Consider the following 57,143-nt stretch of genomic DNA (forward strand, 5'->3'; position numbering starts at 1 on the left):
CCGCCTCCCAGATCCACTTCCACGTACTCTCCGCCTCTCCGACAGCCCGTGCACCGGGCCGCTCCGGCCTCCACTGCCCACCGCATTGGAGCACACCGCAGGGCTCCGGCCCCGGTCGCGGGCACCGGATGGGGCAGGGTCGCGTACGGGCCGGGACGGATACGGGCGGGGAGTCCGCCGACTGGACCCGTGACCGGGCGACGGCCCGGCCATGGGAGGATCGGTGCAGGCGGGCCAGGGCCGCGCACCCGGCCGCGCCGTCGCAGACCGAGGCGCGAGTATGAGGAGCACCGTTGAGCAGGTTGCGCTGGCTGACCGCGGGGGAGTCCCACGGACCCGCACTGGTGGCGACGCTGGAGGGGCTTCCCGCCGGCGTCCCGGTCACCACGGACATGGTGGCGGACGCGCTCGCCCGGCGGCGGCTCGGCTACGGCCGCGGCGCCCGGATGAAGTTCGAGAAGGACGAGGTCACCTTCCTCGGCGGGGTCCGGCACGGGCTGACCATGGGCGGCCCGGTCGCTGTCATGATCGGCAACACCGAGTGGCCCAAGTGGGAGAAGGTCATGTCGGCCGACCCGGTCGACCCCGACGAACTGGCCCAGCTGGCCCGCAACGCACCGCTGACCCGTCCCCGGCCCGGTCACGCGGATCTCGCGGGTATGCAGAAGTACGCGCTGGACGAGGCCCGGCCGATCCTGGAGCGCGCCAGCGCCCGCGAGACGGCCGCCCGCGTGGCGCTGGGCACGGTCGCCCGGTCCTACCTCCGGGAGACGACCGGGATCGAACTCGTCTCCCACGTCGTGGAGCTGGCCGGGGCGAAGGCTCCGTACGGTGTCGTCCCGGTCCCCTCCGACGAGGCCGCGCTGGACGAGGACCCGGTGCGCTGCCTGGACGGGGACGCCTCGGAGGCGATGGTCGCCGAGATCGACCAGGCCCACAAGGACGGTGACACCCTCGGTGGTGTGGTCGAGGTGCTCGCCTACGGGGTGCCGGTCGGCCTCGGTTCGCACGTGCACTGGGACCGCAGGCTCGACGCCAGGCTCGCCGCCGCTCTGATGGGCATCCAGGCCATCAAGGGCGTCGAGGTCGGCGACGGCTTCGACCTGGCCCGGGTGCCCGGCTCGCAGGCCCACGACGAGATCGTGCCGACCGAGGACGGCGTACGCCGCACATCGGGCCGCTCCGGCGGGACCGAGGGCGGTATGTCCACCGGGGAGCTGCTGCGTGTGCGGGCCGCGATGAAGCCCATCGCGACCGTGCCCCGCGCGCTCGCCACCATCGACACCGCCACCGGTGAGGTCGCCGCCGCGCACCACCAGCGCTCGGACGTCTGTGCCGTGCCGGCCGCCGGGATCGTCGCCGAGGCCATGGTCGCGCTGGTGCTGGCGGACGCGGTCGCCGAGAAGTTCGGCGGCGACAGCGTCGGCGAGACCCGCAGGAACGTCCGGTCGTTCCTCGACAACCTCCAGATCCGATGAGCGGGCCGCTGGTCGTCCTCGTCGGCCCGATGGGCGTCGGCAAGTCCACCGTCGGCGAGCTGCTCGCCGAGCGCCTCGGCGCGGCCTACCGCGACACCGACGCCGACATCGTGGCGGCCGAGGGCCGCACCATCGCCGACATCTTCGTCGACGAGGGCGAGGATCACTTCCGCGCCCTCGAACGTGCCGCGGTGCGCGACGCTGTCGCCGGACACACCGGTGTCCTGTCGCTCGGCGGCGGAGCGGTACTCGACGCGGCCACCCGCGAGCTCCTCGCCGGCCACCCCGTCGTCTACCTCTCGATGGACGTCGACGAGGCGGTCAAACGCGTCGGGCTCAATACCGCGCGCCCACTGCTCGCCGTCAACCCGCGCCGCCAGTGGCGTGAGCTGATGGAGGCCCGCCGCCCCCTGTACACCGAAGTCGCCCGTGCCGTCGTAGCCACCGACGGCCGTGTCCCCGCGGAAGTGGCCGAGGCCGTCCTCGACGCCCTGGAGCTGAGGCTCCCCGCAGGAGACGCCACCCCGCCCCCCGGCCAGGAGAAGACCGTATGACGCAGGACGCCCCCATCCGTATCCAGGTCGGCGGCACGGACGGTCACGATCCGTACGAGGTGCTGGTAGGCCGTCAGCTCCTTGCCGAGCTGCCCACGCTGATCGGTGAGCAGGCCAGGCGTGTGGCCGTACTGCACCCCGAGGCGCTGGCCGGGACCGGTGAAGCGGTCCGTCAGGACCTCGCCGACCAGGGATACGAGGCCATCGCGGTCCAGCTGCCCAACGCCGAGGAGGCCAAGACCGCCGAGGTCGCCGCCTACTGCTGGAAGGCGCTCGGCCAGACCGGATTCACCCGCACCGACGTCATCATCGGGGTCGGCGGCGGTGCGACCACCGATGTGGCCGGGTTCGTCGCCGCGACGTGGCTGCGCGGCGTGCGCTGGATCGCCGTCCCCACCACCGTGCTGGGCATGGTGGACGCGGCCGTGGGCGGCAAGACCGGTATCAACACCGCCGAGGGCAAGAACCTGGTGGGCGCCTTCCACCCGCCCGCGGGGGTGCTCTGCGACCTCGCCGCGCTCGACTCGCTCCCGGTCAACGACTACGTCTCCGGCATGGCCGAGATCATCAAGGCCGGTTTCATCGCCGACCCCGTCATCCTCGACCTCGTGGAGTCCGACCCCGAAGGGGCCCGTACGCCCGCGGGACAGCACACCGCCGAGCTGATCGAGCGGTCCATCCGGGTCAAGGCCGAGGTCGTGTCGAACGACCTCAAGGAGTCGGGCCTGCGGGAGATCCTCAACTACGGGCACACGCTCGCCCACGCGATCGAGAAGAACGAGCGCTACAAGTGGCGGCACGGGGCCGCCGTCTCGGTCGGCATGGTGTTCGCCGCCGAGCTCGGCCGCCTCGCCGGCCGCCTCGACGACGCGACCGCGGACCGGCACAGCGCCGTACTCGCGTCGGTCGGGCTGCCGCTGACGTACCGGGGCGACCAGTGGCCCAAGCTCCTGGAGACGATGAAGGTCGACAAGAAGTCCAGGGGCAACGTCCTGCGCTTCATCGTCCTCGACGGGATCGCCAAGCCGACCGTCCTGGAGGGCCCCGACCCGGCCGTCCTGCTCGCCGCGTTCGGGGAGGTCTCCGCGTGAGCCGTGTTCTCGTGCTCAACGGTCCCAACCTGGGCCGCCTGGGGTCCCGCGAGCCCGATGTCTACGGGGCGACGTCCTACGCGGGGCTTGTGGACGCCTGCACCCTGCTGGGCAAGGAGCTCGGATTCGACGTCGAGGTGCGGGAGACCAACGACGAGGGCGAGATGATCCGCTGGCTGCACGAGGCGGCCGACGGCGCGGTCCCGGTCGTGATCAACCCCGGTGCGTTCACGCACTACTCGTACGCGATGCGTGACGCGGCCGCCCAGCGCACCGCACCGCTCATCGAGGTGCACATCTCGAATCCGTACGCACGCGAGGAGTTCCGTCACAACTCCGTAATCGCTTCGGTCGCCAGCGGCACCGTCGCGGGCTTCGGTATCGGCTCCTACCGCTTGGCCCTGCGGGCGCTGGCCGGGGAACTCACGGGCTGAGGCGGGGTTTTGGACCGGCCCCGGCCGTTCACACGGTGGGGGCCGGGGAAGGTACCGTTCAGCACGAGAACCAGTCGGCTGATCGAGACGGAGTGGCACCGGATGCAGCACGCTGTGGGAGCTCCGCTGCCGCCGCCCCCTTCGGGCGCCGCAGGCTGGGCACAGGGCGCCCAGCACCCGGGGCAGCACCCGGGCTGGGTGGCGCCGAACCAGCCGGTGCCGCCCGCGCCGCCGGCTCACCAGCCGCCCCCGCCGCCGGCCCACCAGCCGCCGCAGCCGCCCTCCATGGAGACGACGGGCCACATCCAGCTGCCGCCCGGCGGTCCGGTCCCGCTGCCGGCCCCGCCGGCCGCCACCACCCCGGCGGACACCGGGAACACCACGCTCGCCGTCCTCCTCATAGGGCCGGCGGGCGCGGGCAAGACCACCGTCGCCCGGTACTGGGCGCAGAGCCGCCGGATGCCCACGTCGCACATCAGCCTCGACGACGTGCGCGAGTGGGTCTGCTCGGGCTTCGCCGACCCCCAGGGGGGCTGGAACGACCACTCCGAGGCCCAGTACCGCCTCGCCCGCCGCACCTGCGGCTTCGCCGCGCGCAATTTCCTGGCCAACGGCATCTCCTGCATCGTCGACGACGCGGTCTTCCCCGACCGCCCGGTCGTCGGCCTCGGCGGCTGGAAGCGGCACGTGGGCCCCGGCCTGCTGCCCGTCGTGCTCCTCCCTGGCCTGGAAGTCGTCCTGGAGCGCAACGCGGCCCGCAGCGGAAACCGCCGCCTCAGCGACGAGGAAGTCGCCAGGATCCATGGCCGGATGGCCGGCTGGTACGGCTCCGGGCTGCCGATCATCGACAATTCCGGCTACGACGTGGCGACCACCGCCCAGGTGCTCGACGACGTACTCGCGCGCTCCATCGCATCCCCTCCGGCCTGGTGAAGCCCCCCGGTCGGACGCGCTGAACCGGCCGATACCGGCCGCCGCTCCTACGCTCGGGGCCATGGCAGAGGTGTTTGCGGTCCGCCGGGCAAGGCTGCGTGACCGGTGCCTGGCAGCGGGCAGCGGTGCGGCGCTGGTCTCCCGCCCGGCCAACGTCCGGTATCTCGCCGGGGCGGCCCCGGCGGGCGCGGTCCTGCTGATCGGCCCCGACAGCGATGAGCTCCTCTGTCCGGCCGGGCCGGCCGGTGCCCCCCAGGACGGCCGCCCCGACGCGCAGCTGCGGCTCACGGTGCTCCCGGAGCCCGGCGGCGACCCCGCGGTGGCAGCGGCCGGACTCCTCAGTACGGCGGGCGCCACCTCGCTCGCGGTGGAGGAGCACCATCTGACCGTCGCCCGCCACCGGGCCCTGCGCTCGGTGGCGCCACGGCTGCAGCTCTCCGATCTGGCCCGCGCCGTCGACCAGCAGCGGATCATCAAGGACGAGCAGGAGATCGGCTTTCTGCGAACCGCTGGGGAGATCACCGACCAGGCGCTGGGCGAGCTGCTCGAATCGATCCTCGTGGGACGTACGGAGCGCCATCTCGCCCTGGAGCTGGAGCGCCGTCTGGTGGACCACGGGGCCGAGGGGCCGTCCTTTCCGACCTCCGTGGCCACCGGGCCCAACGCCGGGCTGAGCGGCCACCGTCCGTCGGACCGCCGGGTCGAGGAGGGGGATCTGCTCTCGGTCCGGCTCGGGGCGGTGTACCGCGGATACCGATGTGAGATCGGCCGGACCTTCGTCATCGGCACTGCGCCCGCGGACTGGCAGATCGAGCTGTACGACCTCGTCTTCGCGGCACAACGGGCTGGTCGGGAGGCACTTGTGCCCGGTGTCGCGTGCCGTGACGTGGACCGGGCGGCACGTCATGTCCTGGAGGCCGCGGGCCACGGCGGGGACCTCGGCCCGTCGACCGGGCACGGTGTGGGGCTCGAAATCGACGAGGACCCGCAGCTGGCACCTGCGGCCATGGGTAAACTGGACGCTTGCGTGCCGGTCACCGTCGAACCGGGGGTCCACCTCCCGGGCCGGGGCGGAGTCCGGATCGATGACACGCTCGTCGTACGCCCTGAGGCGGACGGCGGACCCGAGCTACTCACCATTACGACCAAGGAGCTGCTCGCCCTCTAGTGGCGCGCACCCGCGGTCCCACACACGCTGCAGTCCAGGAGAACCTCAACCGTGGCTTCCACGAACGACCTCAAGAACGGCCTGGTGCTCAAGCTCGACGGGGGCCAGCTCTGGTCCGTCGTCGAGTTCCAGCACGTCAAGCCCGGCAAGGGCCCGGCTTTTGTGCGCACCAAGCTCAAGAACGTGCTTTCCGGCAAGGTCGTCGACAAGACGTTCAACGCCGGTGTGAAGGTCGAGACGGCCACCATTGACCGGCGCGACATGCAGTTCTCGTACATGGACGGCGAGTACTTCGTCTTCATGGACATGGACACGTACGACCAGCTGATGGTCGACCGCAAGTCGGTCGGTGACGCGGCCAACTTCCTCATCGAGGGCTTCACCGCCTCCGTCGCCCAGTACGAGGGCGAGGTGCTCTACGTCGAGCTGCCGGCCGCGGTCGAGCTGACGATCCAGCACACCGACCCGGGCGTCCAGGGCGACCGTTCCACCGGTGGCACCAAGCCCGCCACCCTTGAGACCGGTTACGAGATCGGTGTCCCGCTGTTCATCACGACCGGCGAGAAGATCAAGGTCGACACGCGCTCCGGTGATTATCTCGGCCGGGTGAACAGCTAACCGTGGCTGCCCGCAACACGGCGCGCAAGCGCGCCTTCCAGATCCTCTTCGAGGCCGACCAGCGCGGGGCGTCCGTGCAGACGGTCCTCGCGGACTGGATCCGTCTCGCCCGCACCGACGACCGCCAGCCACCGGTCAGTGAGTACACGATGGACCTCGTCGAGGGGTACGCGGAGCACGCGGACCGTATCGACGAGCTCATCGCCACTTACGCGGTGGGCTGGACACTCGACCGTATGCCGGTCGTCGACCGCAACATCATCAGACTCAGCGCCCATGAGCTGGTGTGGGTCGACGGGACGCCGGACGCGGTCGTGATCGATGAAGCGGTGCAGCTCGCCAAGGAGTTCTCCACGGACGAGTCGCCCGCCTTCATCAACGGGCTGCTGGGCCGGTTCAAGGACCTCAAGCCGAGCCTGCGCCGCGACTAGTCGCGGCGGACCCGGCGCCCCGGCGCAGCACAGCACCGTCACAGGCCCGGAGCGGAAGATGAACAATCTTCTGCTCCGGGCCTGGTGCGTCGAGCGGGCCGTGCCCTAGGTTTCGCGCATGGCCGACCCCGGTGAACAGAACAGCGGCCCGGTATCCGCGGGGCCCGGCCCCGCGGACCGGCACATCCTGGACCGGCTGGGCGCACTGCGCGCGGCGGACCTGCCCGTCAGGGGTGGACGCACCATGGCGTACGTCTACGACTCCGGCCTGCCCGGCGTCGAGGAGCTGGCCAACGCCGCGGCCGCGGCGTTCGCGGGTGTCAACGGCCTCGACATGACGGCCTTCCCCAGTGTGGTCTCCCTGGAGAACGATGTCGTGGCGCGCACCGCCCGGCTGCTCGGCGGCGGCCCGGAAACCGTCGGCACTTTCACCAGCGGGGGCACCGAGAGCTGTCTGCTCGCCGTTCTCACGGCCCGCGAACACGCGCGCCGTACCCGTGGCGTCACCGAACCCGAGCTGGTGCTGCCGGAAACCGCGCACGCCGCCTTCCACAAAGCCGCAGGACTCTTCGGACTGAAGACGGTGGTCGTCCCCGTCGATCCGCTGACCTACCGGGTACGCGCAGGCGATCTGGCCGCCGCACTCACCGACCGCACGGCGCTGGTGGTGGTCTCCGCACCCTCGTACGCGCACGGGGTGACCGATCCGGTCGCCGACGCCGCCCGTGCGGCGGCCGGGCGCGGGGTGCTCTGCCACGTCGACGCGTGCATCGGCGGCTGGTACCTGGGGCATCTGCGGCTCGGCGCCGGTGCCCCGGCGGTGCCGCCGTTCGACCTCGCCGTGCCCGGAGTCACATCGCTCTCGGTCGACCTGCACAAGTACGGCTACACGGCCAAGGGTGCGTCGGTGCTGCTGTTCAGGGACGCCGGACTCCGCAGACACGGCTGGTTCGCGCACGCCTCGTGGCCCGGGTATCCGGTGGTCAACGCCACCCTCCAGGGCACCAAGCCGGCCGGGCCGCTGGCTGCCGCCTGGGCGGTGCTGGAGCGGATCGGAACCGATGGGTACACGGAGCTGTCGCTGCGCGTCCACCGGGCGGTGACAGCGCTCGTGGCGGGCGTCGGGGAGATCGACGGGCTGCGGGTGCTCGGCAGCCCGGACTCCTCGCTGCTCGCGATCGCCGCCGACGGTCCGGGCGTCGACCCGTTCGTGGTGGCGGACGAGATGCGCGGCCTCGGCTGGTACGTTCAGCCCCAGCCCGCCTTCGCGGGCTCGCCCGCCAATCTGCATCTCACGGTGACGGCGGCCATGGCGGGGGAGGAGACCGTGCGGGACCTGCTCGGCGCCCTGACGCGGGCGGTCGCCGCAGCCGCGGCGGCAGACCCCGTCGAGGCCGACCCCGCAGTGGTGGCGGCCGCCGCCGCACTCGACCCGGAGAACCTCACGTCCGACGAGGCGGCGCTGGCGCTGGCCTTCGCCGGGGTGGGCGAGCACGGGGAGCTTCCCGAGCGGATGGCGCCCGTACTCGCGGTGCTCCAGGCGCTGCCGCCGAAGCTCGCCGAACGGCTGCTTCCCGAACTCGTCGGCCGGCTCTACCGGCCCGCGGGCGGCTGAGGGCGTACGCCGGAGCGCCGAAACGCCGGAAGGGCGGCCCCTGGCATATGCGGGCCGCCCTTCGGACGTGACGTTTCTTCTGTTGAACGATCCGCGAGCGGGATCAGCCCTCGTCGTGGGCGACCGCGCGACGGGCATCCGCGTCCAGCACGCCCCAGCTGATCAGCTGCTCGGTGAGGACCGAGGGGGACTGGTCGTAGATGACGGCGAGGGTGCGCAGGTCGTCCTGGCGGATCGACAGCACCTTGCCGTTGTAGTCGCCGCGCTGGCTCTGGATCGTGGCGGCGTAGCGCTGGAGGGGCCCGGCCTTCTCCGGCGGGACGTGGGCGAGACGCTCCAGGTCCAGGACGAGCTTCGGCGGCGGCTCGGCGGCCCCGCCCGGAGTGGTCCCCGGCAGCAGCTCCTGGACCGGAACGCCGTAGAAGTCGGCCAGCTCGGCGAGGCGCTGGACGGTCACGGCGCGGTCACCACGCTCGTACGAACCCACCACCACGGCCTTCCACCGGCCCTGGGACTTCTCCTCGACACCGTGGAGGGAAAGGCCCTGCTGGGTGCGGATGGCACGGAGCTTGGCCCCGAGCTGTTTTGCGTATTCGCTGGACATATGGCTCCCGGACGCTGAGATGACCTGCGGCTCCGCCGCGCGGCTGGTAACTCACTGTGAGGTTACGCAGCGTTACTTGGATGCGTCAAGCCGAATGGTCCGGACCGGCCGCGGGACGCCCCCGGACCCTCGCGGGCCAACCGGCGGGACCGGGGCGGGAAGGCCCGGTCCGCCCCTGGTACGGTGGTTTCCGTAATCCCGACGTCCTTTAAGGTCCGTCCCGTGAGGCGGAGAAGGAGGTCCGTTTCATATGGACACCAGCAGTGCAAGCTCCAGCAGCGGTGCCGCAGGCGCCGGCGAGTCCGACGCGCGCCCCGTCCTGGAGGCCCCGGACATCGCACGGGTACTGACCCGTATCGCCCATGAGATCGTCGAGCGCGCCAAGGGCGCCGAAGACGTCGTGCTCCTCGGCATCCCCACCCGCGGTGTGTTCCTCGCCCGCAGGCTCGCGGCCAAGCTGGAGGAGATCACCGGCCGTACGATCCCGGTCGGCTCCCTGGACATCACCATGTACCGCGACGACCTGCGCATGCGGCCCGCCCGCGCGCTGGCCCGTACGGACATCCCCGCCGACGGTGTGGACGGACGCCTGGTGGTCCTCGTCGACGACGTGCTCTTCTCCGGCCGCACGATCCGTGCCGCGCTGGACGCTCTCGGCGACATCGGCCGCCCGCGCGCCGTGCAGCTCGCGGTTCTCGTCGACCGCGGCCACCGCGAGCTGCCGATCCGCGCCGACTACGTCGGCAAGAACCTCCCCACCTCGCTGCGCGAGACGGTCAAGGTCCAGCTCGCCGAGGAGGACGGCCGCGACACGGTCCTCCTCGGTACCGAGCGGTCCGCCCCGGCCGGCGGCCGTTAGCTCTCCTCCCGTACGGCCCGCGATCCGGGCCGCAGAGCTGTGCCTGCCCGCCCGACTGCCATGCCTGAATCCTCCGCGAACCTGGAGAACATCCGGATGAAGCGCCACCTCATCTCGGCCGCCGACCTCACCCGCGACGACGCCGTCCTGATCCTCGACACCGCCGAGGAGATGGCCCGGGTCGCCGACCGGCCGGTCAAGAAGCTTCCGACCCTGCGCGGACGTACCGTCGTCAACCTCTTCTTCGAGGACTCGACCCGCACCCGTATCTCCTTCGAGGCCGCGGCCAAGCGCCTCTCCGCCGACGTCATCAACTTCTCCGCGAAGGGCTCGTCGGTCTCCAAGGGCGAGTCGCTCAAGGACACCGCGCTGACTCTGGAGGCGATGGGCGCCGACGCCGTCGTCATCCGGCACGGCGCGTCCGGCGCCCCGTACCGGCTCGCGACGTCGGGCTGGATCGACGGTGCCGTCGTCAACGCGGGCGACGGTACCCATGAGCACCCGACCCAGGCCCTCCTGGACGCCTTCACCATGCGCCGCAGGCTGGTCGGCCCCGACACCGGAATCGGGCGCGACCTCGAGGGCCGGCGCATCACGATCGTGGGTGACGTGCTGCACAGCAGGGTCGCCCGGTCCAACGTCCACCTGCTGCACACGCTCGGCGCCCGGGTGACGCTGGTGGCACCGCCCACCCTGGTGCCCATCGGCGTCGAGCACTGGCCCTGCGAGATCTCGTACGACCTCGACCGGGTGCTGCCCACGTCGGACGCCGTCATGATGCTGCGCGTCCAGCGGGAGCGGATGAACGCCGCCTTCTTCCCCACCGAGCGCGAGTACTCACGCCGCTACGGCCTCGACGGCGACCGTATGGCGCGGATGCCGGAAGACTCCATCGTCATGCACCCAGGGCCGATGAACCGCGGGATGGAGATCACCGCCGACGTCGCCGACTCGGACCGCTGCACCGCCGTGGAACAGGTCGCCAACGGCGTCTCGATCCGGATGGCCGTCCTCTATCTGCTGCTGGGCGGCTCCGAGCCCGCCACGACTTCCCGTACCGAGGAGAGCAAGTAACCATGAGCAAGACCCTGATCCGTGGTGCGAAGGTGCTCGGCGGCGAGCCGCAGGACGTCCTGATCGACGGCGAGACCGTCGCGGCGGTGGGCACCGGCCTGTCCGCCGACGGCGCCGATGTCATCGAGGCGGAGGGCCGGATCCTGCTGCCCGGCCTGGTCGACCTGCACACCCACCTGCGCGAGCCGGGCCGTGAGGACTCCGAGACCGTGCTCACCGGTACCAAGGCCGCGGCGGTCGGCGGATTCACCGCCGTCCACGCCATGGCCAACACCTTCCCCGTCGCGGACACCGCGGGCGTCGTGGAGCAGGTCTGGCGCCTCGGCCGGGAGTCCGGCTACTGCGACGTGCAGCCCGTCGGCGCCGTCACCGTCGGACTGGCCGGAAAGCAGCTCGCCGAACTCGGCGCGATGCACGACTCGGCCGCCGCGGTCCGGGTCTTCTCCGACGACGGCAAGTGCGTCGACGACGCGGTGATCATGCGGCGCGCCCTGGAGTACGTGAAGGCCTTCGACGGAGTCGTCGCCCAGCACGCCCAGGAGCCCAGGCTCACCGAGGGAGCCCAGATGAACGAGGGCGTCGTCTCCTCCGAACTGGGCCTCGGCGGCTGGCCCGCCGTCGCCGAGGAGTCGATCATCGCCCGTGATGTGCTGCTCGCCGCCCATGTCGGCTCCCGGGTCCACATCTGCCACCTGTCGACCGCGGGCTCCGTGGAGCTCGTCCGCTGGGCCAAGTCCAAGGGCTGGAACGTCACCGCCGAGGTCACCCCGCACCACCTGCTGCTCACCGACGAGCTGGTCCGTACGTACAACCCGGTGTACAAGGTCAACCCGCCGCTGCGCACCGAGGCCGATGTGATGGCCCTGCGCGAGGCACTCGCCGACGGCACGATCGACTGCGTCGCCACCGACCACGCCCCGCACCCGCACGAGGACAAGGACTGCGAGTGGGCCGCGGCCGCCATGGGCATGGTGGGCCTGGAGACAGCGCTCTCGGTCGTCCAGCAGACGATGGTCGACACCGGGCTCGTCGACTGGGAGACCGTCGCCGACCGGATGTCCTTCCGCCCGGCGGCCATCGGCCGCCTCGCTGGCCACGGCCGCCCGATCGCCGCCGGTGAGCCCGCGAACCTCACGCTCGTCGACTCGGCTTACCGTGGTGAGGTGGACCCCGCAGGCTTTGCCTCCCGCAGCCGCAACACCCCCTACGAGGGCCGTGAGCTGCCGGGACGCGTCACCCACACCTTCCTGCGGGGCAGGGCAACGGTCGTGGACGGGAAGCTGGCGTGACACCTCTCATCAATCTTCACCTCGCAGCGGAGCAGAAATCGGCCGACGTCACCGACTGGGCGGGGCGTATCGGCTGGATCGTCGGCCTGCTGCTCGTCGTCGCGCTCGTCTACTGGCTGATGCGTGAGGGCTGGAAGTGGCGGGGCACGCTCCAGAGCGACCTCCCTGAGCTGCCCACCGCGCCGGACGATCCCGGTGCGGCCAGACTGGAGATGAGCGGCCGTTACCACGGCTCGACCACGGCCGGGCACTGGCTCGACCGGATCGTCGCGCACGGTCTGGGCACCCGCAGCAAGGCCGAGGTGACGCTCACGGACGCGGGTATCGACGTAGTACGCCCCGGGGCGAACGACTTCTTCATCCCGGCGGCGCGGCTCAGCGAGGCCCGGCTGGACAAGGGCATCGCAGGCAAGGTCCTCACCGAGGGCGGTCTGCTGATCATCACCTGGCACCACGGTGACCGGCTGATCGACTCGGGCTTCCGCTCCGACCGGGCGGCGGAACAGGCCTCCTGGGTCGACGCGGTCAACGCCATGTGCCGGCCGGCCGGCGGCACCGCCCCCGCAGTCACCACGGACAAGAAGACAGACAGCACCACGCACCACCCGATCACGACGGAAGGCACCGCACGATGACGATCTCCAGCCCGGGGAACGCCTCGGAGAGGAAAGCGGCGTCCCCCGCCGTACTCGTCCTGGAGGACGGCCGGTGCTTCCGCGGCCGCTCCTACGGGGCAACGGGGGAGACCTTCGGTGAAGCGGTGTTCAACACCGGCATGACCGGTTACCAGGAAACCCTCACCGATCCCTCCTACCACCGCCAGGTCGTCGTGATGACCGCCCCGCACGTGGGCAACACCGGCGTCAACGACGAGGACGACGAGTCCGCGAAGATCTGGGTCGCGGGCTACGTCGTGCGCGACCCCGCCCGTATCCCGTCGAACTGGCGCTCGCGCCGCTCCCTCGACGACGAGCTCGTCGCCCAGGGCGTCGTCGGCATCAGCGGTATCGACACCCGCGCCCTCACCCGCCATCTGCGGGAGCGCGGCGCGATGCGCGTCGGTATCTTCTCCGGCAACGCGCTGGCCGATGAGGGCATGCTCCTCGCCAAGGTCCGCCAGGCGCCCGAGATGAACGGCGCCGACCTCTCCGCAGAGGTCGCCACCACCGAGGCGTACGTGGTCCCGGCGGTCGGTGAGAAGAAGTTCACCGTCGCCGCCATCGACCTCGGCATCAAGGGCATGACCCCGCACCGGATGGCCGAGCGCGGCATCGAGGTGCACGTGCTGCCCGCGACCGCCACCGTCGACGAGGTGTACGCGGTCGCCCCCGACGGCGTGTTCCTCTCCAACGGCCCCGGCGACCCCGCCACCGCCGACCTGACGGTCATCAAGGCCGTACTGGAACGGAAGACCCCGCTCTTCGGCATCTGCTTCGGCAACCAGCTGCTCGGCCGCTCGCTCGGGTTCGGCACCTACAAGCTCAAGTACGGTCACCGCGGGATCAACCAGCCCGTCCAGGACCGTACGACGGGCAAGGTCGAGGTCACCGCGCACAACCACGGCTTCGCCGTCGACGCTCCGCTCGACCGGGTCTCCGACACCCCGTACGGCCGCGCCGAGGTCTCCCACGTCTGCCTCAACGACAACGTGGTCGAGGGGCTCCAGCTGCTCGACCAGCCGGCCTTCAGCGTCCAGTACCACCCCGAAGCCGCCGCGGGCCCGCACGACGCCGCGTACCTCTTCGACCGCTTCACGTCTTTGATGAACACAGCCCTGATGGAGGCCCAGCGTGCCTAAGCGCTCCGATATCCAGTCCGTCCTGGTCATCGGTTCCGGGCCGATCGTCATCGGCCAGGCCGCCGAGTTCGACTACTCGGGGACCCAGGCCTGCCGGGTGCTCAAGGCCGAGGGCCTGCGGGTCATCCTGGTCAACTCCAACCCGGCCACGATCATGACCGACCCGGAGATCGCCGACGCCACCTACGTCGAGCCGATCACCCCGGAGTTCGTCGAGAAGATCATCGCCAAGGAGCGCCCGGACACGCTGCTGCCGACCCTCGGCGGCCAGACGGCGCTCAACACCGCCATCTCCATGCACGAGAACGGTGTCCTGGAGAAGTACGGCGTCGAGCTGATCGGCGCCAACGTCGAGGCGATCAACAAGGGCGAGGACCGCGACCTCTTCAAGGGCGTCGTCGAGGCGGTGCGCGCGAAGATCGGCCACGGCGAGTCCGCCCGCTCGGTCATCTGCCACACGATGGACGACGTCATCGGCGGCGTCGGTGAGCTCGGCGGCTACCCGGTCGTCGTCCGCCCCTCCTTCACCATGGGCGGCGCCGGCTCCGGCTTCGCGCACAACGAGGAGGAGCTGCGCCGCATCGCGGGCCAGGGCCTGATGCTCTCGCCGACCACCGAGGTGCTCCTGGAGGAGTCCATCCTCGGCTGGAAGGAGTACGAGCTGGAGCTGATGCGCGACAAGAACGACAACGTCGTGGTGGTCTGCTCCATCGAGAACTTCGACCCGATGGGCGTGCACACCGGTGACTCGATCACCGTGGCCCCCTCGATGACCCTCACCGACCGCGAGTACCAGCGGCTGCGGGACATCGGCATCGCCATCATCCGCGAGGTCGGCGTCGACACCGGCGGCTGCAACATCCAGTTCGCCGTCAACCCCGACGACGGCCGGATCATCGTCATCGAGATGAACCCGCGGGTCTCGCGCTCGTCAGCGCTGGCATCCAAGGCGACCGGATTCCCGATCGCGAAGATCGCGGCCCGGCTCGCTGTCGGCTACACGCTGGACGAGATCCCCAACGACATCACGGAGAAGACCCCGGCGTCCTTCGAGCCGACGCTCGACTACGTCGTCGTGAAGGTGCCGCGATTCGCCTTCGAGAAGTTCCCGGCCGCCGACGCCACGCTCACCACCACCATGAAGTCGGTGGGCGAGGCCATGGCGATCGGCCGGAACTTCTCCGAGGCGCTCAACAAGGCGCTCCGCTCGCTGGAGAAGAAGGGCTCGCAGTTCACCTTCACCGGCGACCCCGGCGACAAGGCGGAGCTGCTCGAGACCGCCAAGGTCCCCACCGACGGCCGGATCAACACCGTCATGCAGGCCATGCGGGCCGGCGCGACGCCCCAGGAGGTCTTCGAAGCGACGAAGATCGACCCGTGGTTCGTCGACCAGCTGTTCCTCATCAAGGAGTACGCGGACGAGCTCGCCGCCGCCGAGAAGCTGCACCCCCAGTTGCTCGCCGACGCCAAGCGCCACGGCTTCTCCGACGCCCAGATCGCCGGCATCCGCGGCCTGCGCGAGGACGTCGTCCGTGAGGTGCGGCACGCGCTCGGTGTGCGCCCGGTCTACAAGACGGTCGACACCTGCGCCGCCGAGTTCGCCGCGAAGACCCCGTACTTCTACTCCTCCTACGACGAGGAGAGCGAGGTCGCGCCCCGCGAGAAGCCCGCGGTGATCATCCTGGGCTCCGGCCCGAACCGGATCGGCCAGGGCATCGAGTTCGACTACTCCTGTGTCCACGCCTCGTTCGCGCTCAGCGACGCGGGCTACGAGACCGTGATGGTCAACTGCAACCCCGAGACCGTCTCCACCGACTACGACACCTCCGACCGGCTCTACTTCGAGCCGCTCACCCTGGAGGACGTCCTGGAGATCGTGCACGCCGAGACGCTGGCGGGCCCCGTCGCCGGTGTCATCGTCCAGCTCGGCGGACAGACCCCGCTCGGCCTGGCGCAGGCGCTGAAGGACAACGGCGTACCGGTCGTCGGCACACCCCCCGAGGCGATCCACGCCGCGGAGGACCGCGGCGCGTTCGGCCGGGTGCTCGCCGAGGCGGGGCTGCCCGCCCCCAAGCACGGCACCGCCACCACCTTCGACGAGGCCAAGGCCATCGCCGACGAGATCGGCTACCCGGTCCTGGTCCGCCCCTCGTACGTGCTCGGCGGCCGCGGCATGGAGATCGTCTACGACGAGACCCGCCTCGCCTCGTACATCGAGGAGTCCACCGAGATCAGCCCCACCCGCCCGGTGCTGGTCGACCGCTTCCTGGACGACGCGATCGAGATCGACGTCGACGCGCTCTACGACGGCACCGAGCTCTACCTCGGCGGCGTCATGGAGCACATCGAGGAGGCCGGCATCCACTCCGGCGACTCGGCCTGCGCGCTGCCCCCGATCACCCTCGGCGGCTTCGACATCAAGCGGCTGCGGATCTCCACCGAGGCCATCGCCAAGGGCGTCGGCGTCCGCGGGCTGATCAACATCCAGTTCGCGCTGGCCGGCGACATCCTCTACGTCCTGGAGGCCAACCCGCGCGCCTCCCGTACGGTCCCCTTCACCTCGAAGGCCACCGCGGTCCCGCTGGCCAAGGCAGCGGCCCGCATCTCGCTCGGCGCGACCGTCGCCGAGCTGCGCGCCGAGGGCATGCTCCCGGCGACCGGCGACGGCGGCACCCTGCCGCAGGACGCGCCGATCTCCGTCAAGGAGGCCGTGATGCCGTGGTCGCGCTTCCGCGACATGCACGGACGCGGCGTCGACACCGTCCTCGGCCCGGAGATGCGCTCCACCGGCGAGGTCATGGGCATCGACTCGGTCTTCGGCACCGCGTACGCCAAGTCGCAGGCCGGGGCGTACGGACCGCTGCCCACCAAGGGCCGCGCGTTCATCTCGGTCGCCAACCGGGACAAGCGCTCGATGATCTTCCCGGCCCGCGAGCTGGTCGCGCACGGCTTCGAGCTGCTCGCCACCTCCGGCACCGCCGAGGTCCTGCGCCGCAACGGCATCAGCGCCACCGTGGTCCGCAAGCTCAGCGAGGGCGAGGGCCCCGGCGGTGAGCGGACCATCGTCCAGCTCATCCACGACGGCGAGGTCGACCTCATCGTCAACACCCCGTACGGCACCGGTGGCCGCCTCGACGGCTACGAGATCCGCACCGCGGCCGTGGCACGCTCGGTGCCCTGCCTCACCACGGTCCAGGCGCTCGCCGCGGCCGTCCAGGGCATCGACGCGCTCAACGGCGGCGACGTCGGCGTCCGCTCCCTGCAGGAACACGCGCGCCATCTGACCGCCGCACGCGAGGTCTAGCAGCTCACGAGGGGGACACCGGAAACGGTGTCCCCCTCTTCACGAGACCCCGTTCATGAGTTCCCGCCCGGGGGCTCGTCATGAGGAAAGCCGGATGTACAAACTCTTCTTCGACCTGGTCTTCAAGCGGATGGACCCCGAGCGCGCCCACCACCTGGCCTTCGGCTGGATCCGTGCCGCGGCGCGGACCCCGGTGCTGCGCACGTTCGCCGCGGCCGCGCTGGCTCCCCGCCACAAGGAGCTGCGTACGGAGGCCCTGGGCCTGCGCATGCACGGCCCCTTCGGCCTCGCCGCCGGTTTCGACAAGAACGCGGTCGCCATCGACGGCATGACCATGCTCGGCTTCGACCACATCGAGATCGGCACCGTCACCGCACGGCCCCAGCCGGGCAACCCCAGGAAGCGGCTCTTCCGCCTGGTGGAGGACCGCGCGCTCATCAACCGCATGGGATTCAACAACGAGGGCTCCGCGGCCGTGGCGGCCCGTCTGGCGGCCCGCAGCCCCGTCTTCAGGACCACTGTCGGCGTCAACATCGGCAAGACCAAGGTCGTCCCGGAGGACGAGGCCGTCGGCGACTACGTCGAGTCGACCGAACGGCTGGCCCGCCACGCCGACTACCTCGTCGTCAACGTGTCGTCGCCGAACACCCCCGGCCTGCGGAACCTCCAGGCCACCGAGGCGCTGCGCCCGCTGCTGACCGCCGTGCGCGAAGCGGCCGACCGTACCGTCACATCGCGGCGGGTCCCGCTCCTGGTGAAGATCGCCCCGGACCTCGCCGACGAGGATGTGGACGCCGTCGCCGACCTCGCGGTCGAGCTGGGCCTGGACGGCATCATCGCCACCAACACCACCATCGCCCGCGACGGCCTGGGCCTGCGGTCGGCCCCCGCGCTCACCGGCGAGACCGGCGGCCTCTCCGGCGCACCGCTCAAGCAGCGCTCACTGGAGGTCCTGCGCCGCCTGTACGCCCGTGTGGGCGGCGAGCTCACCCTGATCGGTGTCGGGGGCGTCGAGACGGCTGAGGACGCCTGGCAGCGGATCCTGGCGGGCGCCACGCTCGTCCAGGGCTACAGCGCCTTCATCTACCAGGGCCCGTTCTGGGCCCGTGCGGTCCACAAGGGCCTCGCGGCCCGGCTCCGCAACAGCCCGTACACGACCCTCGCCGAAGCTGTCGGCGCCGACACCCGGAAGACGGTCACCCCATGACGCCCCAGCAGTCACCCGAACCGTTCGGCGCCCGGCTGCGGCGCGCGATGGACACCCGAGGCCCGCTCTGCGTCGGCATCGACCCGCATGCCTCCCTGCTGACGTCCTGGGGCCTCAGCGACGACATCGCCGGACTGGAGCGCTTCACCCGAACGGTCGTCGGGGCACTGGCCGACCGGGTCGCCGTACTCAAGCCCCAGTCGGCGTTCTTCGAGCGGTTCGGCTCGCGCGGAATCGCGGTCCTGGAGAAGGCGGTCGGCGAGGCGCGTTCGGCGGGGGCCCTGGTGCTCATGGACGCCAAGCGCGGCGACATCGGCTCGACCATGGGCGCCTACGCCGAGACCTACCTCAGCACGGACTCGCCGCTGTTCTCGGACGCGGTCACGCTCTCGCCGTACCTCGGCTTCGGCTCGCTGCGGCCCGCCCTGGACGCGGCGGTGCTCAGCGGCTCGGGCGTCTTCGTCCTCGCGCTGACCTCCAACCCGGAAGGGGCCGAGGTCCAGCGGGCCGCGGCCGCCGGCGGCCGGCCGCTCGCCCAGCTCATGCTCGACCACATGGCCGCCGAGAACGAGGGCGCCGATCCGCTCGGGTCGGTGGGCGCCGTCGTCGGCGCGACGCTCGGCGACACGGGGGTGCGCCTGGACATCAACGGCCCGCTGCTCGCCCCAGGGATCGGGGCCCAGGGCGCGACCCCGGCGGACCTGCCGCGCGTGTTCGGCTCGGCCGTCGGCAACGTGGTGCCGAGTGTCAGCCGGGGTGTCCTGCGCCACGGGCCGGACATCGCGGCGCTGCGCGATTCGGCCGCCCGCTTCGCCGACGAAGTGCGGACGGCGGTCGCCTGACAGGACGCGGCCGGGCGATCGGCGAGGTCGGGGGCCGGGAGCGGCCGGAAACCCGGAGCGGGACGGTCAGAACCAGCCAGTTGACGTCCGGTGGGCCGAAAACCAGGGTGTTATGCCCTAAATATCCGCTCCGGCCAAGGCTGACCAGGACTTTTCGTCTGTTCTCGCTGACTGGAGCGGCCCTGGCCGCTAGTCTCCGTCGAGAGCCGACGTGCAACTGTGTTGCTCGTCGCTTCGCAGGTGTGGGGCGATCAGGTTCCTCACCGGTCCGTATCCGACAGTTCGACATCCGAGGTGACGTAGGCGTGGCTCTTCCGCCCCTTACCCCTGAACAGCGCGCAGCCGCGCTCGAAAAGGCCGCCGCGGCTCGCCGGGAGCGGGCCGAGGTCAAGAATCGACTCAAGCACTCCGGCGCCTCCCTGCACGAGGTCATCAAGCAGGGCCAGGAGAATGGCGTCATCGGGAAGATGAAGGTCTCCGCTCTCCTTGAGTCCCTGCCCGGTGTGGGCAAGGTCCGTGCCAAGCAGATCATGGAGCGGCTCGGCATCTCCGAGAGCCGCAGAGTGCGCGGTCTCGGCTCCAATCAGATCGCCTCTTTGGAGCGCGAGTTCGGTGGCGGCGCTGCCTGACGTCCCGGGCACCCCCGGGAAGCTGGAATAATCGCCGCATGGCTGCAACACCCCGGGGGACGACCCCCGTACCCCCGGACCCCCATCCGCGGTTGACCGTGCTCTCCGGCCCCTCCGGGGTCGGCAAGAGCACGGTCGTCGCCCATATGCGCAAGGTGCACCCCGAGGTATGGCTGTCGGTGTCGGCGACGACCCGTAAGCCGCGCCCCGGCGAGCGCCACGGCGTCCAGTACTTCTTCGTGGACGACGAGGAGTTCGACAAGCTCGTCGCCAATGGCGAGCTGCTCGAGTGGGCCGAGTTCGCGGGCAACCGGTACGGCACCCCGCGCCGTGCCGTCCTGGACCGCCTGGAGGCGGGAGAGCCGGTGCTCCTGGAGATCGATCTCCAGGGTGCCCGGCTCGTAAGGAATTCGATGCCCGAGGCCCAGCTGGTCTTCCTCGCTCCGCCGAGCTGGGACGAGCTGGTCCGGCGTCTCACCGGCCGTGGGACCGAGGCGCCCGATGTCATCGAACGCCGGCTGGCGGCTGCGAAGATCGAACTGGCCGCCGAGTCGGAGTTCGATACGACTCTTGTCAATACCTCCGTCGAGGATGTGGCCCGCGAGCTGCTAGCCTTGGTCAAGGTTCTTTGATTTTCACTCCATCGGAAGGCAGAGAGTGTCCTCTTCCATCACCACGCCCGAGGGCATCATCAACCCGCCGATTGATGAGCTGCTCGAGGCAACCGACTCCAAGTACAGCCTTGTGATCTACGCCGCCAAGCGCGCGCGCCAGATCAACGCGTACTACTCGCAGCTCGGCGAAGGCCTGCTGGAGTACGTCGGTCCGCTGGTGGACACTCACGTCCACGAGAAGCCCCTCTCGATCGCGCTCCGCGAGATCAACGCGGGTCTGCTGACCTCCGAGGCCATCGAAGGCCCCGCGCAGTAACGCAGACAGTGAGTTCTTTCACTCCGGGCCCGGCAGCACAGCTGCCGGGCCCGGAGTGTTTCCCGGGGTCCCCCGGGAGCCTCGTCCCGCCGGTGATGCAGCATGGGGGTGTACGAATCCGAATGCGGAGCCGGAAGCCGGGGAGACGTGGACGTGGCGGAGAAGCCGAAGGTCGTTCTGGGGGTCAGCGGAGGCATCGCCGCGTACAAGGCGTGCGAGGTGCTGCGCAGGCTGACCGAGTCCGGCCATGACGTACGGGTCGTGCCGACCGGTTCCGCGCTCCACTTCGTCGGCGCCGCGACCTGGTCGGCGCTCTCCGGCCACCCCGTGTCGACCGAGGTCTGGTCCGATGTCCATGAGGTTCCGCACGTGCGGATCGGGCAGGGCGCGGATCTGGTCCTGGTCGCCCCCGCCACCGCCGACCTGCTCGCCAAGGCCGCCCACGGCCTCGCCGACGACCTGCTGACCAACACGCTCCTCACCGCGAGATGCCCGGTGGTGTTCGCTCCGGCGATGCACACCGAGATGTGGGAGCACCCCGCCACCCAGGAGAACGTGGCCACACTGCGCCGCCGCGGGGCCGTCGTGATCGAGCCCGCGGTCGGACGTCTCACCGGTGTGGATACCGGCAAGGGCCGGCTGCCCGACCCCGGAGAGATCTTCGAGACCTGCCGCCGGGTGCTGGCCCGCGGTGTCGCGGAGCCGGACTTGGCGGGCCGCCACGTGGTCGTCAGCGCCGGCGGCACCCGCGAACCGCTCGACCCGGTCCGCTACCTGGGGAACAGGTCCTCCGGTAAGCAGGGCTACGCGCTGGCCCGTACGGCTGTCGCGCGCGGCGCCAGGGTGACGTTGATCGAGGCCAACACCGGACTGCCCGCACCTGCCGGGGCGGATGTCGTGCACGTGGGGACGGCGGTGCAGCTGCGTGAGGCGGTCCTGAAGGCCGCGGCCGATGCCGACGCGGTGGTCATGGCGGCCGCGGTGGCCGACTTCAGGCCCTCCGCCTACGCCCAGGGAAAGATCAAGAAGCGGGACGGCCAGGAGCCCGCGCCGATCGCGCTGGTCCGCAATCCGGACATCCTCGCCGAGATCTCGGCGGAGCGCGCCACGCCCGGACAGGTCGTCGTCGGATTCGCCGCCGAGACGGACGACGTCCTCTCGAACGGACGCCACAAACTGCGCCGGAAGGGTTGCGATCTGCTCGTCGTCAATGAGGTGGGGGAGCACAAAACCTTCGGCTCCGAGGAGAACGAAGCGGTGATTCTCGCAGTTGGGGGCGGGGACACCGCCGTGCCGTACGGCTCGAAGGAAGCTCTGGCCGATACGGTCTGGGATCTGGTGGTACCGAGGTTCGGGTGAATATCTTGTGACATCCACCGGGCCGGAGGAACCCGGTGAAAGGCGTTTTCCGCCCCTTTCGGGGTCCGAATGGCGTACCGCCGGATCAGTGCCTCGGGTCACACGGCTCCCACGGAGCGAGACACGTGCCCCGTTGACCGGAGGCGACCGATAAACTGGTCACGGAATGAGCCGGGCGCAGCCCCCGGCCACTCCACCCGTGATCAGCCAGCAGCCGCTGCAACCCCAGGGAGCGTTGTGTCCCGTCGTCTGTTCACCTCGGAATCTGTAACCGAGGGCCACCCTGACAAGATCGCTGACCAGATCAGCGACACGATTCTCGATGCGCTCCTCACGGAGGACCCGGCCTCGCGTGTGGCCGTGGAGACCCTGATCACCACGGGTCAGGTGCATGTGGCCGGTGAGGTCACAACGAAGGCGTACGCGCCGATCGCGCAGCTCGTGCGCGAGAAGATCCTCGAGATTGGCTACGACTCGTCGAAGAAGGGCTTCGACGGTGCTTCCTGCGGGGTTTCGGTGTCCATCGGGGCGCAGTCCCCGGACATCGCGCAGGGTGTCGACACCGCGTACGAGAAGCGGGTGGCGGCCGCGGCGGGCGATGACGACGACCTGGACAAGCAGGGCGCCGGTGACCAGGGCCTGATGTTCGGCTACGCCTGTGACGAGACGCCCGAGCTGATGCCGCTGCCGATTCATCTGGCGCACCGGCTCTCGCGCCGTCTGTCGGAGGTCCGTAAGAACGGGACCATCCCGTACCTGCGTCCCGACGGCAAGACCCAGGTCACCATCGAGTACGACGGTGACAAGGCGCTCCGCCTGGACACGGTCGTGGTCTCCTCGCAGCACGCGTCGGACATCGACCTGGACTCGCTGCTGGCCCCCGACATCCGTGAATTCGTCGTGGAGCACGTACTGTCGCAGCTGCTCGAGGACGGGATCAAGCTGGACACCGAGGGCTACCGCCTGCTGGTCAACCCCACGGGACGCTTCGAGATCGGCGGGCCGATGGGCGATGCGGGCCTGACCGGCCGCAAGATCATCATCGACACCTACGGTGGCATGGCCCGCCACGGCGGCGGCGCGTTCTCCGGCAAGGACCCGTCCAAGGTGGACCGCTCGGCTGCGTACGCGATGCGCTGGGTCGCCAAGAACGTGGTGGCCGCCGGGCTCGCCACCCGCTGTGAGGTCCAGGTCGCCTACGCGATCGGCAAGGCCGAGCCGGTCGGCCTGTTCGTCGAGACCTTCGGGACCGCCGCCACGGACGTCGAGAAGATCGAGCACGCCATCACGGACGTCTTCGACCTGCGCCCCGCCGCGATCATCCGCGACCTCGACCTGCTGCGCCCGATCTACGCCCAGACCGCCGCTTACGGTCACTTCGGCCGCGAGCTCCCCGACTTCACCTGGGAGCGCACCGACCGCGTCGACGCACTGCGCAAGGCGGCGGGTCTGTAGGCCCGCCGTTTCCTGACTCAACAGCAGCGCTGCCCGGCCCCTCCACCGCAGGTGCCGGGCAGCGCTGTGCGGTATCCCGGCTGCGCCGTATCCCGGCCTGCCGGATCGGAGGGGGACGGGTCCGCAGGCGGACGGCCTGACCCGTCACAGGCCTCGGGCTCAGTTCCGGGGGAGAGGTCGAATCCATGGCAGCACGGTCCGTTCCCGACGGGGCGGGATCAGGACGGGTCCGCAGCCGCCGCGGGCAGGGCGAGCAACTGCGCAGGGACATCCTGGACGCGGTCGGCCGTCTGCTGGACGACTGGGGCGGTATCGACAAACTCACGATACGGGCGGTGGCCCGTGAGGTCGGTGTCGCCGCCCCCAGCATCTACCTGCACTTCGCCGACAAGGCCGAGCTGGTGTGGGCGGCCCTGGAGGACAAGTACGCCGACCTCGCCGGCCGTATGCAGGCGGCTGATGCCGCTGCCGAACCACAGGACGCGCGGAACCGGCTGCGTGCGCAGATGCGGGCGTACTGCGGGTTCGCGCTGGACAACCCCGGCCACTACCGGCTGATGTTCGAGAGCCCGCAGCCGGCAGTGGCCGCGACCCGCGCCGGCCGCCATCCCTCCCGCAGGGTTTCGTCGAGTCTGCGCGAGGCCTGCGGCCGCTGTGTGGATGAGGGCTATGCGCCGGCCCTGCCGGTCGCGCAGGCCGCGCACACCCTGTGGGCCGGACTGCACGGAAACATCGCGCTGTCCCATTCGCTTCTCTCCACCGAGCCGGTGGAGACCCTCATCCTGGACGTCGCGGACGGACTGCTCGATTCCCTGGTGCCCGACAGGGCCCCGGACGGCGCACCCCGCTCTCCGGTCCCCGAGACCACGGCGTCCCGCCACATCAGAGCCATACAGTCGGGCCTGGGCGGCCACGGAGTTCCTGACCAGGGGTAACACCGCGCCGAATCAAGCGGCTTGGCTCGCGGCCGACCGATTGACGATGACCGGCGCAGGGGTCTAACGTCCGTTACTGAACTTAGTTAGGTGACTGGGGCAAGCATTTTCGTCCGCCCGTCCCCCCACCCGCGTGGCTCTCCCCGGGAGCCCGACGGAGGTTGTGACATGAAGATTTCGCTCGACTTCGACAAGTGCTGCGGGGCAGGCCAGTGCGTGCTCGCCGCGCCTGAGGTCTTCGACCAGCGTGACGACGACGGCGTCGTGATCCTGCTCGACGCCGATCCGCCCGCCGAGGAGCACGAGAACGTGCGCAGGGCCGCCGAGGTCTGTCCCGCGGCCGCGATCGAAGTACGACCGTGAACGTACCGCCGCCGGCACGGATCGTGGTGGTCGGCGCATCGGCGGCCGGGCTCGGCGTTGTGGAGGGGCTGCGGCGCGAGGGCTACACGGGCCGGCTCACCCTGATCGGGGACGAGGCCCGTCTCCCCTACGACCGGCCCCCGTTGTCCAAGCAACTGCTGACCGGCGAGTGGGGGAGTGAGCGGCTCGCACTCCGCAGCACCGAGGCCGTCGAGGCACTTGGACTCGACCTCCGGCTCGGTACCGCGGCCGTGTCCCTGGACACCCGCCGCAGGGAGGTCCGAACGGACCGGGGCGCCGCGGCCGGCTACGACGCACTGGTGGTGGCCACCGGAGCGGCCGCCCGGCGGCTGTCCGGTACCGAATCGGTCGCCGGGGTGCATGTGCTGCGCACCCTGGAGGACGCCATCGGCCTCCGCGCCGAGCTGCGCCCCGGACTCCGCCTGGTGGTCGTCGGGGCGGGCTTCCTGGGTTCGGAGGCTGCCGCTGTCGCCCGCGGGGCCGGCGCCGACGTCACGATGGTGACGGACGCGGCGCTGCCGCTCGCGGACGTGCTGGGCCCCGTGCTGGGCGCCATGCTGGCGCGCGTCCACGAGGAACACGGCGTACGGATCGTGTCCGGGTCGAGGGCCGGCACCGTACTGGCCGATCAGGGCCGCACCACCGGTGTGCGGCTGGCCGACGGCAGGATCCTCGGTGCGGACGCGGTGCTGGTCGCCATCGGGGCCGTCCCCAATATCGGCTGGCTCACCGGAAGCGGCGTACCGCTCGGGGACGGTGTCGAGTGCGACGCCACCCTCCACGCCGGATCGGGCGTGTGGGCGGCCGGTGACGTCGCCTGCTGGCCGCATCCGCGTACCCGCAGCCGGATCCGGATCGAACACCGGACCAACGCCACCGAGCAGGGCGCCGCCGTGGCCCGCAACATTCTGGCCGCGCCCGGCCGGGCCGTTCCCTTCGACCCGGTCCCCTACGTCTGGTCGGACCAGTACGGGCTCAGGCTGCAGATCTACGGCCGGACGCGAGGCGCGGACACCGTACGGATCGTGGAGGGCGCTCCGGAGGACCGCAAGCTGGTCGCGCTGTACGGGGACGGCGGACGGGTCTGCGGCGTCGTCGGCGTGAACATGCCTCGTGCGACCCGGGGTTACCGGGCGCTGGTCGCCGAGGCGGCCGTGCTGGACGAAAGGCGGGCCGCATGACGGACGACACGGATGCCAGGGCCGGTGTGGTGGGCCTGGGCATGATCGGCGGCGGGGTGGCCGTCAGTCTGGCCCGCCGGGGCCGGGCGCTCGCCGTGTACGACATCCGGCCTGACGCGTCGGCGCATCTGGCCGGCGTACCGGGGCCGCTGGGTTCCCCGGCCGAAGTCGCGGCGGCCAGCGACGTGGTGATGGTGGCGGTCGTCAACGCCGGGCAGGCCCGGGAAGTGATCGGCGGCGAGCGCGGACTGCTGTCGGCCGCCCGTCCGGGCCTGACGGTCGTACTGCTCGCCACCGTCGCGCTGCCGGTCGTCCACGAGCTGGCCGGGATGTGCGCCGAGCGCGGTGTCGGGTTTCTGGACTGCGGGGTCACACCTGGCGACCGGGCCGCGGAGAACGGCATGGTCGCCATCCTCGGCGGCGACCGGCCCACTGTGGACGCGGCCGTGCCGGTGCTGGAGGACTGGGCCAGGAAGGTCGTCCACTGCGGTCCACTCGGGGCCGGCATGGCGACCAAGATCGCCCGCAATGTCGTCACCTACGGAGGCTGGCGCAGCGTGTCCGAGGCGGCGGCCCTCGCCGGCGCCGCCGGTGTGGATCCGGAGCGGCTCGCCGAAGTGATCGACACCGCCGACCCCGAGGGCCACACACTGCTGCAGCTGTTGCGCATGCGCGGGCCCGACGGCACGCTGCCTGCGGCCGTCGGCGGGCAGATCGAGCCGCTGATGACCAAGGATCTCGACGCCGCACGTGAGTTGGCCGCTTCCCTCGGTGTGGAGGCGCCGCTGACCGACGTCGCGCGCACGCAGGTCCGCCGGACCCTGGACCTCGGCGACCGGCCGGTCCCGGCCGCGGATGACCTCCACCGCTTCGGTCTGGAGATGATGGACCGGGTCTACGGCCCCGGCTTCAGCTCGGCCGTCCCGGATACGGGCGAGCCGTTCACCGAAGAGACGGTCGACTACCTCTTCGCCCGGGTCTGGGGCCGCCCCGGCCTCTCCGTGCGGGACCGCCGGCTGCTCACTCTCGGGGTGGCCGCCACCACCGGCCGTCAGGAACTCATCCGGATCATCGCCGGTGGCGGCCTGGTCAACGACGAGCTGACACCCGATCAACTCCGGGAAGCAGCACTCCATCTGGCGGTCTACGTCGGCTGGTGCAACGGCACCGCCACCCACACCGGCATCACCGCCGCCATCGAAGCCCACACCCCCCAGCAGGAGCCGTCATGACCGAGCCTCTCGTCGACCAGCCCGTCACCCGGGCACCCGGCAAGCCCCTGGATCCTCCCGCCGAGTTCACCCAGCTGCGTGAGGACCAGCCCCTGGTCAAGGTCCGCTTCCCCAATGGTTCGACCGGCTGGCTCGCCACCCGCTTCGAAGAGGGCAGCCAGGTATTCAGCGACCCACGGCTGAGCGCGAAGCGCTGGCGCCATGACACCCCCGAGGGCGAGGTGGCGGAGGCCGGTGAGGACTCTCCGTTCGACGTGGGGTTCGTGTTCATGGACGAGCCCGAGCACGGCGCCTACCGGCGGCTGCTCTCCGGCCGCTTCACCCCCAAGGCCGTGCGGACCAAGCTCCAGCCGTATCTGGACAGGATCATCGACGAGCACCTGGATGCCATCGCCGCCGGGCCGGAGACGTTCGACTTCATCGAAGCGATGGCCCTGCCGATCCCGTGCCTGGTGATCTGTGAGCTTCTCGGTGTTCCCTACAAGGACCGCGACGGCTTCCACCACGCCACGGAGGCGATGATGGACATGGGCCGGAGCCGCGAGGAGCGCGACTCGGGCGCGAACTGGCTGGTCGGTTACATCACCGACCTGGTCGCCGAGAAGCGCCGCACCGGCGGCACCGAGGGGATTCTCGCAGAGCTGATCAACCGGGCCGACGGTGCGGACGCCGTACTGACCGACCGTCAACTGATCGGTCTCGGCGTCCTTCTGCTGTTCGCGGGTCATGACACCACGGCCGCGATGATGGGCCTCTCCACTCTGACGCTGCTGACCCACCCCGAACAGCGACAGGAGCTGGTCGAGCACCCGGAGAAGACGCGGGCCGCAGTCGAGGAGCTGATGCGCTACCTGACGATCGTCCAGTTCGGGCTCGGGCGGGTGGCCAAGGAGGACCTCGAACTCGGCGGCGCGCACATCAAGAAGGGAGAACTCGTTGTCGTCGCCATGAACGCAGCCAACCGCGACCCGCGCACGTTCGAGAACCCCGACGTCCTCGACATCGACCGCCGGATGGTGCGTCATATGGGCTTCGGCTACGGCGTCCACGCCTGCCTCGGCCAGAACGTCGCACGCGCAGAACTGACGAGTGTTCTGCCCAAGCTCTTCAAACGCTTCCCCGGCCTGAGGCTCGCCACGCCGCTGGAGGAGGTGCCGATGGACTTCACCGGCACCAACTACGGCGTCCGCAAGCTCATGGTCACCCGCTGACGGATGCCCGGCCCGCGACGACGGGCGGGGCCGGCCGGACTTCCCGCTTCCCGGCTCCGAAGGGAACCGCGAACGGCCGGGGCAGCCGGGGCTCGCAGCCCGTGACGGGAGCGGCGGCGCCGGGTGCACCCGCCGCTCAGCGGATCAGCGTGAACCGGAGCGCGGTCCCCGGCGCCGCCTGGGCAGCCGCGCTGAGGGCGGACTCCGGTACGACGCCGATCACCGGATAGCCGCCCGTCGTCGGATGGTCGTTGAGGAACACCACGGGGCGGCCGTCCGACGGCACCTGCACCGAGCCCAGGACGACGCCCTCGCTGGGGAGTTCGCCGTGCCGGGCCCGCTCCAGGGCGGGGCCATCGGTGCGCAGGCCGACGCGGTTGCTGTGCGGCGACACCCGGTATCCGGCCGTGTCCAGGGTGCGCAGGGCGGCCGGGGTGAACCAGTCGTGGCGAGGGCCCGGCCGCACCGGCAGGACCAGCGAGGCGGGAATGCCCGGCCACGGGGCGGTGTCCGCGCCCGGGGGCGGACAGCGGCCCGGCGCTGTGCCGAGCGGGAGTGTGCCGCCGTCGCGCAGCGGGGCCGGGCCCAGCCCCGAGAGCAGGTCGGCCGATCTGCTGCCCAGCACGGCGCCGGGGCACAGGCCGCCCCCGAAGGCCAGATAGCTGCGTACGCCCTGCTGCGCCGGGTGCGCTTCGAGTACCGCCCCCCGGGGCACCCGGACCGGTGCGCCCCAGGGGGCGGGCCGGCCGTCGACCGTGACCCGGCAGGGCGCGCCGCCGACAACCGCGGTCACCGCCCGGCTGGGCCGGACCGCACATCCCGTGAGCGTGGTCTCCAGTACGGCGGCGTCGGCGGGGTTGCCTGCCAGCCGGTTGGCCAGCTGCCGGGCAGGGGCGTCCAGGGCGCCCGCGCGGGGGACGCCGAGATGGGCGTACCCCGTGCGCCCTCCGTCCTGCACCGTGGTCAGGGCGCCCGCACGGACCACCTGGAGCATCGCTGTCACCGGTCGGCCTCCTCGGTACGGTTCTCCTCGGCCGCACGCGCTCCGGCAGCGAGGCGGCCCGCCGTCCCTTCGGCCGGTTCGGCCGTTTCGACGAAACGGACCCGGGTGCCCGGTGTCAGGAGCGCGGCGGGATCGCGGTCCTGGTCCCAGAGGCGGCCGGGTTCGGGCATCCGGCCGATGAGCTGCCAGCCTCCCGGCGACAGGCGCGGATACACACCGGTGTACGGACCGGCGAGCGCCAGCGATCCGGCCGGGACCCGGGTGCGCGGGGTGGCGCGGCGGGGCACCCGGAAGCGGTCGGGGAGCCCGGTCAGATAGCCGAAACCGGGAGCGAAGCCCGAGAAGGCCACCCGGAATTCCGTACCGCTGTGGATGTGGGCCACCTCGCTCACCGCCACGCCCCAGACCGACGCCACATCGGCGAGGTCCGGGCCGTCGTACACCACGGGTATCTCGACAGCGGTGCCCGCGTCACGCGGCAGCGGCGGTATCCGCCAGGTCACGAGAGACCGGGCAAGGCGTTCGGCGGTGCCGGGCGGACGGTCGGGGATGCCGTCGAGCAGGACGGTTCGGGCTCCCGGAACGATCTCGCGTACGGCAGGGAGTCCGCCGAGGGCGCGACGGCGGAGCAGTTCGGCGTGGAACGCCTCGGCCCCGGCCCCGGCGGGGAGTTCGACCAGCAGGCCGTGGCGCCCCGCGGGCAGCACCCGGATGCCGGTCCCGTGGTCCGCCCCGGCGGGGCGCGTGCCGCTCGTGCCGCCACCGTCGCCCGTGTCCGCCGGGTGGTGCGCGCCGTCCGGGACGGCCGGCCCGTTCAGACTGTTCGCGTCGTTCGCGTCGTTCGCGTCGTCGGTCACGTGAACGCCCGGACCGTGACGCCCGCTTCTTCGAGGGCCGCTCTGATCCGGCGGGCGGTGGCGGCCGCGCCGGGGGTGTCACCGTGGACGCAGAGGGAGCGGGCACCCGCCGGTACACGGCTGCCGTCCGCGGCGGTGACCGTACCGTCGACAGCCATGCGGACGGCCCGGCGCACCACCGCTGCGGCGTCCTGCACCACGGCGCCCGGTTCACGCCGCGGAACGAGTGTGCCGTGCGAGGTGTACGCGCGGTCGGCGAACGCCTCATCGACGGCGGGGAGGCCCGCGCGCCGGGCGAAGGCGAGCAGCTGTGAGCCCGGCAGTCCCAGAACGGTCAGGCCGCCGCCCGCGAGGCGGATCCCTTCGACGACCGCGGCGGCCTGCTCCTCGTCCCCGACGGCGCGGTTGTAGAGGGCGCCGTGCGGTTTGACGTACGAGACTCCCGGCCCGGCGGCGTCAGCGAAGGCCCGCAGCGCGCCGATCTGATAGGCGACCTCCGCGGCCAGTTCGCCGGGCGGCACCTCCATGGGGCGGCGCCCGAAACCGGCGAGATCCCGGTACGAGACATGGGCGCCGATGCGTACCCCCCGGGCCGCGGCGGTGTCGCACACCCGCCGCATCACGGACGCGTCTCCCGCGTGGAAACCGCAGGCCACGTTGGCGCTGGTCACACAGGACAGCAGGGCGTCGTCATCGGTGAGCTTCCACTGGCCGAAGCCCTCACCGAGGTCCGCGTTGAGATCGATCACGGGCGTACGCTAGCCAATTGTTCAACAATCTGACAAGAGGTGCCGGTCCGGGGCCGGGTTGGGTGCGCCCGCGCGGTTGCGGTTGACTTGGCGGCGCCACCCGGTGCGGGGCGGAGCGGCGGACTGACAGGGGTCGAGACATGACGGGCACAACGGGCCGGAATTCTCCGGGGCACCCGGAAGCGGCGGCGGGCGGCGCCCTCCCGGCGAGTACGGGAGCGGGAACCGCGGAGCGGGTGGCCGCGGTCCTGCGGGAGCGGATCACCGAGGGGTACTTCCCGCCCGGCAGCAGGCTGTCCGAGGAGAGTCTCAGCACCGCGCTCGCCGTCTCCCGCAACACGCTGCGGGAGGCGTTCAGGCTGCTCACCCATGAGCGGCTGCTCGAACACCGGCTGAACAGGGGCGTCTTCGTGCGTGTCCTGGCCGTCGAGGACCTCGTCGACATCTACCAGGTCAGGCTGCTGGTCGAGTGCGCGGCGCTGCGGGCGCTGGGGGAGCCGCCGTACCGTCTCGACGATCTGGAGGCGGCGGTGGCCACCGGCGAGCGGGCCGCGGCCGTGGACGAGTGGGCGGCCTGCTCCACCGCCAACATCCGGTTCCACCAGGCTCTGGCGGCGCTCGCGGGCAGCCCCCGGGTGAACGAGCTGATGCGCAACGTGCTGGCGGAGCTCCGTCTCGCCTTCCATGTGATGGCGGACCCGCGGCGTTTCCACGAGCCCTATCTCACCCGGAACAGACAGCTCGTGGACCGGCTGGCGGCCGGAGACGCGGCGGGCGCCGAACGAATGCTGGGGTTCTATCTGGAGGACTCCCGCCGGCAGCTCGCCGAGGCCTACGCGCTGCGTCTCGCCGCGGACTGAGGGTGGGCCCGGCCGTGCGGGGCGAGGGACGGACCGGGTGTGCGGCACCTCTTGTGTGTTTGTTGAACAATCGCCTAAGGTCTCGCGCAGCATCCCGTCTGATCAGGGCCTTCGGGCCCATGCGCGGAAGAAGGCCGACGCGTGATCGTTCTCCTCGGCGTGCTCGTGGTGATCCTCGGATTCGCCACGCGCCGCAATCCTCTCCTGGTGGTGGGAGCCGCCGGAATCGCGACAGGACTGCTCGGCAGGATGTCGCCGCAGGAAGTGCTGGCCGCGTTCGGCAGCAGTTTCGCCTCGTCCCGGTCCGTGACCGTCTTCGTCATCACTCTCCCGGTGATCGGTCTCCTGGAGCGCTACGGCCTTCAGGAACAGGCACGGAACCTCATCGGGAGACTCGGCAGGCTCACCACCGGCCGCTTCCTCGCGCTCTATCTGCTCATCCGCCAGCTGACCGCGTCCGTCGGCCTGACGAGCATCGGCGGCCCCGCGCAGAGCGTGCGTCCGCTGATCGCCCCGATGGCGGAGGCGGCCGCCGAGACGAGGGCGGGCGGTCCGCTGCCGCAGCGGCTGCGCGAGAAGATCCGCTCGCACGCTTCCGGCGCCGACACCATCGGGATGTTCTTCGGCGAGGACTGCTTCATAGCCATCGGCTCGATCCTGCTGATCACCGGCTTCGTCAACTCGACGTACAACCAGCATCTCGAACCGCTGAGTCTCGCCCTCTGGGCGATCCCGTCCGCGGTCTGCGCGTTTCTCATCCACGGCGCACGGCTGCTGCACCTGGACCGAGTGCTGGAGCGTGAACTGGCCGTCGTCGCCGCCGAGAACGACCGTGCCGCCCACACCACCCGCCGTTCCGAGGACCTCAAGTGATCAAGTCCGAGTACTTCTTCTGGCTGGTCGGCGCGGTCTTCCTGGTGATGGCGGCACAGATGGCGGGCGACCGGACCAACCCCAGGCGCTTCGGATCCGCGTCCTTCTGGGGCCTGTTGGGCGCCTCCTTCTTCTATTCGACCGGCGTGGTCGGCAAATCGCTTCCCGCCGAGCCGCTCGGCGTCGCCGTACTCGTACTGATCGTGCTCGGCGGCTTCGGCCTCACCGGCAAGGGAACACCGCACACACCGCCACGGGCGGAGCGGGCCGCGTCGGCCGCCCGGCTCGGCAACAAGCTGTTCCTCCCCGCCCTCACCATCCCCGTGGTCGCGATGCTCTGCGCGACGCTGCTGAAAAAGGTGGAGATCGGCGGCGAGCCGGTCCTGGAGCCGGGGTACGAGACGATCCTGGGCCTCGGTATCGGAGCCATCGCCGCACTGGCCGTCGGCATGACCGTGCTGCGCGAGCGCCGCATCACGGTCCCGGTGCACGCCGGGCGCGGCATGCTCGAATCCATGGGGTGGGCACTGGTGCTGCCCCAGCTGCTCGCTGTGCTCGGTTCCATCTTCCAGACGGCGGGCGTCGGAGACCAGGTTGGCCGGATCACCGAGGCGATCCTTCCGGACGGCCAGCGGTTCATCGCCGTGCTCGTCTACTGCTGCGGCATGGTCCTGTTCACGATCGTCATGGGCAACGCCTTCGCGGCCTTCCCCGTCATGACAGCGGCCGTGGGCTGGCCCGTCCTGGTCCAGCAGATGCACGGCAGCATCCCGGCGATCCTCGCCGTCGGGATGCTCTGCGGCTTCTGCGGCACGCTCGTCACGCCCATGGCCGCCAACTTCAACCTGGTCCCGGCCGCGCTGCTCGAACTGGACGACCAGTACGGGCCCATCAAGGCCCAACTGCCCACAGCGGCAGCCCTGCTGGTCTGCAACATCGCCGTCCTCGCCCTGTTCGCCTTCTGACCGGGCAGGCCCGCCCGGCGCGGCGAATCCCGCAGCTCCGACCCGTACCGTCCCGCACACCCCGGTACGCGCCACCGCACACGTCAGCACCGCCCAGCCCCGCACCTCAGCCCCGCACCTCAGCCCCGCACCTCAGCCCCCCATCGCCCAGCCCCGCATCACCCCGCTCAAGGAGTACCGCCATGCCCCCCACCCCGCCGGTCCAGGCCTCCGTACTGCCCAGCGAGTACGCGCGCCCGTTCGCCGAGCTGGCGCTCCACAACGTGGTGCGCGAGTATCCCAACGCCCCGGCCCACCTGTACGCGGGCCCCGAGGAGATCATCGCTCCGCGCGAGCTCCACCCCGCCTTCTACGGGTCCTACGACTGGCACTCGACCGTGCACATGCACTGGCTGCTCGTCCGGCTGCTGCGTCGCTTCGGCCCGGCCGCGGCGGGCGGATCGGACGCGCTGCCCCCGACCACGGCGGGCCGTGTCACCGATGTCCTGGACGCCCATCTGACTCCCGCCAACATCGCCGTCGAGGCGGCCTATCTGCGCCGCCGCCCGTCGTTCGAGCGGCCGTACGGCTGGGCCTGGCTCGTGGCGCTCGCCGCGGAATGCCGGGCGCTGGGCGGCGCGGCGGGCGACCGCTGGGCCGATGCCCTGGCCCCGGCAGTGGACGCTGTCGGCGACCTGCTTCTGTCCTGGCTGGCCAAGGCGACCTACCCGGTGCGCCACGGCGTCCACAACAACAGCGCCTTCGGTCTCGGCATCGTCCTGGACGCGGGCGCACGGGCCGGGCTGGCCCGGCCCGTGCTGGACGCGGTGGCCGACCGGCTGACCGGCTGGTTCGCCGGGGATCACGACGCACCGCTCCACTGGGAACCGTCGGGCCAGGACTTCCTCTCGCCGGCGCTCACGGAGGCGCACGCGATGCTGCGGGTACTGCCGGCCGCGGACTTCCCCGGCTGGCTCGCCGGGTTCGTACCGGCTCTCACCGCCGCGGACCCGTGCTCCCTGCTCACCCCGCCGGTGGTCTCCGACCACTCCGACCCGCAGATCGGGCATCTGCTCGGCCTCGCGCTGAGCCGGGCGGCGGGGCTGCGCGCGATCGCCGCCGCGCTGCCCGCGGGACCACCCAGGGAAGCGGTGGAGGAGTCCGTCGCGGCCCATCTCGCCGTCGGGCTCCCTGCCGTCTCTTCGGGCGACTTCAATTCAGACCACTGGCTGGCGACGTTCGCGGCCCTGGCGCTGGACACGGCACCGGGGCACTGAGCAGGATCACGCCCCGCCGGCCCCACCGGTGCCGGGCCGTTCGCCCAGCAGGCCCGCTGTCAGTGGGGTCTGGTAGGAATTTGGCTGTGAGCAGCGACGACGAGCAGCCGAGGAAGCCCGGCGACGGGAGTCCCGAGCAGCTTGCCCTCATCAGAGAGACCGTCCGGCGGACGGAGGTGCCCCGGGCCAAGCCACGCACCTGGCGCGGGGCCGCCCTCGCCGGGGAGCTGCCGGTGGCGAGGGTCGTGGTGAACAAGGGCGTGCTCCACCTCGACCAGTTCTTCGACTACGCCGTACCGGAAGAGCTGGACGAGGCCGCGCAGCCGGGTGTGCGGGTGCGGGTGCGGTTCGGCGCGGGAAAGCGGAACGTACGCGACGGCCGCCGTGAGGGCGGCGGTCTGATCGACGGATTCATCGTCGAGCGCCGTGCCGACTCCGACTACTCGGGACCGCTCGCCGCGCTCGCCGGCGTCGTGTCGCCCGAGCCGGTCCTCGGCCCCGCACTTCTCGGGCTCGCGAGGGCGGTCGCCGACCGGTACGCGGGCAGCCTCGCCGACGTCCTGCAACTCGCCGTTCCCCCGAGGAACGCTCGGGCCGAGGGCAAGCCGTCCCCCGAGCCGCTGGAACCACCTCCCGCCCCGGAGCCCGGCACCTGGGCCAGGTACGGACAGGGGCCCGGCTTTCTGCGTGCCCTGGCGACGGGCGGGGCACCGCGTGCCGTGTGGACCGCCCTGCCGGGACCGCACTGGCCGCAGGAGGTGGCGCTCGCCGTCGCCGCCACCCTGTCCTCCGGGCGGGGCGCGCTCGTCGTGGTGCCCGACGGCCGGACGGCTGCGCGGGTGGACGGCGCGCTCACGGCGGTCCTCGGCACCGGTCACCACGCGCTGCTCACTGCCGACGCCGGCCCGGAGAAGCGGTACCGGCAGTGGCTCGCCGTGCGGCGCGGAGCCGTGCGGGCCGTGGTCGGTACCCGGGCGGCGATGTTCGCGCCCGTCCAGGACCTGGGTCTGGCCGTCATCTGGGAGGACGGGGACGGCAGCCACAGCGAACCCCACGCACCGCTGCCGCACGCGCGCGAGGTCCTGCTGCTCCGAGCGGCGCACGACAAGTGCGCCTTCCTGCTGGGCAGTACGAGCTGCACGGTGGAGGCCGCCCAGCTCGTCGAGACCGGCTGGGCCGCCCCTCTCGTCGCGGACCGGGATCAGGTCAGGGCCGCCGCACCCCTGGTACGGACCGTGGGCGACCTCGACCTCGCACGGGACGAGGGAGCCAGGGCCGCCAGACTTCCCAGCCTCGCCTGGCAGGCCGTGCGGGACGGCTTGAAGAGCGGGCCGGTCCTGGTGCAGGTACCGCGCAGGGGCTACGTGCCGAGGCTCTCCTGCGAGCGCTGCCGCACACCCGCGCGGTGCGCGCACTGCGCCGGTCCCCTGGAGGCCCCCGACGAGAGGGCGTTGAGCTGCGGCTGGTGCGGGCGCGACGCGGCCGGATGGCACTGCATCGAGTGCGGCCATACGAGACTGCGCGCACAGATCGTGGGCGCCCGGCGGACCGCCGAGGAGCTCGGCAGGGCATTTCCCGCGGTTCCCGTGCGGACATCGGGCCGTGACCATGTGCTGGACACCGTGGACGGGCGGCCCGCCCTGGTGGTGAGCACGCCGGGCGCGGAGCCGGTCGCCGAGGGCGGTTACGCGGCGGCGCTGCTGCTCGACGGCTGGGCGATGCTCGGCCGGCCCGACCTGCGGGCGGGCGAGGAGGCGCTCCGCCGCTGGATCGACGCGGCCGCGCTGGTACGGAGCCAGAGCGAGGGCGGCACGGTGGTCGTCGTCGCCGAGCCGACGCTGCGCCCCGTCCAGGCACTGGTCCGCTGGGACCCGGCAGGGCACGCGGTACGTGAGCTCGCCGACCGGGCCGAGCTGGGTTTCCCGCCGGTCTCCCGGATGGCCGCGGTGTCCGGTCGGGCCCAGGCGCTCGAAGAGTTCCTCGACACCGTGCGGCTGCCGCACGACGCCGAGGTTCTGGGCCCCGTACCGATTGTCTCCGCCGACCCGAACAGGCCCCGCAGGCCCGGCGACCCGCCTCCGGGCGAAAGCTGGGAGCGGGCCCTGGTCCGGGTGCGGCCCGGCAGCGGCGCGGCCCTCGCCACGGCGCTCAGGACGGCACAGGCGGCGCGCCTGACGCGGGGGAGCGATCCCGTACGCATCAGGGTCGACCCGCCGGACATCGGCTGACCCGGGGCGGCCCCCGACCGGACCGGCCGCCCCGCGCACCCCCTCCAGGCCGTCGGAGCGCCCGCCGGTGCTCAGCTGCGCCTTGCGGTACCGCCTGTACGCCCGGCGGTTCACACCGGCTCCGGGCGTGCGACTGCCCCCGGCGCCGCGGCGCGAGGGGCAGTTGATGCGGGACCGGGAGCGGCGCGGGCCACGCCCGATGCCTCGTGCGTCAGCCGTTGCGCGGCCCGGGGAAGGCGCTCGGACGTGTCTCCTCGCGCAGCGAGTGGCTGCTCGCCGTCGGCTGGGGCGGCATGGAGCGCGCGGCGGGCACGGACGGCAGGCCCGGCGGCACCGGCAGTCCCTGGGGCGGAGTGCCCGCCGGGGTGCTCTCGTCGGTCGTGGGGCTCTCCGGCTCACCGGCCTCCGCGGCCGCGACGGCAGCGGCCGCCGTCGCCCTCCGGGCCCCGTACCTGCGGTGCACCGCCTGCTTGGTGACCCCGAGTGCGGAGCCCACCGCGTCCCACGAGAAGCCGAGCGATCGGTCGAAGTCCACCGCGGCTGTCACCAGGGTCTCGACGCTGTCCCGGAGTTCCTGGGCCAGGCGGACGGTCGGGGCGGGGGCCCTGCCGTAGACGACGAAGCCCGTGGAAGGGCCGGAGCGTCGCGGGCGGTAGACATTCCCCAACTGGGCGGTGAGGGTGCGGAGCGCGTCCACCTGTCGGCGTACCCGCTCGATGTCTCTGACCAACAGGTGCAGGCTGGCCCGCGCTTGGGCGTCGTGGGTTGCGTGGTCGGCCATGAACAAGCCTCTCGAACCGGCGTTGAAAAGGATCGGGCCGCGCGTACGGCCCACTCTGCTTCGGACAGTGCCCCCTGGCGTTCCCGGTGTTCCCGGAGCTCGCGGTCAGGGCTTCGATCAGTGGTTCCGGTGGGTTCCGGTCGGTGTCTGGTCGGTGTCTGGTCGGTGTTCGGGGTCGGTGTGCGGGTCGGTCTCTTCGTTTCGGTCAATCTCTCTTGACCAACGCTCCACCTGCTGTTCTGGTCACGCTGCGGGGGCGTATGGGCATATGCGAGGGGCGCGCGGCGCTGCGTACGCCCCCTCGGAGCGGGACCGTAGACTGGTGCGCTGCTCGTAGTTGTGCGCAGTCGGTCCCGAGAGGCATCCAGTGAAACTCGTCTTCGCAGGCACCCCCGAGGTCGCCGTACCCGCCCTGGACGCGCTGATCGCGTCCGGCCGGCACGAGGTGGCCGCCGTGGTGACCCGCCCGGACGCTCCGGCCGGGCGCGGCCGCAGGCTCGTGGCCAGCCCGGTCGCGGAGCGCGCCGATGAGGCCGGCATCGAGGTACTGAAACCTGCCAAACCGAGGGACGAGGAATTCCTGGCGCGGCTGCGGGAGATCGGCCCCGACTGCTGCCCGGTCGTGGCGTACGGGGCGCTGCTGCCCAGGACCGCGCTGGACGTGCCCGCCCGCGGCTGGGTGAACCTGCATTTCTCACTGCTGCCTGCCTGGCGTGGTGCGGCGCCCGTACAGCACTCGATCATCGCGGGTGACGAAGTGACCGGCGCTTCGACCTTCCTCATCGAGGAGGGGCTCGACTCGGGCCCGGTCTACGGGGTGCTCACCGAGGAGGTGCGTCCCACCGACACCAGCGGCGATCTGCTCACCCGGCTCGCCTTCGCCGGTTCGGGGCTGCTGGTGGCGACCATGGACGGTATCGAGGACGGCACCCTGCACGCGGTGGCGCAGCCTGCCGACGGGGTCTCGCTCGCCCCGAAGATCACGGTCGAGGATGCCAGGGTGGACTGGTCGGCACCCGCGATGCGGGTGGACCGCCTGGTCCGCGGCTGCACCCCCGCACCCGGAGCCTGGACCGTCTTCCGCGGCGAGCGGCTCAAGCTGGTCTCCCTCGCTCCGGTGACCGACCACACGGACCTGGCCGCCGGTGAACTGGGCGTCGCCAAGAACAGCGTGCACGTGGGCACCGGCTCGCACGCAGTGGAGCTGCTCTGGGTGCAGCCGCAGGGCAAGAAGCCGATGCGGGCGGCGGACTGGGCGCGCGGCGTGCGGATCGTCGCCGGTGAACTCCTCGGCGCGTAGCGCCCGCGCGGAGGGACGCGTCTGCCCGCGGGCCGCCCGGCGGCGGGCGGGCGCCCGGGTGAGCCGCGCCCCGCGGCGGACGTAGGCTGGACGGGTTCGTCCCTCTCACCATCAGCGGAGCACCTTTCACGTGACCGACCAGCCTCGCCGCCGTCCCGCGCAGCAGTCGAAACAGCAGTCGAAGCCCTACCGCCGTCCGCAGAAGGACCCGGTGCGGCTTCTCGCGTTCGAAGTGCTGCGGGCGGTCGACGACCGGGACGCGTACGCCAACCTCGTACTGCCGCCGCTGCTGAAGAAAGCGCGTGAGAACCCGCAGTTCGACGCCCGGGACGCGGCGCTCGCCACCGAGCTGGTGTACGGGACACTGCGCAGGCAGGGCACGTACGACGCGGTCATCTCGGCCTGCATCGACCGTCCGCTGCGGCAGGTCGATCCGCCGGTACTCGATGTGCTGGCGCTCGGTGCGCACCAGCTGCTCGGCACCCGTATCCCCACCCACGCCGCGGTCTCCGCGAGTGTGGAACTGGCCCGGGTGGTGCTCGGCGACGGGCGCGCGAAGTTCGTCAACGCAGTGCTGCGCAAGGTCGCTGCCGACGACCTCGACGGCTGGCTGGAGCGGGTCGCGCCGTCCTACGACGAGGACGCCGAGGCCCATCTGGCCGTGGTGCACTCGCACCCCCGCTGGATCGTCTCCGCGCTGTGGGACTCGCTGGGCGGTGGCCGCGCCGGAATCGAGGACCTCCTCGAAGCCGACAACGAACGCCCCGAGGTGACACTGGTCGCCAGGCCGGGCCGCTCCACCACCGAGGAGCTGACCGAGACCGTCGGCGAGGACTCCGCGCTGCCCGGCCGCTGGTCGCCGTACGCCGTCCGGCTCGCGGAGGGCGGCGAGCCCGGTGCGATCGAAGCGGTGCGCGACGGGCGGGCGGGCGTCCAGGACGAGGGCAGCCAGCTCGTCGCCGCCGCCCTCGCGAACGCACCCCTGGAGGGGCGCGACGAGCGCTGGCTCGACGGCTGCGCGGGACCCGGCGGCAAGGCCGCCCTGCTGGCCGCGCTCGCCGCGCAGCGCGGTGCCCTGCTGCTCGCGTCCGAGAAGCAGCCGCACCGGGCACGGCTCGTCGAACGGACGCTGACGGGGAACCCGGGCCCGTACCAGGTCATCGCGGCCGACGGCACCAGGCCGCCCTGGCTGCCCGGGTCCTTCGACCGGGTGCTGATGGACGTGCCCTGCACGGGACTCGGCGCACTGCGGCGCAGGCCCGAGGCGCGGTGGCGGCGGCGCCCCGAGGACCTGGAGGGGTTCGCTCCGCTCCAGCGCGGGCTGCTCCGTGAGGCGTTGAGCGCGGTACGGGTCGGCGGTGTCGTCGGATACGCGACCTGTTCTCCGCATCTCGCCGAGACGCGGATCGTGGTCGAGGACGTCCTGCGGGGCCGCGGCGGACAGCCGGTCGAGGCCGAGTGGATCGACGTCAGGCCGCTGATGCCGGGAGTCGCGGCGGTGGGCGAGGGCCCCGATGTGCAGCTGTGGCCGCATCTGCACGGCACCGACGCGATGTACCTCGCGCTGCTCCGGCGTACGGCCTGACTCCGCGGACGTACGGTAAGGTCTCGAATTTCGTGCCGGAACCGCACGGCCGGTGCCGCACGGACGCCGTATCCGACGTGGCACTGAGACGTGCGGGCCGCCGCCCCCCCCGTGCCTCGTCCGCTCCGGGACGTCGGCGCCGGGAGTCCGGCCGGCCCCTGCGGGAACAGCCGGCCCGGTCGGCACGGTTGCACCGGCCGAGGGCCGGAGCCTCATCGGTGGGGACACGGAGACGACGAGGTCGTCCGCCCCACCAGGATCCGGGCCGCCAGTATCGCGGCACGCCCGCCGCGCACCAGGACCAAGACGTATTTCTGCTGGAGGACTGTTTCATGACTGACCGGCCCTTGACGCTCATGGCCGTACACGCCCACCCCGACGACGAGGCGACAGGGACCGGAGGGGTCCTCGCGCGGTATGCGGCGGAAGGCATCCGCACGGTTCTTGTGACATGTACCGACGGCGGTTGCGGTGACGGACCGGGGGGTGTCAAGCCCGGCGGTCCCGGTCACGATCCGGCGACCGTCGCCTCGATGCGCCGTCAGGAACTCGAGGCGAGCTGTGACGTCCTGAAGGTCAGCGATCTGGAGATGCTGGACTACGCCGACTCCGGGATGATCGGCTGGCCGAGCAACGAGGCCCCCGGATCCTTCTGGCAGACCCCCGTGGAGGAAGGCGCGGCCCGCCTTGCGGAACTCATGCGGCACTACCGGCCCGATGTGGTCGTCACCTATGACGAGAACGGCTTCTACGGCCACCCCGACCACATCCAGGCCCACCGGATCACGATGGCGGCGCTGGAGATGACGGCGCTGACACCGAAGGTGTACTGGACCACGATGCCCCGCTCGATGATGAAGCGGTTCGGGGAGACCGTGCGCGAGTTCCAGGAGGACATGCCGGAGCCGGACCCCGCCGAGGCCGCCGCGATGGCCGAGATCGGCCTCCCCGACGACGAGATCACCACGTGGGTGGACACCACCGCGTTCAGCGGTCAGAAGTTCGATGCGCTGGCCGCGCACGACAGCCAGGGCGAGAACATCTTCTTCCTCAAGATGGGCAAGGAGAGGTTCGGCGAGCTGATGGGCATGGAGACCTTCGTGCGCGTCAAGGACGCCACCGGTGCGGCTCTGCCCGAGAACGACCTCTTCGCCGGACTGCGCTGATCCGCCCGTCCGGCCGGGACCCGGTTGCGTCCCGGCCGGACGAGAGCCGCTCAGCGGGACGGCCCGGCCTCCGCTGCGGGCCGCGGGCACCGGTGAATGCGAGGTTTGCGCGGTGTGTGCGGTTCCCCGGCCCGCTCCGGCCCCCGCGATGGCGGGCAACTGCGCCGGGGCATGGCAGGCTTGGGGCATGGCCGTGCAGATCAACCCCAGCATCCTGTCCGCCGACTTCTCCCGCCTCGCGGAGGAGGCGAAGGCCGTCGAAGGTGCCGACTGGCTCCACGTCGACGTGATGGACAACCACTTCGTACCCAATCTGACCCTCGGGGTCCCCGTGGTGGAAGCACTGAGCCGGGCGACGGAGACCCCGCTGGACTGCCACCTCATGATTGAGGACGCGGACCGCTGGGCGCCGCAGTACGTCGAGGCCGGCGCGGGCTCCGTCACCTTCCACGTGGAGGCCGCGGCCGCCCCTGTCCGGCTCGCGCGCGAGATCAGGGCCAAGGGGGCGCGCGCCTCCATGGCGCTGAAGCCCGCGACGCCCATCGAGCCGTACGAGGACCTGCTGCCCGAGCTCGACATGCTGCTGCTCATGACCGTGGAGCCGGGCTTCGGCGGCCAGTCCTTCCTGGACATCATGCTGCCGAAGATCCGCCGCACCCGTGAGCTGATCTCCAAGCACGGCCTCGAACTCTGGCTCCAGGTCGACGGCGGAGTCTCCGCGTCGACGATCGAGAGGTGTGCCGAGGCCGGCGCGGACGTCTTCGTGGCGGGCTCCGCGGTGTACGGCGCCGACGACCCGGCGGCGGCGGTCCGTATGCTCCGCCACCAGGCGCAGGAGACGACGCAGTCCGCGGGATGGGCCTGCGGCCACTGAGCGGCCAGCGGATGAACGCGGCCTTAGGGGTCCTTGCAGTATGCCCACGCGACCTCATCGGGCGCTCATACTGCAAGGACCCCTTACGGGGCTGATCAAGTTGTGCCGGGTCTGACAGGATGGCTGATCCGGGGAGTGAACAGCAGTAGTGAGGAGATCGCGGTGTCTGCAATGTCGGCGGGCAGATCAGCCCTGCGGATGGGACCCGCGGAGCTGGTGCAAGCGGCGGCCATGGCCCGTCGCTTCTACCTTGAGGGAAAATCCAAGATCCAGATCGCGGAGGAGTTCGGCGTCAGCCGGTTCAAGGTCGCCCGGGTTCTGGAGACGGCGCTGGAGCGTGATCTCGTACGGATCGAGATCCGGGTCCCCGCCGAGCTGGACGCCGAGCGCTCCGACGCGCTGCGCGCCCGCTACGGGCTGCGTCACGCGGTCGTCGTCGAGTCCCCGGCGGACGCGGCGGACGACGCGCCCGACCCCGAGAACCTGGGTGAGGTCGCAGCCGATCTGCTCGGCGAGCTCGTGACCGAGGGCGATGTGCTGGGGCTCGCCTGGGGGCGGTCCACCATCCATATGGCGGCCGCGCTCAATGTGCTCCCGCCGTGCACGGTGGTGCAGCTGACCGGTGTGTACGACGCGGGGACCGCCGAGCGCGGATCCGTCGAGGCGGTACGGCGGGCCGCCCAGGTGTCCGGCGGAGAGGCGCACCCCATCTACGCCCCGATGCTGCTGCCGGACCCGGCCACCGCGGCCGCGCTGCGCAACCAGACCGGCATCGCGCGCGCCTTCGAGTACTTCGACAAGGTCACCGTGGCGGCGGTGTCCATCGGCTCCTGGGAGCCGGGCATCTCGACCGTCCACGACATGCTCAGCGACGCCGAGCGGGCGCACTACGCCTCGCTGGGGGTCGCCGCCGAGATGTCCGCACACCTCTTCGACGCCGAAGGGCGGCGGGTCGGGCGCGACCTGGGCGAGCGGTGCATCACGGTCGAGGCCGACCGGCTGCGCAGGATCCCCGAGGTCGTGGCCATCGCGGGCGGCCGGCGCAAGGCGGCGGCGATCGGGGCCGTCCTGAAGTCGGGGCTCGTGACCAGCGTGGTCACCGACACGGCGGCCGCCGACTTCCTGCTGACGGAGACCGGGCCGGGGATCCGTCCCGCGCTGGACCGCGCCGACCCCGACGGCGACTGACGCCGGGGACGAAGCTCCGGGGACCGGTGGTCAGGCCCGGCCGCGTGCCCGTTTGAAGCGGGCCAGGCCGTCGGAGAGTTCGAGCAGCGGCTCGGGATAGTCGTAGGCGGCGCGATCCGGCCCGCGGAGCTTCCACGGTTCGTGCACGGCCCCTCCGTCGAGCCCGGCGAGTTCCGGTACCCAGCGCCGGACGTACGCCCCCTGCGGGTCGTACCGCTTGCCCTGGGTCACCGGGTTGAACACCCGGTTCGGCCTGCTGTCCGTGCCGGTGCCCGCCACCCACTGCCAGTTGAGCTGGTTGTTGGCGACATCGCCGTCCACCAGCAGCTCCAGGAAGTGCCGTGCGCCCACCCGCCAGTCCACGTACAGGGTCTTCGCGAGGAAACTCGCGGTGAGCAGCCGTCCCCGGTTGTGCATCCAGCCTTCGTGGCGCAGCTGCCGCATCGCGGCGTCGACTACCGGATATCCGGTCCGCCCCTCCTTCCAGGCAGTGATCTCGCGCGCCGCGGACCGCTCGGACCGCCAGTGGTCGTGCTGCGAGCGGTAGTCGGCCGTGGACGCCGCCGGGCGGGCGGTCAGCACCTGGTGGTGGAAGTCCCGCCAGCACAGCTGCCGCACGAACGCCTCGGCGCCCGCGCCGCCCGTCCGCGACGCGTGGTGCACCAGCTCGACGGGGGAGAGGGTGCCGAAGTGCAGATGCGGCGAGAGCTTCGACGTCATGTCGCCGGCGAGGTCGTCGTGCCGGTCCTCGTACTGGGCGAGCCCGTCGCGCTGCCAGGCCGACCACCGGGTTCGGGCCTCGCGCTCGCCGCCGGCGGCGAGCCCCTCCGACACACCGGACACGCCGGCGCGGGACGGCAGCCGCTCCGACCGCGCCGCTCCGGGCACCCGCACCGTACGCGGCGGGCTCTGCACCGTGCGCAGCCGCTCGTCCGACCAGCGCCTGAAGTACGGGGTGAAGACAGCGAAGTGGTCGGACGACGCCGGCGTGACCGCGCCCGGCGGCACGGCGGTGATCACCGCGTCATGGACGCACAGCCGTCTGCCCTCCGCCTCCAGGGCGACGCTCAGCCGCTCCTCCCTGTGCTGCGCGTACGCGCTGACGCCGGCCGCCATGTGCACCTCGTCGGCACCCGTCTCCGCGGCCACCCGGCAGACCTGGGCGATCACGCTGCCCGACCGTACGACGAGCCTGCCGCCGCGCTCCCGCAGCCCCGTGTCGAGGCCGGCCAGGCAGTCGGCGAGGAACGCCCGCCGGTTGGGTGCGGCGAAGCCCGCCGCCTCGATGGCCTCGTCGAGGACGAACAGCGGTACGACCTCGTCCGCCGCGGCGAGAGCCGCGCGCAGCGGAGGGTTGTCGTGCAGGCGGAGGTTGGACGTGAACAGGGCGACCGACACGGTCATGCGCCACTCCTCGTCGGGGCTTGTCGGGGTACGGGGCAGGGACGCGGTGTGCGGGCTCGCCGCCGTATCCGGCTCCGGGCCCGCCGCGGGAGGTCAGCGGCCGCTGACACCAGGCTCGTCGGGCGCCTGGTTCCCCTCGTCGGCGGCTCTGGCGATATTGCGGGCCATACCGCCGAAGACGACGGAGTGGAAGGGCGCGACACTCCACCAGTACGCGTGTCCGAGCAGCCCCCGCGGGTGGAACAGGGCCCGCTGCCGGTAGCGGGTGCGCCCCTGGTCGTCCCGGTCCACGTACATCTCCAGCCACGCCAGCCCGGGGAGCCGCATCTCGGCGCGCAGCCGCAGCAGGCGGCCGGGCTCGATGGCCTCGACCCGCCAGAAATCCAGCGAGTCGCCGACCCTGAGCCGCTGGGCGTCCCTTCTGCCGCGACGCAGACCGACCCCGCCGGCCAGCCGGTCGAGCCAGCCGCGCACGGCCCAGGCGAGCGGGAAGGAGTACCAGCCGTTCTCGCCCCCGACGCCCTCGACGATCCGCCAGAGCGCCTCCGGGGTCGCGTTCATGGTGAGCCGGCGCCGGTCCGTGTAGAGGCTGCCGCCCGCCCAGTCGGGGTCGGTGGGAAGTGGGTCGCTGGGGGCGCCGGGAAGCGAGGCGGACGACCAGCGGGTGGTGACCTGGGCGTCCTGGACCCGCTGGAGCGCGAGCCGCAGCGCAGTGCGGAACGTGAACGGCACCCCCGGCCCGTCCGGCACGTACTGCGCGATGTCGTGTTCGCGGCACACGACTTCGTAGCGCAGCGACTCGGCCAGGGGCCGGGCGATCGAGCGCGGAACGGGGGTGACCAGCCCGATCCAGTGACTGGACAGCCCCGGCGAGAGCATCGGCACCGGCAGGATGAGCCGGTGCGGGAGCCCGGCGACCGAGGCGAAGCCGCGCATCATGTCGCGGTACGTCATGACGTCGGGACCGCCGATGTCGAAACCGCGGCTCACACCGGCGGGCATCAGGGCGCTGCCGACCAGATAGCGCAGCACGTCCCGGACGGCGATCGGCTGGATCCGGGTCCTCACCCAGCTGGGCGTGACCATGACCGGCAGCCGTTCGGTGAGATACCGCAGCATCTCGAACGACGCGGAGCCGGAGCCGATGATGACGGCGGCGCGCAGCACGGTGGCCGGCACCCCTGAGTCCAGGAGGATCCGGCCGACCTCGGCCCGCGAGCGCAGGTGGGGCGAGAGTTCCTGCTCCGGTACGCCGTCGGGGGTGAGACCGCCCAGATAGACGATGCGCCGGACCCCCGCCGCCCTGGCCTGTTCGCCGAAGATGCGGGCCGCCCTACGGTCCGTCTCCTCGAAGCCGGACCCGGACCCCAGTGCGTGCACCAGGTAGTACGCCACGTCGATGCCCCGCATGGCCGCGGCGACCGAATCCGCGTCGGTGACATCGCCCGGCACGATGTCCGCCCGCCCGGCCCAGGGGTGGTCCCGCAGCTTGCCGGGGGTCCTGGCCAGGCAGCGGACGCGGTGCCCGGCGTCGAGCAACTCGGGCGCGAGCCGGCCTCCGATGTAGCCCGTCGCCCCGGTCACCAGGCAGTTCAGTGCGGGGGAGTGCTGTGCGGGTGGCGCTTCACTGTCGCTCATGGAATCTCCGCGTCATGTCGATTTCCGCGCTGTCCGGGCTCTCAGGCTTTTCTCGTCCTTTCCCATACTTACTTCTCCCCAGGAGCTGTCCATGGCTGCGCCGGGCGGGCGGCTGTAGGCCGATCGCGTGACCGGACAGCGGTACGCGCCGATCTCACATCGGCCCGGTGGCCCGGTGGCCCGGCGTGCTGAGCCGGAGGCAGCGCCCGGGGCCCTGCGGCCGTCCGGGACCGGACGGTGACACCACCCCGGCCGCCCGGCGAGAGAAATCCGCCCCGAGGACGTCTACTGAAGTCCGGACGAGTGAAGGGCTGAAGATCCCATGACGGAAGACCCGGGCCGGCGCTGCGACGTCATCGTGATCGGCGCCGGGCTGGCCGGCCTCGCCTGCGCCGGGGATCTGTGCCGCGCGGGACTTTCCGTGAGCCTGCTTGAGGCATCGGACGCGGCCGGCGGGCGCATGCGCACGGACCGGCGCGACGGATTCCTCCTCGACCGCGGATTTCAGGTCTTCAACACGTCGTACCCCCAGGTCAAACAGCGGATGTGGCTCCGGGGGCTGCGACTGCGCGCCTTCACACCGGGGGCCCTGGTGCACACGCCTTCGGGGCGGCTGCGGTTCAGCGACCCGACCCGTCGGCCCGGCGTGGCGGTGGACCTGCTGTCGCTGCGGCCGGTCGCGGGCCGCCGCGATCTCCTGGCGCTCGGACTGCTCTCCGCACGCGACCTGCTCGGCCCGGTGGGCGCGCTGAAGCGTTCGGCGGACCGTACGACGCGCACGGCGCTCGCCGACGCCGGGATCTCGGAGGAGCTGGTGGACGGGTTCTTCCGGCCCTTCCTCTCCGGGGTCTTCCTGGAGGACGGCCTCGAAACCTCGTCGCGCTTCTTCCACCTGGTCTGGCGCAGCATGCTCAGGGGCACCCAGTGCCTGCCCGCTGCCGGGATCGGAGCCGTGCCGGGGCAGCTCGCGGGCGCCCTTCCGCCGGGGGTGCTGAGCCGGGGCACTCCTGTGCGGGCGCTCACGGAGGCGGGAGTCGAGCTGCCGGACGGCACGGAGCGGCACGCGCCCTGCGTGGTGGTCGCGGCGGGGCCGGAGGCGGCGGCCCGGCTGCTGCCCGGCCTGACCGTACCGGCCACCCGTACCGTCACCACGTACTACCACGCCACCTCGCGGCCACCCCTGCAGGAGCCGACTCTGCTCATCGACAGCGCGCAGCGGTTCCTCAACACCTGCGTGCTGAGCGAGGTCGCGCCCACCTACGCCCCGGCCGACCGCTCCCTGATCTCCACATCGGTGCTCGGCACCGGCGGGCCCGGGGAGGAGGAGCGGCTGCGCGGCGCGCTCGCCGAGGTGTATGGCGCCGACACCTCGTCCTGGGAGCTCCTCGATGCCCGCACGGTGGAAGGCGCTCTGCCCGCCATGCCCCCGCCGTGGCCGCTGAGCCGCACGACGCGGGTGGCCGCCGGGCGCTATGTGTGCGGAGACCACCGGGCCACCGGCTCCGTGCAAGGGGCACTCGCCTCCGGGGCCCGCGCGGCGCGGGAAGTGCTCGCGGACCGCGGCGGCCGGCGGGGACCGGCGTGAGGTGCCGTACCGGGGCGGGCCGAGGGTCTTGGACGAAGGTACGAGCCACCGCGGCCTGTGCCTGGCCGAAGCCACAGAACAGGGGGCGGGTATTCGCCAGGCGGGGCCCCATCGGCGATGATGGCCTAGGAGCCGCAGCCTGATCCTCTGCCGGACGGCGCTGACTTCCCGCCCGCCCATTCTGTAAAACCGCAGGTGAGAGAGTTAGTATGCGTTTCCTCAATGACCTGAAGCCGCCGTACGACTTGACGTACGACGATGTGTTCATGGTGCCGAGCCGCTCAGCTGTCGGCTCCCGTCAGGGCGTCGACCTGTCGGCCCCCGACGGAACGGGCACCACCATCCCGCTGGTCGTCGCCAACATGACGGCCATCGCGGGGCGCCGGATGGCCGAAACCGTAGCCCGGCGCGGCGGACTGGTCGTCATCCCCCAGGACATTCCGATCGAGGTCGTCACCGACGTCATCTCGTGGGTGAAGACGCGCCACCACGTGCTGGACACGCCGATCGTGCTCGCTCCTTCGCAGACCGTCGCCGACGCGCTGTCCCTGCTGCCCAAGCGCGCGCACAACGCAGGGGTCGTCGTCGACGCGGAAGGCAGGCCGGTCGGTGTCGTGACCGACGAGGACCTGGCAGGCGTCGACCGCTTCACCCAGCTGTCCGAAGTCATGTCGTCCAAGGACCTGGTGCTCCTCGACGCGGACATCGACCCGCGCGAGGCGTTCAACAGGCTCGACGGGGCCAACCGGCGCTACGCCCCCGCGGTCGACGCCGACGGGAAGCTGGTCGGCATCCTGACGCGCACCGCGGCCCTGCGTGCCACTCTCTACACCCCGGCCGTCGACGCGCAGGGCAAGCTGCGCATCGCCGCGGCCGTCGGGATCAACGGTGACGTCGCGGGCAAGGCCAAGCAGCTGCTCGACGCGGGGGCCGACACCATCGTCGTCGACACCGCGCACGGCCACCAGGAATCGATGATCGCCGCGGTCAGGGCGGTACGCGCGCTCGACCCGCAGGTGCCGATCGTCGCGGGCAACATCGTCGCGGCCGAAGGCGTACGTGACCTCATCGAGGCCGGTGCCGACATCATCAAGGTCGGTGTGGGCCCCGGCGCCATGTGCACCACGCGCATGATGACCGGCGTGGGCCGCCCGCAGTTCTCCGCCGTGCTCGAATGTGCCACGGAGGCACGGAAGTTCGGCAAGCACGTCTGGGCCGACGGTGGCGTCAGGCACCCTCGCGACGTAGCGATGGCGCTGGCGGCCGGTGCCTCGAACGTCATGATCGGTTCCTGGTTCGCCGGGACGTACGAGTCGCCGGGCGACCTCCAGCAGTCCGCAGACGGCCGCTGGTACAAGGAGTCGTTCGGGATGGCATCGGCACGCGCGGTCCGTAACCGGACGAGCGAGGAGTCGGCCTACGACCGCGCCCGTAAGGGCCTGTTCGAAGAGGGCATCTCGACCTCGCGGATGTTCCTGGACCCGGCCCGCCCGGGTGTCGAGGACCTGATCGACTCGATCATCGCGGGTGTCCGGTCCTCCTGCACCTACGCCGGTGCGAACACCCTCGAGGAGTTCGCCGAGAAGGCGATCGTCGGGGTGCAGAGCGCCGCCGGATACGCGGAGGGCAAGCCGCTGCACGCCAGCTGGGGCTGACAGGACCCGCGCCGGAGCCGGCCCACGCCCAGGCGGAGGCCGGCTCCGGCATTCACGATGCTTCGTCAAGTACCCCCGGAAGGCAGGGAACTGACGGCGCATTGGATGATTCGGCGTATGGATCGCGCCGTAACCGGGTAGCGGGAAAGGCGGAAGTACTCGGAGTACGAGCAGGGGAGGGCGCCGTGTCCCTGGCGACCCCAGTTCCGTCCGGTCCCGCATCTCACGTCGTCCACCCGCCCGGCTCCGCACCGCAACGGGCCCGCCCGTACGGCAGCCCTCGCGGAGAACTCCCGTACGTGCCGGCCCCGTCGAGGGTCGCGCCGAACGACGCCCGCGAACTCTCCCGGCTCTTCTTCGACGCACTCGGCACGGCCGATGAGGGCACGCACGCCCACCAGTACGCGCGCAACACCCTGATCGAGCTGAACCTCTCGCTGGTCCGGTTCGCGGCCACCCGCTTCCGCAGCCGCTCCGACCAGATGGAGGACATCCTCCAGGTCGGCACCATCGGGCTGATCAAGGCGATCGACCGGTTCGAGCTCTCCCGCGAAGTGGAGTTCGCGACGTTCGCGATGCCCTGCATCGTCGGCGAGATCAAGCGCTACCTACGGGACACCAGCTGGTCCGTGCACGTCCCGCGCCGCCTCCAGGAGCTGCGGATCACACTGGCCAAGGCATCCGACGAGCTGTTCCGGGGGCTGAACCGTTCCCCCACGCCCGCCGAACTGGCCCGCCACCTCGGCATGGACGAGGAGGATGTCGTCGAAGGGCTGGTCGCGGCCAACGGCTACACCGCCGGCTCGATCGAATCCACCATCGACAGCGGAGCCGAGAGCGGCGCCAGGACACTCGCGGACCGGCTGGGCGGGCCGGACAGCGGCCTGGACCTCGTCGAGAACATCACGGTGCTCAAACCCCTGATCGCCCGGCTCGGCACCAGGGACCGGGCGATTCTCCGGATGCGGTACGGAGACGAGCTGACCCAGTCGGAGATCGGGGCCGAACTGGGCATCTCGCAGATGCATGTCTCCCGGCTGCTGTCGCGGATCACCGCACAGCTGCGGACGGGGCTGCTCGGCCAGGAGTGATGCCGCCCGGACAGGGAAGCCCGGACAGGGAAGGCAGGCGCCTGCTGTCGCTCCCCGTACCGGCAGGCGCCCGGCCCGCGTGCGTCGCCCCGGAGCCCCGGCCGACGCACGCACCTCTCAGGGACTCAGCGGCGGCGCTGCCTCAGCCGACCGCAGGACCCGCCACGGGGCGCGACCAGACCGCCCGGACCGTCTTGCCGCACGGGCGCGGCCTGACCTCGACCTGACCGGCGAGACGCAGCACCATGTGCCACCCGAAACCGCCGCCTCCCGAGAAATCCGGCTCACGGGCGACGGGATGCGCCGGGCTGGCGTCGTCCATCTCCACCACCAGCACCTCCGCCTCCGTGCTCAGCCGCAGCCGCCACCAGCCCGCAGTGTGACGGGCGGCGTTGGCGACCAGCTCGGTGATCACGAGCAGGACAGCGTCGACGTCGGCCCAGGGGCAGTGCTGGGACAGAAATCTACTGGCGACATCACGCGCCGTGGCACTGTCTGCCAACGGCGAATCCATGACAACCACGGGCGGCTCCTCAGTCATCTCACTCCCGCCTACCCCGCCCGCGCCGGTCCATCACTCCTGATTCGCAGGTTCGCCCCCAGCGGAATCCGGTGCGCCGCCGCCCCGAGGCTGCCGGTGGCAGGTGCGCCGCGCCGCCCAGCAGTGCGTCAGTCACCAGCGCGCCCGCCACCAGGGCCGGCACCGCCGTGAACGGACGCGGCTCCGTGGTCTACTGCGACGACGGGACGCGCCGCTCCCGTGACGCCGTCGCACAGAAGTGAACCCACCGGCCTTGCTGAACGAGCTCGACGCACGCATCGTGCACGCCCTCGCCGAAGACGCCCGCCGCACCTTCGCGGACATCGGCTCACTCGTGGGCCTCTCCGCCCCTGCCGTGAAGCGCCGGGTGGACCGGCTGCGCGCCGACGGTGCCATCACCGGGTTCACCGTCCGGGTCGATCCCGCGGCGCTGGGCTGGGAGACCGAGGGGTTCATCGAGATCTACTGCCGGCACAACACCTCGCCCGAAGCCATCAGACGAGGACTCGAACGCAGCCCGGAGGTGGCATCGGCCTCCACCGTCACCGGGGACGCGGACGCGATCGTCCAGGTCTTCGCCTCCGACATGCGCCATTTCGAGCGGGTGCTGGAGCGCATCGCGGGCGAGCCGTTCGTCGAGCGCACCAAGTCCGTCCTGGTGCTGTCGCCCCTGCTGAGGCGGTACTCGTCGGGTTCGCCCGGCTGACCGGACCTGCCGGCCGGTGGATCCGCCCGCACGCACGCAACAGATCTCCATCAGCGCCGGTCGATACGCAACGGATCGCACGGTGATGCGCAATGGTCGTGTCTTGTCCCCGTGGAGCCGCGGAACGTACCGTCGGTCTGTCCCCAGAATCCCCTTCTGTACCGTCCGAGGTCCGACATGCCGCCGCTGCGCACCGCCCTGCTCCAGAGTTCCGGCCGTCCGGGCGACGTCGCGCGGAACCTCGCCGCGCTGGACCGGGCCGCGGGCACCGCCGCCGCCGCGGGCGCCGGGCTGCTCGTCTGCCCCGAGCTGTTCCTGACCGGATACGCGATCGGTGACGACGTACCGCGGCTGGCCGAGCCCGCTGACGGCGCGAGCGCGCGGGCCGTCGCGGACATCGCCGTACGCCACGGTGTCGCGGTGCTCTACGGCTATCCGGAGAGCCACGGCGAGCAGATCCACAACGCTGCCCAGCTGATCGGCGCCGACGGCCACCGCCTGGCCAACTACCGCAAGACGCATCTCTTCGGCTGCTTCGAGCAGAAGTGGTTCACGCCGGGGGACACCCCCGTCGTCCAGGCCGAACTGGCCGGACTCCGGATCGGGATCATGATCTGTTACGACGTGGAGTTCCCGGAGAACGTCCGCGCCCACGCTCTCGCGGGCACCGATCTGCTCCTGGTGCCCACCGCGCAGATGCACCCCTTCCAGTTCGTCGCCGAGTCGCTCGTACCGGTCCGGGCCTTCGAGAACCAGCTGTACATCGCGTACGTCAACCGCACAGGACCCGAGGGCGACTTCGAGTTCGTCGGCCTCAGCTGCCTGGCGGGCCCCGACGGAGCCGTCCGCGCCCGCGCCGGACGGGGCACGGAGCTGATCACCGGTGACGTGGACCCCGCTCTGCTGCGTACCTCGCGCGAGAACAACCCGTACCTCCGGGACCGCCGCCCGGACCTCTACACGTCCCTGGTCTGAGCCCCGCTCGCCCGCCGTCCCGCCCGAAATCTCCGCGACTTCCGCGACTTCCCTGTCTTCCGTGCAAGGAGCCCGTACCCCATGACGTCCACGGTGCCCACCACCGCCGTTCAGCACGGCGACGCCCAGCCGCCGATCACCATGTTCGGACCGGATTTCCCCTACGCCTACGACGACTTCCTCACCCACCCCGCGGGCCTCGGCCAGATACCGGCCACCGCCCACGGCACGGAGGTCGCTGTCATCGGCGGCGGCCTCTCAGGGATCATCACGGCGTACGAACTGATGAAGATGGGCCTCAGGCCGGTGGTGTACGAGGCGGACCAGATCGGCGGGCGGCTGCGTACCGTGGGGTTCGAGGGCTGCGACCCGTCGCTCACCGCGGAGCTGGGCGCGATGCGCTTCCCGCCGTCGTCCACGGCACTCCAGCACTACATCGACCTGGTGGGTCTCGAGACGAAGTCCTTCCCCAACCCGCTGGCACCCGGAACCCCTTCGACCGTCGTCGACCTCAAGGGCGAGTCGCACTACGCCACATCCGTCGACGACCTCCCGCAGGTCTACCGCGATGTCATGCACGCCTGGAACACCTGTCTGGAGGAGGGCGCCGACTTCTCCGACATGAACCGCGCCCTGCGCGAGCGCGACGTACCGCGCATCCGGGAGATCTGGTCGCGGCTCGTGGAGCGGCTGGACGACCAGACGTTCTACGGCTTCCTCTGCGGTTCCGAGGCGTTCGCCTCCTTCCGGCACCGCGAGATCTTCGGCCAGGTCGGCTTCGGCACCGGCGGCTGGGACACGGACTTCCCCAACTCCATCCTGGAGATTCTCCGGGTCGTCTACACCGAGGCGGACGATCACCACCGCGGGATCGTCGGTGGCTCGCAGCAGCTGCCGCTGCGGCTGTGGGAGCGGGAACCGCAGAAGTCCGTCCACTGGCCGTCCGGTACCTCGCTCGCATCGCTGCACGACGGGAAGCCCCGCCCCGCGGTGACCAGGCTGCACCGCACGGCGGGCAACCGGATCACGGTCACCGACGCGTCGGGCGACATACGCACCTACCCGGCCGCCGTCTTCACCGCCCAGTCCTGGATGCTGCTCTCCAAGATCGACTGCGATGACACGCTCTTCCCCATCGATCACTGGACGGCGATGGAGCGCACCCACTACATGGAGTCGTCGAAGCTGTTCGTGCCGGTCGACCGGCCCTTCTGGCTCGACGAGGCCCTGGACGACAGCGGGAACCCGACCGGCCGCGACACCATGTCGATGACGCTGACCGACCGGATGACGCGCGGCACCTACCTGCTGGACGACGGCCCGGACCGGCCGGCCACGATCTGCCTCTCGTACACCTGGTGCGACGACAGCCTCAAGTGGCTGCCGCTCTCCGCGCACGAGCGGATGGAGGTCATGCTGAAGTCGCTCGGCGAGATCTATCCGAAGGTGGACATCCGCCGCCACATCATCGGCAACCCGGTCACCGTCTCCTGGGAGGACGAGCCCTACTTCATGGGCGCCTTCAAGGCCAACCTCCCCGGCCACTACCGCTACCAGCGGCGGCTGTTCACCCACTTCATGCAGGACCGGCTCCCCGAGGACCGGCGCGGGCTGTTCCTCGCGGGCGACGACATCTCCTGGACGGCGGGCTGGGCCGAGGGCGCCGTGCAGACCGCGCTCAACGCGGTCTGGGGCGTCATGCACCACTTCGGCGGTGAGACCGACGCGGCCAACCCGGGGCCGGGCGATCTGTACGACGCGATAGCCCCGGTCGAGCTGCCGGAGGACTGAGCCTCCACGAGGGGACGAGCGGACGCGGGGGCGAGCGTGAGGGGCGGACGAGCGTGAGGGGCGGGCGGAGCCGGACCGGCTCCGTCCGCTCCCGCCTGTCCGCCCCAGCCCGTCCGCCCCCGGCAGCGCCGTCAGATACCGGCCGCGCGCGCCGCCGCGTACACCTCGGCCGCCACGTCCGTCAGTTCCCGCGCGTCACGCATCGTGCCCTGGAGGTCGAGCAGGAACTCAGTGGCCACCCCGGTCTCCGCGTGTGCCACCAGATCCTCGACGATCTGCCCGGTGCTGCCCTGGAACGGTTTGCGGTCCCCACCCGCGTACGGCTGTGCGCTGTGGGCCGCGTTGACGCGGACCGTCGCGGTCAGCGGCCGATCGCGTCCCCGTCCGGCCGCCGTGTCCTGGATCTTCCGCCAGTCATCGGCGAGTGCGCGGGCCCCGAGTGCGACGGGCATCCAGCCGTCCGCCCGGTCGACGAGCCGCCGGATCGCGCGGGGGCCGCCGGCCGGCAGCAGGACCGGGATCGGCCGGACCGGTTTGGGACCGACCTCGGCGGGGGCGATGGTGGTGAACTCCCCTGCGTACGACACCGGATCAGGGCCCCACACAGCCTGGAAGACGTCGAGCAGTTCGTCGAGGAAGGCGCCACGCCTGTCGAACGGCGCCACGGCCGCCGCCGCGTACTCGTCGCTCGACCAGCCCGTCCCGACACCGGCCGCGACCCGGCCACCGCTCGCCGCGTCGAGCGTGGCGAGGGAGCGGGCCAGCTGGAAGGGCACATGCAGCGGTGCCACCAGCACACTCGTGCCCAGCTGGGCCCGCCCGGTCGCCCCGGCGGCCAGCGTCAGGGTCACCAGGGGGTCGGCCACCGAGCGGTACTGGTCGGGCCAGGGCAGCCCCGGTACGCCGTAGAGCCCCTGGGTGGCGGGCTCCGGGAAGAGGATCCGCTCGAAGACCCACAGCGATTCGAAGCCGGTCTCCTCGGCGGCGCGGGCCACCGCCGGTACGTCACGGCCGATGGCGTACTGCTTCATCTGGGGAAGGCCGAGACCGAGCGGGATCGCCATGGTTGTACTCCTTCGATGCCGGGGTCAGCGCAGGGGAGTGAGCAGATACCGTCCGACGAGGCCGGCGTTGGCATCCATCCCGTCCCTGAACTCCTTGGCGAGCACCGGTAGTTCCCGCAGGGTCCAGAGAATCCGGGCAGCCGACCAGGCCGCCTCGCGTGCGCGTTCCAGACTCCACGATCCGATCAGATGGGTGAACGGGTCGACGATCTCCAGGAGATCGGGGCCCGGCATCAGCTCCTCGCGGATCTGTTCCTCCAGCCGCTCCAGGATGTCGCCCACCCGGTGGAAGTCCCCTTCGAGCGCGGCCGGTTCGCAGTCGAGGAGCCGGCAGCTGTCGATGACGGCGAGCGGCAGGTCATGGCCGATGTGGGCGTTGATGCCCGCGAGCGC

General features: G+C 71.5%; 54 protein-coding genes (2 of these 54 cut by a window edge). 43 read left to right on the forward strand and 11 right to left on the reverse strand.

The annotated features are described in order from the left end of the window. On the reverse strand, positions 1-23 hold the start of the coding sequence (locus tag OG584_RS29630) for a hypothetical protein (RefSeq protein WP_405782409.1). It extends 346 nt beyond the left edge of the window; only the first 23 of its 369 coding nucleotides appear in the window; it begins with the start codon at positions 21-23; its stop codon lies off the left edge, out of view. 270 nt (positions 24-293) lie between these two features. Here OG584_RS29630 and aroC point away from each other — a divergent pair, with 270 nt between their 5' ends. The 9 genes from aroC to OG584_RS29675 all read left to right on the forward strand — a co-directional run bounded on the left by aroC (position 294) and on the right by OG584_RS29675 (position 8,322). Then, entirely contained in the window at positions 294-1,478 is a 1,185-nt protein-coding gene (aroC, locus tag OG584_RS29635) for a chorismate synthase (protein ID WP_405782410.1), read from the forward strand. Next, positions 1,475-2,032: a shikimate kinase gene (locus tag OG584_RS29640; protein ID WP_405782411.1), complete on the forward strand. Its 558-nt coding sequence runs from the start codon at positions 1,475-1,477 to the stop codon at positions 2,030-2,032. Before aroC ends, OG584_RS29640 begins: the two co-directional genes overlap by 4 nt. Then, positions 2,029-3,123, forward strand: coding sequence for a 3-dehydroquinate synthase (gene aroB, locus OG584_RS29645; RefSeq protein ID WP_405782412.1), 1,095 nt, complete (start codon positions 2,029-2,031; stop codon positions 3,121-3,123). Before OG584_RS29640 ends, aroB begins: the two co-directional genes overlap by 4 nt. After that, positions 3,120-3,557, forward strand: coding sequence for a type II 3-dehydroquinate dehydratase (aroQ, locus tag OG584_RS29650; protein WP_405782413.1), 438 nt, complete (start codon positions 3,120-3,122; stop codon positions 3,555-3,557). Before aroB ends, aroQ begins: the two co-directional genes overlap by 4 nt. Before the next feature lie 102 nt (positions 3,558-3,659). Further along, positions 3,660-4,490 carry a Pro-rich N-terminal domain-containing protein gene (locus OG584_RS29655; RefSeq protein WP_405782414.1) on the forward strand — a complete coding sequence of 277 codons (831 nt, stop codon included), beginning with the start codon at positions 3,660-3,662 and terminating at the stop codon, positions 4,488-4,490. Between the two features lie 61 nt (positions 4,491-4,551). After that, positions 4,552-5,658 (forward strand): aminopeptidase P family protein, encoded by a 1,107-nt coding sequence (locus OG584_RS29660; protein ID WP_405782415.1) that lies wholly within the window; start codon positions 4,552-4,554, stop codon positions 5,656-5,658. 51 nt (positions 5,659-5,709) lie between these two features. Next, complete coding sequence (efp, locus tag OG584_RS29665) at positions 5,710-6,276, forward strand: elongation factor P (RefSeq protein WP_164264558.1); 567 nt, start codon at positions 5,710-5,712, stop codon at positions 6,274-6,276. A 2-nt stretch (positions 6,277-6,278) separates the two neighbouring features. Then, the gene (nusB, locus tag OG584_RS29670) at positions 6,279-6,707 is read left to right on the forward strand and encodes a transcription antitermination factor NusB (RefSeq protein WP_405782417.1); all 429 of its coding nucleotides are present in this window, start codon (positions 6,279-6,281) and stop codon (positions 6,705-6,707) included. 118 nt (positions 6,708-6,825) lie between these two features. After that, complete coding sequence (locus OG584_RS29675; protein ID WP_405782418.1) at positions 6,826-8,322, forward strand: pyridoxal phosphate-dependent decarboxylase family protein; 1,497 nt, start codon at positions 6,826-6,828, stop codon at positions 8,320-8,322. 103 nt (positions 8,323-8,425) lie between these two features. On the opposite strand, the gene bldD is transcribed toward OG584_RS29675, so the two are convergent. Beyond that, a complete protein-coding gene (gene bldD / locus OG584_RS29680; protein ID WP_014157378.1) occupies positions 8,426-8,926 on the reverse strand; it encodes a transcriptional regulator BldD in 501 nt (166 codons plus the stop codon). A gap of 250 nt (positions 8,927-9,176) precedes the next feature. On the opposite strand from bldD, the gene pyrR reads away from it, so the two are divergent. From pyrR to OG584_RS29770, 18 genes are all read left to right on the forward strand, one after another. Then, on the forward strand, positions 9,177-9,785 hold the full coding sequence (gene pyrR, locus OG584_RS29685) for a bifunctional pyr operon transcriptional regulator/uracil phosphoribosyltransferase PyrR (RefSeq protein ID WP_405782420.1): 609 nt from the start codon (positions 9,177-9,179) through the stop codon (positions 9,783-9,785). Positions 9,786-9,881: 96 nt separating this feature from the next. Next, a complete protein-coding gene (locus OG584_RS29690) occupies positions 9,882-10,859 on the forward strand; it encodes an aspartate carbamoyltransferase catalytic subunit (protein WP_405784344.1) in 978 nt (325 codons plus the stop codon). A gap of 2 nt (positions 10,860-10,861) precedes the next feature. After that, positions 10,862-12,148, forward strand: a complete 1,287-nt coding sequence (locus OG584_RS29695) for a dihydroorotase (protein WP_405782422.1) — start codon at positions 10,862-10,864, stop codon at positions 12,146-12,148. Further along, on the forward strand, positions 12,145-12,783 hold the full coding sequence (locus tag OG584_RS29700) for a hypothetical protein (RefSeq protein WP_405782424.1): 639 nt from the start codon (positions 12,145-12,147) through the stop codon (positions 12,781-12,783). The genes OG584_RS29695 and OG584_RS29700 overlap by 4 nt, the downstream gene beginning before the upstream one ends. Further along, the gene (carA, locus tag OG584_RS29705; RefSeq protein ID WP_405782425.1) at positions 12,780-13,946 is read left to right on the forward strand and encodes a glutamine-hydrolyzing carbamoyl-phosphate synthase small subunit; all 1,167 of its coding nucleotides are present in this window, start codon (positions 12,780-12,782) and stop codon (positions 13,944-13,946) included. The genes OG584_RS29700 and carA overlap by 4 nt, the downstream gene beginning before the upstream one ends. Beyond that, on the forward strand, positions 13,939-17,250 hold the full coding sequence (gene carB, locus OG584_RS29710) for a carbamoyl-phosphate synthase large subunit (RefSeq protein WP_405782427.1): 3,312 nt from the start codon (positions 13,939-13,941) through the stop codon (positions 17,248-17,250). Before carA ends, carB begins: the two co-directional genes overlap by 8 nt. Positions 17,251-17,344: 94 nt before the next feature. Beyond that, positions 17,345-18,457, forward strand: a complete 1,113-nt coding sequence (locus tag OG584_RS29715) for a quinone-dependent dihydroorotate dehydrogenase (protein ID WP_405782428.1) — start codon at positions 17,345-17,347, stop codon at positions 18,455-18,457. Beyond that, positions 18,454-19,299 (forward strand): orotidine-5'-phosphate decarboxylase, encoded by an 846-nt coding sequence (pyrF, locus tag OG584_RS29720; RefSeq protein ID WP_405782429.1) that lies wholly within the window; start codon positions 18,454-18,456, stop codon positions 19,297-19,299. Before OG584_RS29715 ends, pyrF begins: the two co-directional genes overlap by 4 nt. A gap of 305 nt (positions 19,300-19,604) precedes the next feature. After that, positions 19,605-19,928: an integration host factor gene (locus OG584_RS29725; protein WP_266858973.1), complete on the forward strand. Its 324-nt coding sequence runs from the start codon at positions 19,605-19,607 to the stop codon at positions 19,926-19,928. A 38-nt stretch (positions 19,929-19,966) separates the two neighbouring features. After that, the gene (gmk, locus tag OG584_RS29730) at positions 19,967-20,560 is read left to right on the forward strand and encodes a guanylate kinase (protein ID WP_405782430.1); all 594 of its coding nucleotides are present in this window, start codon (positions 19,967-19,969) and stop codon (positions 20,558-20,560) included. Between the two features lie 25 nt (positions 20,561-20,585). After that, entirely contained in the window at positions 20,586-20,858 is a 273-nt protein-coding gene (rpoZ, locus tag OG584_RS29735) for a DNA-directed RNA polymerase subunit omega (protein ID WP_003970369.1), read from the forward strand. Positions 20,859-20,960: 102 nt separating this feature from the next. Continuing rightward, the gene (gene coaBC, locus OG584_RS29740) at positions 20,961-22,217 is read left to right on the forward strand and encodes a bifunctional phosphopantothenoylcysteine decarboxylase/phosphopantothenate--cysteine ligase CoaBC (protein ID WP_405782431.1); all 1,257 of its coding nucleotides are present in this window, start codon (positions 20,961-20,963) and stop codon (positions 22,215-22,217) included. 237 nt (positions 22,218-22,454) lie between these two features. Next, positions 22,455-23,672 (forward strand): methionine adenosyltransferase, encoded by a 1,218-nt coding sequence (gene metK, locus OG584_RS29745; RefSeq protein ID WP_405782433.1) that lies wholly within the window; start codon positions 22,455-22,457, stop codon positions 23,670-23,672. A 185-nt stretch (positions 23,673-23,857) separates the two neighbouring features. After that, the gene (locus OG584_RS29750; protein WP_405782434.1) at positions 23,858-24,607 is read left to right on the forward strand and encodes a TetR/AcrR family transcriptional regulator; all 750 of its coding nucleotides are present in this window, start codon (positions 23,858-23,860) and stop codon (positions 24,605-24,607) included. 168 nt (positions 24,608-24,775) lie between these two features. After that, the gene (locus OG584_RS29755; protein ID WP_405782436.1) at positions 24,776-24,970 is read left to right on the forward strand and encodes a ferredoxin; all 195 of its coding nucleotides are present in this window, start codon (positions 24,776-24,778) and stop codon (positions 24,968-24,970) included. Next, positions 24,967-26,172, forward strand: a complete 1,206-nt coding sequence (locus tag OG584_RS29760; RefSeq protein WP_405782438.1) for an NAD(P)/FAD-dependent oxidoreductase — start codon at positions 24,967-24,969, stop codon at positions 26,170-26,172. Before OG584_RS29755 ends, OG584_RS29760 begins: the two co-directional genes overlap by 4 nt. Then, positions 26,169-27,404 carry an NAD(P)-binding domain-containing protein gene (locus OG584_RS29765; RefSeq protein ID WP_405782439.1) on the forward strand — a complete coding sequence of 412 codons (1,236 nt, stop codon included), beginning with the start codon at positions 26,169-26,171 and terminating at the stop codon, positions 27,402-27,404. The genes OG584_RS29760 and OG584_RS29765 overlap by 4 nt, the downstream gene beginning before the upstream one ends. Next, a complete protein-coding gene (locus OG584_RS29770) occupies positions 27,401-28,615 on the forward strand; it encodes a cytochrome P450 (RefSeq protein ID WP_405782441.1) in 1,215 nt (404 codons plus the stop codon). The genes OG584_RS29765 and OG584_RS29770 overlap by 4 nt, the downstream gene beginning before the upstream one ends. A gap of 136 nt (positions 28,616-28,751) precedes the next feature. On the opposite strand, the gene OG584_RS29775 is transcribed toward OG584_RS29770, so the two are convergent. The 3 genes from OG584_RS29775 to OG584_RS29785 all read right to left on the reverse strand — a co-directional run bounded on the left by OG584_RS29775 (position 28,752) and on the right by OG584_RS29785 (position 31,221). After that, complete coding sequence (locus OG584_RS29775; protein ID WP_405784345.1) at positions 28,752-29,609, reverse strand: biotin-dependent carboxyltransferase family protein; 858 nt, start codon at positions 29,607-29,609, stop codon at positions 28,752-28,754. Positions 29,610-29,614: 5 nt separating this feature from the next. Continuing rightward, entirely contained in the window at positions 29,615-30,325 is a 711-nt protein-coding gene (locus tag OG584_RS29780) for an allophanate hydrolase subunit 1 (protein WP_405784346.1), read from the reverse strand. 146 nt (positions 30,326-30,471) lie between these two features. Next, positions 30,472-31,221, reverse strand: a complete 750-nt coding sequence (locus tag OG584_RS29785) for a LamB/YcsF family protein (protein ID WP_405784348.1) — start codon at positions 31,219-31,221, stop codon at positions 30,472-30,474. Positions 31,222-31,364: 143 nt separating this feature from the next. Between OG584_RS29785 and OG584_RS29790 the strand changes: the two genes are divergently transcribed. The 5 genes from OG584_RS29790 to OG584_RS29810 all read left to right on the forward strand — a co-directional run bounded on the left by OG584_RS29790 (position 31,365) and on the right by OG584_RS29810 (position 37,406). Then, the gene (locus OG584_RS29790) at positions 31,365-32,084 is read left to right on the forward strand and encodes a GntR family transcriptional regulator (RefSeq protein ID WP_405782443.1); all 720 of its coding nucleotides are present in this window, start codon (positions 31,365-31,367) and stop codon (positions 32,082-32,084) included. Positions 32,085-32,225: 141 nt separating this feature from the next. Further along, positions 32,226-32,957 carry a DUF969 domain-containing protein gene (locus tag OG584_RS29795; RefSeq protein WP_405782444.1) on the forward strand — a complete coding sequence of 244 codons (732 nt, stop codon included), beginning with the start codon at positions 32,226-32,228 and terminating at the stop codon, positions 32,955-32,957. Further along, positions 32,954-33,922 (forward strand): DUF979 domain-containing protein, encoded by a 969-nt coding sequence (locus OG584_RS29800; RefSeq protein WP_405782445.1) that lies wholly within the window; start codon positions 32,954-32,956, stop codon positions 33,920-33,922. The genes OG584_RS29795 and OG584_RS29800 overlap by 4 nt, the downstream gene beginning before the upstream one ends. Positions 33,923-34,104: 182 nt before the next feature. Beyond that, entirely contained in the window at positions 34,105-35,178 is a 1,074-nt protein-coding gene (locus OG584_RS29805) for a DUF2891 domain-containing protein (RefSeq protein ID WP_405782446.1), read from the forward strand. A gap of 86 nt (positions 35,179-35,264) precedes the next feature. Then, positions 35,265-37,406, forward strand: a complete 2,142-nt coding sequence (locus tag OG584_RS29810; protein WP_405782448.1) for a primosomal protein N' — start codon at positions 35,265-35,267, stop codon at positions 37,404-37,406. A gap of 211 nt (positions 37,407-37,617) precedes the next feature. Here OG584_RS29810 and OG584_RS29815 read toward each other — a convergent pair whose 3' ends face one another. Then, positions 37,618-38,187 (reverse strand): hypothetical protein, encoded by a 570-nt coding sequence (locus OG584_RS29815; protein ID WP_405782450.1) that lies wholly within the window; start codon positions 38,185-38,187, stop codon positions 37,618-37,620. A gap of 367 nt (positions 38,188-38,554) precedes the next feature. Here OG584_RS29815 and fmt point away from each other — a divergent pair, with 367 nt between their 5' ends. The 5 genes from fmt (at position 38,555) to OG584_RS29840 (ending at position 44,300) form a co-directional block, all read left to right on the forward strand. Further along, positions 38,555-39,487, forward strand: a complete 933-nt coding sequence (gene fmt, locus OG584_RS29820; RefSeq protein ID WP_405782452.1) for a methionyl-tRNA formyltransferase — start codon at positions 38,555-38,557, stop codon at positions 39,485-39,487. A 130-nt stretch (positions 39,488-39,617) separates the two neighbouring features. Further along, positions 39,618-41,072 (forward strand): RsmB/NOP family class I SAM-dependent RNA methyltransferase, encoded by a 1,455-nt coding sequence (locus OG584_RS29825; RefSeq protein ID WP_405782454.1) that lies wholly within the window; start codon positions 39,618-39,620, stop codon positions 41,070-41,072. A gap of 332 nt (positions 41,073-41,404) precedes the next feature. Continuing rightward, on the forward strand, positions 41,405-42,238 hold the full coding sequence (locus OG584_RS29830; protein WP_405782456.1) for a PIG-L family deacetylase: 834 nt from the start codon (positions 41,405-41,407) through the stop codon (positions 42,236-42,238). Positions 42,239-42,425: 187 nt separating this feature from the next. Continuing rightward, entirely contained in the window at positions 42,426-43,112 is a 687-nt protein-coding gene (rpe, locus tag OG584_RS29835; RefSeq protein ID WP_405782458.1) for a ribulose-phosphate 3-epimerase, read from the forward strand. 171 nt (positions 43,113-43,283) lie between these two features. Continuing rightward, positions 43,284-44,300 carry a sugar-binding transcriptional regulator gene (locus OG584_RS29840; RefSeq protein WP_405784350.1) on the forward strand — a complete coding sequence of 339 codons (1,017 nt, stop codon included), beginning with the start codon at positions 43,284-43,286 and terminating at the stop codon, positions 44,298-44,300. A 30-nt stretch (positions 44,301-44,330) separates the two neighbouring features. On the opposite strand, the gene OG584_RS29845 is transcribed toward OG584_RS29840, so the two are convergent. Then, positions 44,331-45,704 (reverse strand): cryptochrome/photolyase family protein, encoded by a 1,374-nt coding sequence (locus OG584_RS29845; RefSeq protein ID WP_405782460.1) that lies wholly within the window; start codon positions 45,702-45,704, stop codon positions 44,331-44,333. 93 nt (positions 45,705-45,797) lie between these two features. Then, positions 45,798-47,342, reverse strand: coding sequence for an SDR family oxidoreductase (locus OG584_RS29850; RefSeq protein WP_405782461.1), 1,545 nt, complete (start codon positions 47,340-47,342; stop codon positions 45,798-45,800). Positions 47,343-47,664: 322 nt separating this feature from the next. Here OG584_RS29850 and OG584_RS29855 point away from each other — a divergent pair, with 322 nt between their 5' ends. The 3 genes from OG584_RS29855 to OG584_RS29865 all read left to right on the forward strand — a co-directional run bounded on the left by OG584_RS29855 (position 47,665) and on the right by OG584_RS29865 (position 51,673). Next, positions 47,665-48,927 carry an NAD(P)/FAD-dependent oxidoreductase gene (locus OG584_RS29855; RefSeq protein WP_405782463.1) on the forward strand — a complete coding sequence of 421 codons (1,263 nt, stop codon included), beginning with the start codon at positions 47,665-47,667 and terminating at the stop codon, positions 48,925-48,927. Between the two features lie 209 nt (positions 48,928-49,136). Next, positions 49,137-50,582 carry a GuaB1 family IMP dehydrogenase-related protein gene (locus OG584_RS29860; RefSeq protein WP_405782464.1) on the forward strand — a complete coding sequence of 482 codons (1,446 nt, stop codon included), beginning with the start codon at positions 49,137-49,139 and terminating at the stop codon, positions 50,580-50,582. 299 nt (positions 50,583-50,881) lie between these two features. Beyond that, complete coding sequence (locus OG584_RS29865) at positions 50,882-51,673, forward strand: SigB/SigF/SigG family RNA polymerase sigma factor (protein ID WP_405784351.1); 792 nt, start codon at positions 50,882-50,884, stop codon at positions 51,671-51,673. A 142-nt stretch (positions 51,674-51,815) separates the two neighbouring features. Here the strand turns inward: OG584_RS29865 and OG584_RS29870 are convergent, their stop codons facing one another. Continuing rightward, positions 51,816-52,187, reverse strand: a complete 372-nt coding sequence (locus OG584_RS29870) for an ATP-binding protein (RefSeq protein ID WP_405784353.1) — start codon at positions 52,185-52,187, stop codon at positions 51,816-51,818. A 280-nt stretch (positions 52,188-52,467) separates the two neighbouring features. Here OG584_RS29870 and OG584_RS29875 point away from each other — a divergent pair, with 280 nt between their 5' ends. From OG584_RS29875 to OG584_RS29885, 3 genes are all read left to right on the forward strand, one after another. Continuing rightward, entirely contained in the window at positions 52,468-52,920 is a 453-nt protein-coding gene (locus OG584_RS29875) for an Lrp/AsnC family transcriptional regulator (RefSeq protein WP_405782466.1), read from the forward strand. Between the two features lie 177 nt (positions 52,921-53,097). After that, positions 53,098-53,895: a carbon-nitrogen hydrolase family protein gene (locus tag OG584_RS29880; protein ID WP_405782467.1), complete on the forward strand. Its 798-nt coding sequence runs from the start codon at positions 53,098-53,100 to the stop codon at positions 53,893-53,895. 81 nt (positions 53,896-53,976) lie between these two features. Further along, positions 53,977-55,686 (forward strand): flavin monoamine oxidase family protein, encoded by a 1,710-nt coding sequence (locus tag OG584_RS29885; protein WP_405782469.1) that lies wholly within the window; start codon positions 53,977-53,979, stop codon positions 55,684-55,686. Positions 55,687-55,817: 131 nt separating this feature from the next. On the opposite strand, the gene OG584_RS29890 is transcribed toward OG584_RS29885, so the two are convergent. After that, positions 55,818-56,750, reverse strand: coding sequence for an LLM class F420-dependent oxidoreductase (locus tag OG584_RS29890; RefSeq protein WP_405782471.1), 933 nt, complete (start codon positions 56,748-56,750; stop codon positions 55,818-55,820). A 24-nt stretch (positions 56,751-56,774) separates the two neighbouring features. After that, a protein-coding gene (locus tag OG584_RS29895) for a DUF5995 family protein (protein WP_405782473.1) crosses the window boundary here: on the reverse strand, positions 56,775-57,143 show its 3' portion. The gene runs 339 nt beyond the window's last position; only the last 369 of its 708 coding nucleotides appear in the window; its start codon lies beyond the right edge, outside the window; it ends in the stop codon at positions 56,775-56,777.

This window comes from Streptomyces sp. NBC_00859 (assembly GCF_045161865.1).
Taxonomy (GTDB): Bacteria; Actinomycetota; Actinomycetes; order Streptomycetales; family Streptomycetaceae; genus Streptomyces.

Excerpts from the sequence above, each read along its gene's own strand:
- OG584_RS29640 (WP_405782411.1), top strand. The coding sequence starts at position 1,475 with ATGAGCGGGCCGCTGGTCGTCCTCGTCGGCCCGATGGGCGTCGGCAAG.
- aroB (WP_405782412.1), top strand. The coding sequence starts at position 2,029 with ATGACGCAGGACGCCCCCATCCGTATCCAGGTCGGCGGCACGGACGGT.
- OG584_RS29655 (WP_405782414.1), top strand. The coding sequence starts at position 3,660 with ATGCAGCACGCTGTGGGAGCTCCGCTGCCGCCGCCCCCTTCGGGCGCC.
- OG584_RS29660 (WP_405782415.1), top strand. The coding sequence starts at position 4,552 with ATGGCAGAGGTGTTTGCGGTCCGCCGGGCAAGGCTGCGTGACCGGTGC.
- OG584_RS29675 (WP_405782418.1), top strand. The coding sequence starts at position 6,826 with ATGGCCGACCCCGGTGAACAGAACAGCGGCCCGGTATCCGCGGGGCCC.
- bldD (WP_014157378.1), bottom strand. The coding sequence starts at position 8,926 with ATGTCCAGCGAATACGCAAAACAGCTCGGGGCCAAGCTCCGTGCCATC.
- pyrR (WP_405782420.1), top strand. The coding sequence starts at position 9,177 with ATGGACACCAGCAGTGCAAGCTCCAGCAGCGGTGCCGCAGGCGCCGGC.
- OG584_RS29690 (WP_405784344.1), top strand. The coding sequence starts at position 9,882 with ATGAAGCGCCACCTCATCTCGGCCGCCGACCTCACCCGCGACGACGCC.
- OG584_RS29695 (WP_405782422.1), top strand. The coding sequence starts at position 10,862 with ATGAGCAAGACCCTGATCCGTGGTGCGAAGGTGCTCGGCGGCGAGCCG.
- carA (WP_405782425.1), top strand. The coding sequence starts at position 12,780 with ATGACGATCTCCAGCCCGGGGAACGCCTCGGAGAGGAAAGCGGCGTCC.
- OG584_RS29715 (WP_405782428.1), top strand. The coding sequence starts at position 17,345 with ATGTACAAACTCTTCTTCGACCTGGTCTTCAAGCGGATGGACCCCGAG.
- pyrF (WP_405782429.1), top strand. The coding sequence starts at position 18,454 with ATGACGCCCCAGCAGTCACCCGAACCGTTCGGCGCCCGGCTGCGGCGC.
- gmk (WP_405782430.1), top strand. The coding sequence starts at position 19,967 with ATGGCTGCAACACCCCGGGGGACGACCCCCGTACCCCCGGACCCCCAT.
- coaBC (WP_405782431.1), top strand. The coding sequence starts at position 20,961 with ATGGGGGTGTACGAATCCGAATGCGGAGCCGGAAGCCGGGGAGACGTG.
- OG584_RS29750 (WP_405782434.1), top strand. The coding sequence starts at position 23,858 with ATGGCAGCACGGTCCGTTCCCGACGGGGCGGGATCAGGACGGGTCCGC.
- OG584_RS29755 (WP_405782436.1), top strand. The coding sequence starts at position 24,776 with ATGAAGATTTCGCTCGACTTCGACAAGTGCTGCGGGGCAGGCCAGTGC.
- OG584_RS29765 (WP_405782439.1), top strand. The coding sequence starts at position 26,169 with ATGACGGACGACACGGATGCCAGGGCCGGTGTGGTGGGCCTGGGCATG.
- OG584_RS29770 (WP_405782441.1), top strand. The coding sequence starts at position 27,401 with ATGACCGAGCCTCTCGTCGACCAGCCCGTCACCCGGGCACCCGGCAAG.
- OG584_RS29775 (WP_405784345.1), bottom strand. The coding sequence starts at position 29,609 with ATGCTCCAGGTGGTCCGTGCGGGCGCCCTGACCACGGTGCAGGACGGA.
- OG584_RS29790 (WP_405782443.1), top strand. The coding sequence starts at position 31,365 with ATGACGGGCACAACGGGCCGGAATTCTCCGGGGCACCCGGAAGCGGCG.
- OG584_RS29805 (WP_405782446.1), top strand. The coding sequence starts at position 34,105 with ATGCCCCCCACCCCGCCGGTCCAGGCCTCCGTACTGCCCAGCGAGTAC.
- OG584_RS29815 (WP_405782450.1), bottom strand. The coding sequence starts at position 38,187 with ATGGCCGACCACGCAACCCACGACGCCCAAGCGCGGGCCAGCCTGCAC.
- OG584_RS29830 (WP_405782456.1), top strand. The coding sequence starts at position 41,405 with ATGACTGACCGGCCCTTGACGCTCATGGCCGTACACGCCCACCCCGAC.
- rpe (WP_405782458.1), top strand. The coding sequence starts at position 42,426 with ATGGCCGTGCAGATCAACCCCAGCATCCTGTCCGCCGACTTCTCCCGC.
- OG584_RS29840 (WP_405784350.1), top strand. The coding sequence starts at position 43,284 with ATGTCGGCGGGCAGATCAGCCCTGCGGATGGGACCCGCGGAGCTGGTG.
- OG584_RS29845 (WP_405782460.1), bottom strand. The coding sequence starts at position 45,704 with ATGACCGTGTCGGTCGCCCTGTTCACGTCCAACCTCCGCCTGCACGAC.
- OG584_RS29850 (WP_405782461.1), bottom strand. The coding sequence starts at position 47,342 with ATGAGCGACAGTGAAGCGCCACCCGCACAGCACTCCCCCGCACTGAAC.
- OG584_RS29855 (WP_405782463.1), top strand. The coding sequence starts at position 47,665 with ATGACGGAAGACCCGGGCCGGCGCTGCGACGTCATCGTGATCGGCGCC.
- OG584_RS29860 (WP_405782464.1), top strand. The coding sequence starts at position 49,137 with ATGCGTTTCCTCAATGACCTGAAGCCGCCGTACGACTTGACGTACGAC.
- OG584_RS29870 (WP_405784353.1), bottom strand. The coding sequence starts at position 52,187 with ATGGATTCGCCGTTGGCAGACAGTGCCACGGCGCGTGATGTCGCCAGT.
- OG584_RS29880 (WP_405782467.1), top strand. The coding sequence starts at position 53,098 with ATGCCGCCGCTGCGCACCGCCCTGCTCCAGAGTTCCGGCCGTCCGGGC.
- OG584_RS29885 (WP_405782469.1), top strand. The coding sequence starts at position 53,977 with ATGACGTCCACGGTGCCCACCACCGCCGTTCAGCACGGCGACGCCCAG.
- OG584_RS29890 (WP_405782471.1), bottom strand. The coding sequence starts at position 56,750 with ATGGCGATCCCGCTCGGTCTCGGCCTTCCCCAGATGAAGCAGTACGCC.